Consider the following 57,671-nt stretch of genomic DNA (forward strand, 5'->3'; position numbering starts at 1 on the left):
CATGTCCGTAGACGCTCACACCCTTGCGCACGACGGCGCGGATAACGGCGTTCAGGCCGGGGCAGTCGCCGCCCCCGGTTAGCACTCCAATACGCATGGCATCCCTCCGGTGGTGATTCCGAGGCAAGACGGCCAGACTAAGTGGGGTGACGCCGCCGGCGAGGGATTTCCATCGCCGACGCAACGCATTCTGCCCGCCGACACGGCCAATGGTCTAGACCAAATCGACGGAGTCCTCATATGTCGGTTCTCGCCCATCGATGCTGGAACGACTGGGTCACCCCGCTCTCGTGACCGAGGACGGGCGAATCGGCTCCCGGGATACGGGAGTCCGCTCACTACCTTTCCCGGACCCGGCCGGGTGGAACATCCCTTCGGGAAAGATCCGGGCAGGTCACGACGGCCGCCTGCCGCACCGCGCCGGCCGGTCGTCACTCGCCGGGGCCCGGAGAGGTCAGGCCCCCGGCCCCGTCACGGATCCGACCGTGATGGGGATGTAGCGCCGGCCTCCGGTGGCGGCGTCCAGCAGGATCAGGTAGGAGCCTTCGGGCCAGCCGGAGGTGTCCACCCGCGGGCCCGGCTCCCAATGGGAGGTGACCGTGCGGGTCGCGGCGACCGTCTCCGGCGGCGACTGCCTGATACCGGGCAGGCCGGCCGACTCCCAGACCTTCCTGGCCCCGGCTCCGCCGTACCAGCCCATCCGGAAGGCCCTGACGGTGTAGCGGTCGGCGGTGGTCGAGACGAACAGCCGGAACCCCTCCCCCGGCAGCACGCTCACCCGATCGGCGAAGCCTTCGATCTCGTGCTCGGCGCCGCGGTCGCCCGCCCTGGCGTTCCCGGCGGCGACGGGAGGAAGACCGAAAGAGGGTTCCAGCAAGGACAGGTCGGCGGTGACGGCCCATCCGACGACCATCGCCGAGGTTGTCAGCAGCGTGATCGCCAGATGCGTGGACGCTCGGAGCATATCCAGCAGCATGACCTCGTGACAGACCCGCCGCGTGGGACTTGGGCGGTTCTTGGCATCGGGGCGGTTCTTGGCGTCAGGGCGGCGGCACGATGGCGGATCTCTCCGGCGCCCGGGTCACCCATGTACGGCACGCCACCGGCCGCTTTTCTTTGACTAAGTCAATGAAATAGTTGATTCTGTCAGATATGGAGAACCATGTCGCGGAGGTTCGCGCGTTCAACCGCTTCTACACCGAGGTCATCGGCGTGCTTCACCAGGGCATCCTGGACACCCCCTACTCCCTCACCGAGGTGAGGGTGCTGTTCGAGCTGAGCCGGCGGGACCGCATGGAGGCCGGCGAGCTGCGGCGACTGCTCGGGCTCGACGCCGGATACCTCAGCAGGATGCTGGGGCGCTTCGAGACCGACGGGCTGGTCGTGCGCGAGCGGTCCGCCGCCGACGCGCGACGGCAGGTCATTGGCCTGACCGAAGCGGGCAGGGCCACGTTCGCGACCCTCGACGAGCGCTCGGCGAAGCAGGTCCGGGGCCTGCTGGAGGGGGTGACCGAGGAGGACCGGCAGCGGCTGGTCTCAAGCATGGCGACGATCCAGGAGATCCTCACCCGTGCCCCGAGGGCCGAGCCGTACGTCATCCGCCCGCCCCGCCCGGGAGATCTCGGCTGGGTGGTGCACCGGCACGGCGTGCTCTACAGCCAGGAGTACGGCTGGGGCCAGGACTTCGAGGCGCTGGTGGCCAGGATCGTGGCCGACTACGCCGACAACCACGACCCCCGGCGTGAGACCGGATGGATCGCCGAGGTGGACGGCGAGCGGGTCGGGTGCGTCTTCTGCGTGCGAAAAGACGATGAGACGGCCCAGCTCCGGATGCTCTTGGTCGAGCCGTCCGCCCGGGGCATGGGAATCGGCGGACGGCTCGTCGAAGAATGCCTGCACTTCGCCAAGGCCGCAGGCTATCGGCGGATCGTGCTGTGGACCAGGGACGTGCTGACCGGGGCCCGGCGGATCTACCGGGCGGCGGGCTTCGAACTGGTCGAGGAGCAGGCGACCGACGGGATCGTCGAGGAGATCTGGGCCAGGGAGCTGTAGTCAGTCCGACAGGCCCAGGCGGGTGTGGAGGCGGCGCAGAACATCAGGATCGGAATCCTGGGATCAAGGGTGCCGGTCGGGGTGAAGCCGAGCGGCCCGGCCCCACCCGCGTGTAGATCGCCGTCAGGCGGGTCACGTCCACCGGCGGAACGGGCCGGCCACCTCGTAGGTGACACCGTCGGTCCCACCGATGTCACCACGGGCACCGCGCTGGGAGGAGAAGTAGAGGCGGCTGCCGTCCGGGGAGAAGGCGGGACCGGTGATCTCCGACTTGGGGTGGCCGACGACCTGGAGGAACGGCGTGACCGTCCGGTCGGGGGTGATCAGGTTGATCTCCATGTCACCGCCGTCCTCGGCGACGTACAGATCACCGCCGGGGGTGCCGGTGATGTTGTCCACACCGTTCAGCGGGGTGTCGGCGTCGTAGACGATCTCCAGGCGCTCGTTCTCGGCGTCGTAGCCCCACACCCGGTTGTCACCCTTGGTGGTGAAGAAGCAGACGCCGCCCGAGTAGTGGCACCCCTCTCCCCCGGCGAAGTGCTTGGCCGCGGCCACCTGGTGGCGGGTGGCCTCCAGCAGCGCGGCCGGGTTGGGCACCCGCTGCCAGGTCACCGCCCCGGTGTCGGACGAGGCGCAGAGCACCTCCAGCAGGCCTGACGTCAGGTCACCCCAGTGGGCCGGCCGGAACCGGTAGAAGCAGCCGTCCGGCTCGTCCTCGGTCAGGTAGACGACCTGCCGGTCAGGGTCGCAGGCGGCGGCCTCGTGCTTGAACCTGCCCATGGCCAGGCGCGGCATCGCGGGGCGCGAGCCGTACGGATCGCACTCGAAGACCCGTCCGCGCAGGATCTCCTCGCACGACAGCCAGGTGTTCCAGGGGGTGCGGCCGCCCGCGCAGTTGAGGTTGGTGCCCGACAGAACCCGGTAGGCGTCCCGGATGGCGCCGTCGGCCCCGAACCTGATCGCCGTCACGCCGCCGAGCAGTGGGATCTCCGAGTTGGAGACGTAGATCCAGCCGTCGCCGTCCGGGAAGCACGCGCCGCCGTCCGGCGCCGGATGCCAGAGCGCCCTGCCGACCCGCAGGCCGGTGCGGGCGACGATCCTGCTGGTGAACCCGGCCGGCAGCGCGACCCCGTTGGCGTCGGGCGCTCCAGGCGGGCCGTACGGGCCACCGGCACGCGACCTGGTGGCGCGCGCGGCGGCGGCCTCCTGCCAGAGTGATCCGGACAAGGCCGCCCCGACGGCCAGGCCTCCGGTGCGCACCAATGTACGGCGAAGCATGACGCCTCCTCGTTGCCTTCACGGGTACGGGGCAAGTCGATCGAACTCACATGAACGGGATGACTTCTCCGATACAAACTTTGTGGAAACCGAAGAGCAAGCGTTTCCCAAAACAGGTCGTTCTATCGCCAGGATCGCCATTCGCGGGCGTCCGTGCGTCCAGAGTGGGATCTACATCGTCGTCAGGCGCCGGGAGCACCGTTGAGCGAGGGACTCGCGTTCGCGAATCCGATCTTCGAAACCGCCCTCAGGGTGGGCACTCGCAGAGCCCTGGTCTTCCTCGACTCATCGCCGGTTTCCTCCCCCGACCGGCCCTTCGAGTCCTCGCCCGGCGGGCGGTCCGCCGTCCGGCCGGACGAGCACCTGGCGAGCGCGCTGCGCGCCGAGGGTTTCACCGTCGACTCCTCGCGCAGCGAGGGCGCGCAGGCCGACGGCGAGCGGGTGTGGGAGTTCCTGCGATCGGCGCGGGAACGGGACCTGCTGGTGATCCGGCTGCCCGGCGACAACGGCTGGACCTCCGGACAGCTCGGATCGATGATCGGCGCGTTCGGCCGGCAGGTGGGCGAATCCCTGGCCGCCGCCGTGCTGCTGATCATGGATTTCGGGTGGAGCGCCATGGACGACTCCGCCGAACCGGTCAGGCGGCTGGCCGTGGCGGGAGAGCCCCGGATGGCCGCAGCCGCTCTCACCCTGACCCTGCGGCTCGACGAGGCGGTCCCCGGCCCCGCGCACAGCCTGACCGGCGTCCTCGCCGAAGGCCTGGCGACCCGGGCCGCCGACCTGGACGGCGACGGGGTGATCACCGTCGGCGACCTGCACGCCTACGCGCTCCGCCATTACACGACCGTCTCCGCCGCCCGCACTCCCATCCTGATCTCCTACGGCCCCGCCGCGGACGTCGCCCTGACCCGGGCCCGGGAGCTGCCCGCCCCGCTCCATCCCGCCTTCGCGCACCTGCTGGCCCGGCTCGGCGACCCCGCGCTCCCGGCCTCGGGCACCGAGATCGTCCGGCGGATCTACGAGCTCCACCTGAGCGAGCCGGCCAGGGAACTGCTGCGCAAGGCCTCTCTTCTCGAGGACGGCGAGCCGATCGACGAGATCCTCGGCGACGCCACCGAGCTCAGGCACTGGGGGCTGCTCGGCGAGACGACCACGTTCGTCCACCCGGACGTGCGCGCCTTCGGCTACTCACGGCTGTCGCCGGCGGAAAGCGCCCAGACCTCCGCGGTGCTGCGCCGCCTGCGGGCCGGGCTGCGCGCCGTACAGCCTCGGGCCAGGCTCACCGCCGACCGGTGGACCACCGAGGACCAGCTCGGGCACCGGGTCTACGCCGAGGCCGTCGCCGCCTTCGTCCGCCACCCCGAGACCCGGCCCCCGCTCACGATCGGCATCAAGGGACCGTGGGGCGCGGGCAAGACCTCTCTGATGCGGATGATCCAGGACCTGCTGGACCCCGGAGCCGCCGGAGACCGCCCCGCCGAGATCCACCTGCCCGGCTCCCGCATGGAGAAGACCCTCACCAACGCGGAACTGCTGGCCAGGGCCAGACGGCGGCGCGGCGAGAGCGCGGGGCACGCGGAACCGGGCGTCCTTCCCCTGCGGCGGGCGGACTGGCGGCCGACGGTGTGGTTCAACCCGTGGATGTACCAGAACGGCGAGCAGGTCTGGGCCGGACTCGCCCACGAGATCATCAGCCAGGTCACCCGGCGGCTGCCCCGCGCGGAACGGGAACGGTTCTGGCTGGAGCTCAACCTGTCCAGGATCGACCGGGAGGCGGTGCGCCAGCGCGCCTACCACCTGGCGATGACCCGCCTGGCCCCGGTGGCCCTCAGCCTGATCGCCACCCTGCTCCTCACCGGCGCCCTCCTCGTCGCCGCCGCGCTGCTGCCCACGTTCGGCGCGTTCCTGCAGAACGCGGCCGCCGCCGTCGGCTCGGCCGGCTCCGTGGCCGTGGTGGGGGCGGGCGCCGTACGGCTGGCGAGGTTCTTCGGGGAGTCGGCGGACACCGCTTTCCACGGCCTGGTCCGCCAGCCCGACCTGCTCGCCTCCGGCGCGGCCGACGGACTCGTCGCCGAGGTGACGAGCAACCCGGGTTACCGGTCCAGAACCGGCTTCCTGCACCTGGTGCAGACCGACATGCGGCAGGTGCTCAACCTGATCGCCACCGAGGAGCGGCCCCTGGTGGTGTTCGTGGACGACCTGGACCGGTGTTCACCGGGGACGGTGGCGCAGGTCATCGAGGCGATCAACCTGTTCCTCGCCGGGGAGTTCCCGAACTGCGTGTTCGTGCTGGCCATGGAGCCGGAGGTCGTCGTCGCGCATGTGGAGGCCGCCTACCGGGAGCTGGTGGAGACACTGCCTGACGACGGGCGGTCCGGGCTGGGCTGGCGGTTCCTGGAGAAGATCGTGCAGTTGCCGCTGAGCGTACCGCTGCTGGACGATGCCGACCGGCTGCCCGGCTTCGTGCGGGCGTTGCTGGGCATGCCCGAAACCCCCGACACTCCCGAGACCGCCGGGACCGCCGGAACTGTCGGGACCACCGGAACCACCGGAACCACCAGGACCGCCGGAACCACCGGAACCACCGGAACCACCAGGACCGCCGGAACCACCGGAACCACCGGGACCGCCGAATCCCGGCCGCCCAAGGCCGGGCCGCCGCCGCACGAGACCGGACCTCGGCCAGACGGGGCCCTGCCTCCGCCACGCGGGGCTTCGGCTCCGCCGCGTACACCGGTTGACGTGCCGCTCGCCGTACCCAGGTCAGGACCGGTGGAGCCGTCGAACCCGGCTCTGGTCAGCCGCCTGGAGGACGCGATCTGGGCGCTGCGGCCGACTGTCGGGAACCTGGACGAGGCGGCGAAGAGGGCCCAGGAGGCCCTGGGCGTCGAGGGCCGGGACACGATCGGCGGCCTGGCCTCGGCGACGCGCGAGGCGGCCGACCGGGTCTTCGACGATCTCTACAGCGACGAGAACGCCTACCGGGCGATCGAGTTCGTGCTCCCTGCCCTGGCGTTCTTCAATCCTCGCGAGATCAAGCGTTACGTGAACGTCTTCCGGTTCTACTCGTTCCTCACCTATCGGCGCGCCCTCGCCGGGGCGGCGCCCGCCTCGGACGGCGAGGTGGCCAAACTCGCGGCCCTGACCAGCTACTGGCCGCACCTGCTGTCGCCGCTGGTCAGGGAGATCGAGGGGACGACCGTGCTCCAGAGGCTGGAAGAGACCGCGGGCGACGACAGCGCCTGGGAACAGGCCGTCCGCGAAACAGGGCTGGCCGGTCCGGAGGACCACGACATCGCCCACCTGGACGCCCTGCGAAACCTGCTGTCCTTCCCCCACCCCATCGCCGGCCTCGCCCGTCACCTCCTCTGAAACCGAGCCGGACGGGCAGCGGCGCCCTCGCCGCGCTTCCGCGCCTGAGCTGGGCAGAAATAGGTACAGTGACGAGGTTCAAGACGTGATCGAAAACCGCGCGTCCTGGATTGGGTCCGCATCGAGGCAGGGGTGTGACCGTGGCACAGGGCACGCGACCGGGCAAGCTGATCGGCGGCCGCTACCGACTGGTCTCCGAACTCGGATCAGGGGGATTCGGAAGGGTCTGGAAGGCTCATGACGAGACCCTGAGCATCGACGTCGCCGCCAAGGAGTTATGGCTGCCCCCGGTGATGGCCGAGGCCGAGCAGGCAGAGCGGCTGGCCAGAGCCGCGCGTGAGGCACGCAATGCCGCCCGGCTGCGCGACCATCCGAACATCGTCGGGGTGCACGACGTCGTCGTCGAGAACGGCCTCCCCTGGATCGTGATGCAGCTGATCGACGGCTGCTCGTTACAGGAGCAGCTCGACGCGCACGGACCGCTGTCGGTCGAGGAGACCGCGAACGTCGCCGCGAAGCTGTTGCGAGCGCTCGGCGCGGCGCACGACGCGGAAATCGTGCATCGTGACGTCAAACCGGCCAACATCATGATCAGCAAGAGCGGGGAGGTTCTGCTCGCCGACTTCGGCATCGCGTTCCACCACGCGGACACCGCCCTGACCGTCACCGGGGCGGTCGTCGGCTCGATGGAGTACATGGCCCCGGAGCGGGCACGCGGCACCGATGGGCTCGCGGCCAGCGATCTGTTCTCGCTGGGAGTGACGCTGTACCAGGCCGTCGAGGGAGTCTCACCGTTCCGTCGCGACACACCCACCGGCTGCCTGACCGCGGTCCTGTTCGAGGAGGCCGCGCCGCCCGTGCGCGCGGGACGGCTCGCGCCGCTGATCACGGGGCTGTTGGACAAGGACCCGGACAGGCGCCCGGCCATCCGGGAGGCGCTGGCCCTGATCGACGCGTCGAAGGCACCCACGGTGAAGGCGCCCGTCGAGGCGCCGAAGGCTCCCACGGTGAGGGCGCCCACGGTGAAGGCCACTCGAATCGACCGCCTCGGGCCCGTCTCCGACACCAAGGCCGCCGAGCCGAAGCGACCGAAGTCCGGAGCGTTTCCGCTGGTCGCCGGGGGAGTTTTGATCTTGGCCATGATCGGTGTCCTGGTGAAGTGGCCGTTCGGGGGGACAGGGCCGTTCGGGGAGACAGAGACCGCCAAGGCCGCGGCGGTCTGCGATGAGGCACTCCAGACGATCGAGGCGTTCTATCAGGACCACCCGTCGTTCGACGAGGAAACCTTCGAGAAGGACCCGGCGATGAGGTCCGCCGGCAGCCGGCTGGCGCGGAAGCTCCGCGCCGTGGCTGACAAGACGACCGAGGTCAACGTGGCCGTCCCCATCCGTAATTACGCGCTCACGGTCGAGAATCACATAGGCGACAGCGCGCGGGAGCTCTACTACGGTCACGTGGTCAGCGCCTGCGAGAAGGTGGACGGCGCTCCCCCGGAGTAGCCCGCCGTACACCAGAAGATCGAACCGCTCGGACAGGTCGCTCTCCCCCGAGGAACCGATGCCGTTGATCTGCCGGTCGTGGTGCAAAAGCCAAGCCGAACGGGCAGACTGGAGAGGTGAACGCCAGGTCGCACTACGCCAGCCGCCATGTGTACCTCGTCCCCATGGACCTGAGCGAGCTGGCCGGACCGGTCACCGGTGTCGTGGAGCTGCCCGCTCACCTTGACTGGTCCGAGCAGCGTGTCTACGACCTATCGGACGACGCTCAGCTCGGGCTCATGTACGAGCGCGTCATACGCGAGGCCGCCACCCTCGACGACCTGCGGACCCACCTGAACTCCCAGGTGCTCACGCGCGTCTGGCCCCGCCTCTACCTACCGATCCAAGTACGGCAAGCGTGGGAGGCCCGCTTCCGGGGCCTGACCCGGGCGGCATAACCTTCATGGATCCGCAGCCTCCACCCCGTCTAAAGATCCGAACCCGGAACAGGCCCTAATCCAGGGCGTGGTCAGCCGAGAGTTCGCGACCAGGACCAAGAAAGTCCACGGCATACTCGGTCACATCGCCATGTTGATCCCAGTAGCAGTTCGTCATGGTGAGCGCCGGTAGCCCGTTCTCCACACCGAGAACCGGGGAGACGTCCTCTGGGACTGGCTTGATAGCGACAATGTCGCGGCGCCGAACAACTCGCCGACCAGTCCTGTCTTCGACCAGACCGAAAGTCATCGCGGGCAAGGGCTCCGCGATCAGGAGTTCGGGCGCCGCCTCTGCCAGTTCGCCCGGAAGCCACGACGTGGATAGCGCGACGACACCTCCATCGTCGTAGTACGCGCGGCGACGCCGGATAACGGAGGCCCCTTCTTCGACCCCCAGCGCATCGGCGATTTCCTCGGGCGCTGAAACGAGTTCAGCACTCAAAATCTCAGCTCGCTCGCTCGGACGGTAGCCGCTCCCGGTCGCTCGCAGCAGTTGAAGGCGATCAGGCCCCGTCGTCAGCTTCTTCGGAAGGCTGGCGATCGTTCCGATCCCTGGGACCGACTCCGCATAACCTTCCGCTCTCAGCACCGCCGCGACCCGGGTGGCGGTCGCGGTGGACACCCCTTCGTCACGCATGATCTCGCGCACCGATGGGATGCGATCGCCCGGCCGGATTTCTCCTCTTTCGATCCTGGCTCTGATCTGCGCGGCGATCCGTCTGTACGGAGCCATCGCCTGCGGGCTGTCAGCCATCATGAGATCCCCTGCTCTAGTGCACTCTAAATCAGCCGTTGACTTCACTAGTGCTCTAGAACACTATAGAGCTGCCAACCGGAGAGGAACAGGGAGAGCAACGTACCCATATCGAAAGAAAGGCCCTACCTGGCGGCGCATCAATCAAGGCTCGAACATCAAGGGCCCGGCACCAGGAAACACACCGCCAGCATCCACCGTCACTTCGACAACCGCTCGAAAACATGGCGCATCGAAAGCGACCGGGATTGGTTCGCCGAACTCTCGCACATGCCAGCAGCAAAGGAGTGCTCAACGTGGAACACCACTCTGGCTCCGGTCAGGCGCCCATACCCCACGACCCGATCTTCAACGAGCGTTACCCGCATGACCCGGGGACGGAGCATGGGTGTGAGGGTACGGCTGCCTTGATCGGTGAGCTACCTCGCGTGTTCGCCCTGGTCCAGGAAGGCGACAACGGGGAAACCGCCACAGAGGTGGTGGCCTACGGACTGGAACTGCCAGGTGGCACAACGACGACCGTCGGGCCGAACGGCCACGGGTTCGGTCTATGGAGGAGTCCCAACAGTGCCGCGCGGAGGCTTCGCTCCGACCTCGTCTGGCTCACAGAGAATGCCACGCAACCGGACGCCTCAGAAGGATTTCCTGCATAGACCGCCAAGACGAAGAAAGCTCCCGTGTACCACAGGCCGGGTCCCCGGGAAAAGGGGCAGGGCTCACCCCAAGCGGCCAGCGTCACGATTGAACGCCGGATCCCCGCCCAGCCCAGCCATCGCCCTCATCCGCCGGATCGCGTGGTGTCTGCGGCGGCTGGTCAGGCGATGAGTGAGGCGGCCTGTTCGCGCGCCTGGCGGAGCCACGCGGCCCGTTCCTCGTCGGTGGAGTCGGTGACGGTGCGGAAGACGACGCGGCGGACGTCGGTGACGCCGATGTACGGCAGGACGCAGGCCGCCCAGATGCGCTGCAGCGGGTCGCCGAACTCGTCGCGCTCGCGCTCCTCGGGCGTGTCGGAGGTGTTCAGCACCAGCGCGCGTCCGGCCTTGAGGAGGCCGACCGGCGCGCCGTCGGCGGTGCCGAGCTTGTAGGCGACACCGGGAACGAGCACCCGCTGCACCCAGCCGGCGAGGACGGCCGGGGGCATGCCCCACCAGTTCGGGTGGATGAAGATCATGGCGTCGAGGCCGGTGACCTCTTCGCGGTGCAGTTCCACCTGCGCTTCGGCGGCGGCCTGCGCGTCCTGGACCGTCTCGGTCTCGGTGGCCGACAGCGCCGGGTCGAAACCCTCGGCGTAGAGATCGTGTGGCACGACGTCGCATCCCCGCGAGCGCAGTTCGTCGACGACAGCGCCGAAGAGGGCGTGGTTGAAGCTGTTCGGCCGCGGATGGGCCAGGTAGACGGCGATACGCAAGATCAGTCCTCCCGAAGTCGGAATGATCCTAATTGTGGACACACCCGAGCTGAACAGCGAAGGCACCGCCTCGCCTGACGGCTTGCGAGACCTACCATCTCTTCCAGGCCCGCCACGGACCTGGCACCCATCTTTCAGGAAAGGCGTCAGGGGCCGAACAGGAAGTTGCCGCTACTCGACAGAAAAATCGAACTCGCCGTCCTTGACGCCGCCGATAAACGCCTCCCATTCGGCCCTGGTATAGATGATCACCATGTCGTCAGGGCGACGGCTGTGCCGTACGGCGACGCGACCGCTGCCGTCGACCAGCGGTCCCGCCTCGACACACTGTCCGCCACCATTAGCGCTTCTCGTGCTAATACGCCAGGCGACGCCAGCCAACTCTCCATCGGGAGCCATCGCGCGCCTCCGCCTCACTCGCTCGATCCGGCCGACCGCGTTCCGAATGAATCTCGCAGACACATCCGGAGTAAATGCGGCACTTCGGATGGAATCGTACGCGCGCACGAAGCCCTCGGCACCTTCTGCCTCCATGTAGACGGTGCCCCCTCGAGTCTCCACATAGGCTACGTCGGGATACGGCTCCGGCATGTCGAAGATGGTGAAAGATCCCTCCGGACTGGCATGAGCTCCGGCACTGAACGGCAGGACTCGGACAGTCACATTCGGACGTTTCGCAACCTCAATAAGGTGTTTCAGTTGCGCGCCCATCACCTCCCCATCTCCGATCGCGCGGTGAAGCACGGCTTCGTCGAGAATGACTTCCACGGTCGGACCCGCGTCGGAGTCAAGCACCCGCTGTCGAGCCATCCGAAACTCCACCCAGCGCTCGATCCGCTCCGGAGGAACATCCGCATCACCCGCTGCCGTGATGACCGCCACGGAGTATTCCCTGGTCTGAAAAAGTCCGGGAATGACCATCGCGTCGTAGGAACGGATCTCCTGCGCCCTTGCCTCCAGCCAGGCGTGATCGAGCATTCCGCCGAGGGCTTCGGCAGCGTAGCCGCCCCACCAACCCTTCTGCCACACGTCGCGACTAAGCCGTTCCATCCCATCGCGAATCTTTTGATCATCGACCCCGTACAGGTTCAGCAGCGCCAGCACGTCAGCAACCCTCGCCGGCACGATGCCGACCTCCAGCCGGCTGATGGTGGCAGCGTCACGCTGTAGATAATCCCCGGCCTGCTTGAGAGTCAGCTTGGCTGATTCACGTAGTTCCCGAAGCTGCCTGCCGAGCCATTGCGCACGCAGTGTCGGTCCCCGTTTTGCGCCCATCGCACCTTTTCTCCCTCACACCCATCCGAGCAACTTCGTCGTCAACAAGAATGCAAGTCACGCAGACCTCAATTAGCTCATCATGCAAGCTTGCGCTACAGCAGATCAGGTGTCACGCTAATCAAAGCATCGACGGTTACGCTCAGCAATCGATTGAAAGCGCAACGAGATCGACTTCGGGTGAACTCACCCTTCCGATCACACCCCCAGGCCCCAAGCTCGGAAAAGGAGTACTCGACATGGAGCACGACCCTTGCTCCGACCAATCGTTCACCCTCCACCCCCTGCACCCGGAAGGGACCGAAGCCGCCGTTGTTCGCCACCCCCAAGATGCGGAACTGGAGCGCGCACATAAGCACGCATACGCCTTGATCGGCGAGCTGCCGCGGGTGTTCGCGCTGGTCCAGGAGTTCGAGGAGGACGAGGAGGCCGTCACGGAGGTGGTGGCGCCTACGGGCTGGAACTGCCAGGCGGCACGACGACGACCGTCGGGCCGAACGGCCACGGGTTCGGTCTGTGGAGGAGTCCCTTCAGCGCCGCGCGACGGCTTCGCTCCGACCTCGTCTGGCTCGGAGAGGGGGCCACATGACCAGCCGCCTCGAAGGATGCCCCTCGCAGACCGTCAGAACATCGCCCTCCTCGAACTTGGCGTGGACTCAGTAGAAATACAGGTGCTTGGACCAGTCGGGGGCACGCTTCTCCAGGAACGCGTCCCGTCCCTCGATGGCCTCCTCGGTCATGTAGGCCAGGCGCGTGGTCTCGCCGGCGAAGACCTGCTGGCCCATCAGACCGTCGTCGACCATGTTGAAGGCGAACTTCAGCATCCGCTGCGCGGTGGGCGACTTGCCGACGATCTTCCAGCCCCATTCCAGGGCGACGGCCTCCAGCTCCGCGTGCGGCACGACGCGGTTGACGGCGCCCATGGCGTGCATCTGGTCGGCGGTGTACTCCTCGCCGAGGAAGAAGATCTCCCGGGCGAACTTCTGGCCGGTCATGCGTGCCAGGTAGGCCGAGCCGTAGCCCGCGTCGAAGCTGCCCACGTCGGCGTCGGTCTGCTTGAACCGAGCGTGCTCCCGGGAGGCCAGTGTCAGATCGCACACCACGTGCAGAGAGTGACCGCCGCCGGCGGCCCAGCCGGGCACGACCGCGATGACGACTTTCGGCATGGTGCGGATCAGGCGCTGCACCTCGAGGATGTGCAGGCGGCCCGCTCGCGCCGGATCGATGGTGTCGGAGGTCTCGCCGCTGGCGTACTGGTATCCCGAGCGTCCGCGGATACGTTGGTCGCCGCCGGAGCAGAAGGCCCAGCCGCCATCCTTGGGGGAAGGGCCGTTCCCGGTGAGCAGCACGCAGCCCACGTCGGAGCTCATCCGCGCGTGGTCGAGCGCTCTGTACAGCTCGTCGACCGTGTGCGGGCGGAAGGCGTTGCGCACCTCCGGCCGGTCGAATGCGATCCGTACGATGCGCTTGCCCTGCCGGCTCTCCGAGGAGATGTGGTAGGTGATGTCGGTGAAGTTGAAGCCCTTGACTTCAGTCCACGCGAGCGGGTCGAAATGCTCGGACACGTTGATATCTGACACGCTGGGCAGCATACAAAGGAGGCGCCCCGGGCCGCGCGGACCGAGGCGCCCGTGCCGCGGCGGCTAGCGCTGGGCCTCCATCATCCAGTGGTGCTTCTCCAGGTCCTGCGTGATCTCGATGAGGATGTCCTGGGTCACCGGGTCGGGCTCGTCGGTGGCGGCGACACGCTCGCGCATCCGGCCGATGATGGACGAGAGGATGTCCGTCATGGCGGCGACGACCTTGCCGTCGTTGATGTAGCCCGCCTCCAGTTGCGGCACCTCGGTGGTGCTCGCGAGCGTGGACGACCGGCCGTCGGGGTTGCATCCGAGGGCGACCGCGCGCTCGGCGACGGTGTCGGCGTGCTCCCTGGCCGCCGCGACGATCTCGTCGAGCTGCAGGTGCAGCGAGCGGAAGTGGTGGCCGATCACGTTCCAGTGGGCCTGCTTGGACAGGAGCGCCAGATCGATGAGGTCGACGAGCGCCCCCTGGAGCACGGCGGCGACGACTTTCTTGTCTTCGGGCTTGAGCGAACTAGTGATTGCGGACATAAGGCGCATCTCCCCTATTTCGGCATCAATCTCCTTCGTATTTCAACGCCTCTACCCCCGAGGCACCTTCCCCCACCCCATCGCCGGCACTTTTCTACATTGACACTGTCATAATTACAGTGTCACTATCGGGGTATGGAATGGACCATCGGCGAACTGGCGGAGCAGGCCTCCGCGGTGCTGGCTCCCACCGCCCAGCTCAACGGGCGGGTGAGAGACGTGCCCAACGAGCGCCTCATCCGGTGGTATTCCACGATCGGCCTGCTCGACCCGCCGTCGGCCCGCCGCGGTCGCGTCGCCATGTACGGCAGGCGCCACCTGCTGCAGCTCATCGCCGTCAAGCGGCGCCAGGCCGAGGGCCGGACCATCGCCGAGATCCAGGCCGAGCTGGCCGGAGCCACCGACCAGACTCTGGAGTCGATCGCCCGTGTCCCGGAGATCCCGGCCGAGCGCGCCCCGGAGATCCCGGCCGAGCACATCCCGGATATCCCAGCCGAGGCGGACGCGCCCAGGACCGCGCGCCCGCGGTTCTGGGCCGCGCCGACCTCAGCCCCGCCCTCGGCGCTGCCCCCCGCGCCGACCTCAGCCCCGCCCTCAGCACCGGCCCCGTCACAACCGCAGGCCCCCCACCCCGTCGCACCGCCGCGCCACGACACACCGGCGGCCGGGGCCCCACCACCTGCGACGTCTACCCCACTTGCTTCACCTACCCCGTCTGCCCCACCTGCCGCGATCGTCCACGGTGTACGGCTGGCGACCGGCGTGACGCTGCTGCTCGACGGCGGCGGTCGCGCCCCGTCACCCGGCGACCTGGCCGCGATCGCCGCCGCGTCCACGGCACTGCTCTCGGTTCTCCGCGAGCACGACCTCGCTCCTCCGGAAGGGAATCAGTCATGATTACGATCACAACGCTCGGACCGGAGCAGTGCGAGCCGGTCCCGGACGCCGGACTGGGCACGCTCCGCACCGAACGCGGCAACCTGCCGCTGGAGAGCGTGGACGTGACCGCCACCGTGACCGGGCTGATCGCCGGGGTCGAGATGGTCCAGGGTTTCCGCAACCCGCACGATGTGGCGCTTGAGGCGACCTACGTCTTCCCGCTGCCCGACCGGGCCGCCGTGACCGCCTTCCGGATGGAGGCCGCCGGGCGGGTCATCGAGGGGGTGCTCAAGGAGCGCGGCCAGGCCAGGGCCGACTACGACCAGGCGATCGCCGAGGGCCGGCGGGCCGCGATCGCCGAGGAGGACCGGCCGGACGTCTTCACCATCAGGGTCGGCAACATCGTGCCGGGCGAGCGGGTCACCGTACACCTCGCCCTCGACCAGCCGCTCCCCTACGAGGACGGCGCGGCGACCTTCCGCTTCCCGCTCGTCGTCGCCCCCCGCTACATCCCCGGCGCCCCGCTCGACGGCGAGCGGGCCGGCGACGGCTGGGCCCCGGACACCGACGCGGTCCCGGACGCCTCCCGCATCACCCCGCCCGTGCTGCTGCCCGGCTTCCCCAACCCGGTGCGGCTCTCGCTCGCGGCCACGATCGACGCCGCCGGTCTGAATCTGCGCGAGGTCCGCTCCAGCCTGCACACGGTCCTGCGGGAGGGGAACACGGTGCAGCTCCAGCCGGGCGAGCGCCTGGACCGCGACTTCATCCTGCGTCTGGTGTTCGACGCCTCCACCTCGCTCTCGCTGGTTCCCGACGGCGAGGGAGAGGAGGGCACGTTCGCGCTGACCGTCGTCCCGGAGGAGGCGCCGACCACGGCCGCTCCCAAGGACGTCGTACTGGTGCTCGACCGGTCGGGCAGCATGGACGGCTGGAAGATGGTCGCCGCCCGGCGCGCGTCCGCCCGCATCGTCGACACGCTGACCGCCGGTGACCGGTTCGCCGTGCTCTCCTTCGACACCGTGGTGGAACGTCCCGAGCGGCTCGGCGAGGGCCTGGTGGAGGCCTCCGACCGCAACCGCTACCGGGCGGTGGAGCACCTGTCCCGGCTGGAGGCCCGCGGCGGCACCGAGATGCTCCAGCCGCTGGAGCAGGCGGTCGCGCTCCTGGGCGACCGGTCCAGGGACCGGGTGCTGGTGCTGGTCACCGATGGGCAGGTCGGCAACGAGGACCAGATCCTGGACCGGCTCGGCACCCGGCTGGCCGGGGTGCGGGTGCACACGGTGGGCATCGACCGGGCGGTCAACGCGGGTTTCCTGAGCCGGCTCACCGGGTTCGGCAAGGGCCGGTGCGAGCTGGTCGAGTCGGAGGACCAGCTGGACGAGGCGATGGAGAACATCCACCGCAGGATCGGCGCGCCCCTGGTCACCGACCTGTCGCTCAAGGGTGACGGGCTCGGCCTCGTCTCCGGCGCGACCGGGCGTCTCGGCGCGATCTATCCGGGCGTGCCGCTGACGGTGCACGGCCGCTACCGGGGCGACGCCGCGGGGTCCGTGGTCCTGGGCGGCCTGGACGCCGCCGAGCGCCCGTGGGAGCGGCGGGTCGCGGGGGCACGCGTGGACAACCCCGCCGTGCGGTCCGTCTGGGCGCGGGCCCGGCTGCGCGAGCTGGAGGACCGCTACGCCGCCGGCGACCACTCCCTGGAGGAGGAGATCGTCGCGACCTCCCTGAGGTACGGCGTGCTCTGCCGGTTCACCGCGTTCGTCGCGGCCGACACCCGGGTGGTCGCCGAGGGCGGCCCGGAGCACAGGGTGATCCAGCCGGTGGAGCTCCCGAGCGGCTGGGAGGCACCGGCCGTCGCGGCCGCGCCGATGGCGATGAGCTGGATGTCCGCGTCCGCCGCCATGTCGGCGCCCCCGCCGGCGCCGGGCGCCATGCCCGCGCCCCCGGCGGCGCCCAAGCCCCGGATGGCCGCGCCCGGCTTCGCCCCTGGCGGGGGCGCGCCGCACTCCGGCGGGGGCGAGGCCCTCGACTGGATGGAGCAGGAACAGCAGAGGGGTCCCGCGCCTCAGGAGGAGCCGCTGGACGCGTTCCGGGCGCAGCTGGCCGAGGAGCTCCGGCGGCTGCGCGCCGCCGCGTCCCTGCGGGTCGCCGACCGGCTCCGCTACCTGGTCGACCTCGGCAACCGCCTGGCGGCGCTGGCCGCGCTCCACGGCGGTCACGCGGAGCTTGCGGCCCTGGCGAAGGACCTCACATCGTGCGAAGCCCCGGCGGACGTGGACACGCTGTGGCAGCTGGCCGTGCACACCCTGGAAACCCTGAGCAGGCCCAGGAAGCGGCGCCCGTTCTGGAAGCGGTGACCCCGTACCCGGCGGGCCGGAAAGCGGGAGCGGCCACCGCCCCGCCGACCGCGGGGCCGGCCGCCGTCCGGCCCCGCGGCGAACCCTCGTGACCGGGAGGGTCAACTCATAGATGTCCCCCCGGGTCAGGTCGGTTAAAGTGCCGGGATGGACAGCCCGATCTTCGCTCTTTGCGATGAATATGTCTCCCGCTCGGCGGCGCTCGACCCCGTCGGCGCCGGAATGAGCGGCATCGACGCCGAGTTCGCCGCGGCCACCGACTACAGCCCGGACGGCAACGCCGCCCGGGCCGCCCTGATCAGCGAGACCCTCGCCAAGCTCGAGCCGCTCGAACCGCAGGGTGAAGCGGATGTGCGGGCCGCGGCGCACCTTCGGGAGCGGCTTTCGGCCGAGCTCGCCTGGTACGAGATCGGCGAGCCGCTCCGCGCGGTGCAGGCGCCGTTCGGGCTGATCACCGACCTGCGTGACAGCGTGGACCTGCTGCCGCACGCCACCGACGACGACTGGCGCAACGTGGCGGCCCGGCTCGCGGCCATCCCCCGGATGCTGGACGGCTGGCGGGCCAGCCTTTCGGCCGGCCTCGCCCAGGGCCTGTCGGCGCCCCGGCGCCAGGCGCTGGAACTGGCCGTGCAGACCGGGCTCTTCGCCGGCGACGGCACGCACGACGCGTTCGTGGCGAGCTACGGCGACGGCCCGGTGCGCGAGGAGCTGGTCAAGGGCGCCGCGGCCGCGCACGCCGCCTACGCCGAGGTCACCCGCTACCTGAGGGAGGAATACGCGCCCCGGGCGACCGAGGTCGACGCGGTCGGAGCCGAGCGCTACGCGGTGGCCGCCCGGCTCAACCTGGGCGCCGACATCGACCTGACGGAAGCCTACGAGTGGGGCTGGGCCGAGCTGGCCCGCATCGAGGCCGAGCTGGCCGCCGAGGCGGAGCGGGTACGGCCGGGCGCCTCGGTGGAGGAGGCGACCGCGATCCTCAACGAGACCCAATACGTCGAGGGACGGGACGCCTACCGAGGCTGGCTGCAGGAGCGCCACGACTGGGCGATCGAGCAGCTCCACGGCACCCACTTCGACATCGCCGAGCCGCTGCGCCGGGTGGACGTCACGCTGGCCCTGGGTTCGACCTCGGGCGCGGCCTACTACACCTCGCCGAGCGAGGACCTGTCCCGCCCGGGCCGCACCTGGTGGCCGGTCGGCGACGGCCGGGACCGGTTCGAGGTCTGGAACGAGCTGACCACGGTCTTCCACGAGGGCGTTCCCGGCCACCACCTGCAGCTCGGCGCGACCCGGGTGGCCGGGGAGGAGCTGTCGCGGTTCGGCAAGAACTCCTGGGTGAGCGGGCACGGCGAGGGCTGGGCACTGTACTCCGAGCGGCTGGCCGACGAGCTGGGCTGGTTCACCGAGCCGGGCACCCGGCTGGGCATGCTCGCCGGGTCGGCGCTGCGTGCCGCCCGGGTGGTCATCGACATCGGCGTCCACCTGGACCTGCCGCTCCCCGACGGTTCGAAGTGGACCTTCGACAAGGCATGCGAGGTGCTGCGCGACCGGGGCCGCTGCGAGCCGCACCGGGTCCACGCCGAGGTGGTCCGCTACTTCGGCTGGGCGGGCCAGGCTCCTTCCTACAAGCTCGGCGAGCGTGCCTGGCTGGCCGCCCGCGACGAGGCCAAGCAGCGCCTGGGCGCGGACTTCGACCTGCGCCGCTGGCACACCGCCGCCCTGGAGCTCGGCCCGGTGGGCCTGTCCAGCCTGGCCGAGGCCCTGCGCCGGATCTGACCGGCCCCGGCGGCGGCCGTCCACGCGGGTCGCGGGGGTTCACCCCGCGACCCGCGTCGTGGCCGGGTTCAAGGACGCCGGTCCGGACTGAGCCCGAGGTCTCGGGCGCGGTGGAGCGTCAGGGAGGTCACCGCCGAGATCGGACGGCGGTGCGGGTGACATAAAGTAGCCGGATGGTGATTCTGGACGGCGGGCTGGCCACACATCTGGAGGCGCTCGGCGCGGACCTGCGGGACGAGCTCTGGTCGGCGAAGCTCCTGATGGAGAACCCCTCGGTGATCCGCCAGGCGCATCTCGACTACTTCGCCGCCGGGGCCGACGCGGCGACGACGGCGAGTTACCAGGCGAGCATCCCGGGGTTCGTCCGGCGCGGCCTGACGAGCCAGGAGGCGGAAGGGCTGATCAGGCTGTCGGTCCGGCTCGCCGTGGAGGCCAGAGACTCCCACGGCCGGGGCACGGTGGCGGCCAGTGTCGGGCCCTATGGGGCTTACCTGGCCAACGGCGCCGAATACACCGGCGACTACGACCTCGACGAAGACGGCCTGACCGGCTGGCACCGGGACCGCTGGCACATCCTGGCCGACAGCGGAGCCGACCTGCTGGCCTGCGAGACCATCCCCTCCTACGCCGAGGCCCGCGCGATCGCCCGGCTGCTGGCCGAGACGCCCGGCGTGAGGGCGTGGGTGAGCTTCTCCTGCCGCGACGGCGAGCACATCAACGACGGCACCCCGCTCAAGGACGCCGCGGCGCTCTTCACCGGCAATCCCCAGGTGGTCGCGGTCGGTGTCAACTGCACGGCGCCACGCCACATCCCCAGCCTCATCGGGCAGATCGAGGGCGTTCCCGTGGTGGTCTACCCGAACTCCGGGGAGACCTGGGACGCTCCGAACCGCCGGTGGCTCGGGCTGGCCGACCCGGTCGAGTTCGGCGCGGCGGCGGCCGGGTGGCACGCCGCGGGCGCGCACCTCGTCGGCGGCTGCTGCCGTACCACCCCGGAGCACATCCGCCAGATCCGCGCTCATCTCACGGAGCCGGGCACCGCGTGAAGGCGCGTCCCCGGTCTTTCGATCAGGGGTCCGGGGCGCCCCGGCTCGGAGGCGGGCTCAGGTCTGCTCCGGCGCGGAGGGCAGGGCCGACGTCATCCATCGCAGGGTGACGGCGGCTCCGGCCAGCACGGCGACGGCGATGACGCGGTAGCCGACGCCGGTGCCCGCCTGGCTCATCGCCGTGCCGATCACCGCGACTCCCAGCGCGCTGCCGAGCTCGCGGCCCGCGCTGTTCAGCCCCGATCCCATGCCCGCACGCTCGGGCGGCAGCGCGGCGATGACCCCGACGGACAGGACGGGCACGCACAGGCCCATCGACGTGCCCATGACGAGCAGGTAGAGGGCGTACACGGGGTACGGCGTGGCCGGGCCCGCCAGGGAGAGCAACCCCAGCCCCGTCACGATCCCCAGCAACCCGGTCGTGACCACCGGAAGCGTTCCGAAGCGGGCGGCCAGCGGCACGCTTCTCCGGGACGTCACGAACATCGCGATCGCCAGCGGCAGGATGGCCACACCGGTCGTCAGCGGGCTGAAGCCCTTCGCGTTCTGCAGGTACTGGGCGTTGACGAAGAACAGGGCGAAGAGACCGAAGAACGCCGTGGTCACTCCGAGCACACCCGCGCGGAGCCGGGGCCGCAGGAAGATCCTGGGGTCCAGGAGCGGCCTGGGGGTGCGGAGCTGGTGCAGGACGAACACGGTGAACAGGATCGCGGCCACCCCGAACCCGCAGAGCACCTGGGCGCTGCCCCAGCCCAGCTCGGGCCCCTCGATGATGCCGTAGAGCAGGGCGACCGAGGCCACGACGAGCAGCGCCGAACCCGCCGGGTCGAGGTCGGCGGGATGCCTGGGCACCGCGGGCGCGACGCGGGCGGCGAGCAGGGCCAGTGCGGCGGCGATCGGCACGGGCGTCAGGAACAGCGCCTGCCAGGGCAGGTACTCCAGGACGAGGCCGCCGCCGACGTTGCCGATGATCCCGGCGACCCCAGTCGCCGCGGTCCATCCGGCGATCGCCGCCGGCCGCTCCGCGGGGGCGAAGACCGCCACGGTGAGCGAAAGCGTCGCCGGCATGATCATGGCGGCGCCGACCCCGGTGATCGCGCGACCGGCGATGAGCACCGCGACGGCGGGCGCCGCCGCGGAGATCAGGCATCCGATGATGAAAATCGCGAGCCCGGCCAGGAGCACCCTCTTGCGCCCGAGCCTGTCCCCTACGGCTCCGGCGGGGATCAGCAGGCAGGCGAAGACGATGACGTAGGAGTCGACGATCCACAGCAGTCCCGTCGGCGAGGGATTCAGCCCGCCGGCCGACAGTTTCGGGATGGCCAGGTTGATGGCGGCGACGAGCGACACCACCATGATCACGGCGGCGGACATCAGGGCCGCCACCGCGCGGCGGCGGGGGTGGCCCGTCTGTGACGGAGGCATGCTGACAGCGGTCACGGTCACCTCGGAGAGTTCGGTGGAGATCAGGAGTCCGAAAGTCGCGCGCGCCGCTCTCTGGATGTCCTCACCGTAAAATCACTCGTACTTAACTTCAAATGCATCTTTCACAGGAGATAAATGCACCAGACGCAATCAATGAAACTGGACCTCAACCTGCTCGTCGCCCTGGACGTCCTCCTCGACGAGAGGAGCGTGTCCGGTGCGGCCACGCGGCTGCACCTGTCGGAGCCCGCGATGAGCCGTACGCTCGGCCGGATCCGCAAGGCGCTGGGCGACCCGGTCCTGGTGCGCTCCGGCAGGCAGATGGTCCCCACGCCCCGGGCCGAGACGCTCCGGGCGGAGGTGAGGGACCTTGTCGAGCGGGCTCAGGCCGTCTTCGCGCCACCGGCCGAGCTTGACCTCGCCACGCTCCGCCGTACCTTCACGCTGCTGGCCAACGACGCCGTCGTCACCGCGATCGCCGCCTCGCTCATCGCCCGGGTCCAGCGGCTGGCCACGGGTGTCACCATCAGATTCCTCGCCGAGAGCGCGAGCGACCTCCCGGTCCTCAGGGAGGGCCTCGCGGATCTGGAGGTGGGTGTCGTCGACCGGGCCCCGCCGGAGACGCGGGTCGAGCCGCTCATGGGCGACAGGCTCGTCGGAGCGGTGCGTCCGGGGCACCCGCTGCTCACCGGCGAGCTGACCCGGGAGCGGTTCGCCTCGGCCGACCACATCACGGTTTCACGCCGGGGCAAGTTGAGCGGTCCGGTCGACGACGCCCTGCGCGCTCACGGCCTGGAGCGCCGGGTGGTCGCCTCGGTGCCCACCTTCACCGCCTCGCTCGTCACGACGCTCACCTCCGACGCCGTCGGCCTGGTCACGGAGAACCTCTCCCGTGACGTGGTGCGCGCGCTGGGACTGGTGACCTTCCCGGTCCCGCTTGACCTTCCCGGGCTGCGGATCTCGCAGGCCTGGCATCCGCGGCACGACGCCGACGGGGGTCACGTCTGGCTGCGGGAGCAGGTCCGTGAGGTGATCACGTCCTTCGGGCCGCCGTAGGGCCAGGCGAGTCCCCGGACCAGGGAGCCGGTCGGCCGGAGACCGGAGGAGGTCAGCCGAAGACGGCCTGGGCGAGCACCAGACCGACGAACGCCGCCCCCAGCCCCGCGACGATCGAGGCGATGACGTTGACGGCGGCGAAGAACATCGCACCGCTCTCGGCGAGCCGCAGCGTCTCGTAGGAGAACGTCGAGTATGTGGTCAGCGCCCCGCACAGCCCGGTGCCCAGCAGCAGCTGCGTTTCGGCGCCCACCGCCCCCGCCAGCGCCGCTCCGGCCAGCGCGCCCAGGACCAGCGAACCGGCCATGTTGACGGTGAAAGTGCCCCAGGGGAAGACCGTGTCGTGGCGAGCCTGCACGGCGCGGTCGGTGAGATAGCGCAGGCACGCGCCGACCGCGCCGCCGAGCAGCACCAACAGCCAGTTCACCTTGCCTGCCGGCCGTGGTAGCGGACGACCTCGACCTCGTCCAGGACGACCAGGCCTTCGATGGACAGTTCCTCCAGGCATGGCAGGAAGTCGCGGATCCGCTGCTCGGCGTCGACGATCACGATCGCCACCGGCAGGTCGTCGGCCATCGACAGCAACCGGGTGGTGTGCACGATCTGGGCGCCGCCGAAGCCTTCGATCCCGTGGAAGACCGACGCTCCGGACAGGCCGGCGGCATGGGCGCGGTGCACGATCTCGGTGTACATGGGGCGGTGATGCCAGGTGTCGGTGTCATCGACGATGATCGTCAATCGCGTGGCCCGTCCGGACAGGTTCATCGCGATCTCCTCATTGTCAGGAGCCGGCGAGCGCCCCGCGCGCCGGCCGCCACCGCCAGCAGGGCCGCCGCGGCCGTCGCCGCCAGGTAGCCGAGCGCGAGATCCGCCCGGCCGCCCAGCACCAGGTGCTCGATGTCCACACTGTAGGTGGAGAAGGTGGTGAACCCGCCCAGCACACCGGTGCCGAGGAAGGGCCTCACCCACACCGGTGCCGTTGCCATCTCGGTCAGCACCACCATGAGGATCCCGATCGCCAGGGACCCGGACACGTTGACGCCCAGCGTGGTCCACGGAAACGACCCGGCCGGGGTCGGCCACAGCAGGCCCGTGCCGTAACGGGCGGCGGCTCCGATCGCCCCGCCGGCGGCGACCGCCGCCAGGACACCGTAGTGCGAGCGGCGCAGCTCGCGGCGCTGGCGCTCCTCGGTGAGATCGACGTCGGGGTCGATGGGCTCGGCCACTATCGGGAGCATAGCCCGGACCGAGTCCCGCCCATCGGGCAGGGCGTGTCCCGCGGGACCGCGCCTTGGGCCTGTTATGTGGATCTCCGCCTATGCCGCGGACCGGCCGGGAGGACGACGCACCGCGAGGCTCAGGGCTGCCCGGTGCCTTCCTTGGCCGCCCGGGCGGCCTCCACCTTGGCGCTCGCGGCGTATTTGTCGACGTACTCCTGGCCGGAGAGCTCCATCAGCGCATACATGATCTCGTCGGTGACGGCACGCAGCACCAGGCGGTCTTCCTCCATCCCGTAGTAGCGGGAGAAGTCCAGGGGCTTGCCGAACCTCACGCCCGGACGGATGCCCAGCTTGGGGAAGGGCCGGCCGGGAGGCATCATCTCGAAGGTGTTGATCATCGCCCACGGGATGACCGGCACGCGCGACTCCAGGGCCAGCCGGGCCACGCCGGTCTTGCCCTTGTAGAGGCGGCCGTCGTGGGAACGGGTGCCTTCGGGGTAGATCGCGAGCACCTGGCCCTCGGCCAGGATGCGCTTGCCGGTGCGGAGCGCCGCCTCGCTGGCCTTGCCGCCCGACCGGTCGATCGGAACGGTGCCCACACCGCTGAAGAAGGCCCTGCTGATGACGCCCTTGACGCCGCGACCGGTGAAGTAGTCGGATTTACCGAGGGAGATCACCTTGCGCGGCAGGAAGAGCGCCCCGAAGAAATGGTCGGCGAACGACAGGTGGTTGCCGGCCAGGATTACCGGCCCTTCCTTCGGCACGTTCTCCGTCCCTTCCGCCCACGGACGGAAGACGAGATGGAGGAAGGGCCAGAGGATGGCCTTCACCACCCAGTAGAACACGCGAGGCTCCTTCGTTCGACAGGCGTGGACCTGGAGTTATCTTCGCACCTTCGGTCCCGACGACCTACACCGCAAAACCGCTCAAATCGACCTCTCGCAAAATACGCCCCAGTCGTGCGACGATCGGGCGAACCTTACAAGGAGCCACAATGCCAGTCATTCCCGGTGCGGAACCGTACCACCATAAAGGTGGGCGGGTCGGCGTGCTGCTCTGCCATGGTTTCACTGGATCACCGCAATCTTTGCGCCCCTGGGGGGAATACCTGGCCGAGGCGGGCCTGACCGTGGCACTGCCCCGGCTGCCCGGACACGGCACCACCTGGCAGGAGATGAGCCGCACCCGCTGGGAAGACTGGTACGCCGAGCTGGACCGGACGTTGGCGGACCTGCGCGGCCTCTGCGACGAGGTCTTCGTGATGGGCCTGTCGATGGGCGGCTGCATGGCGCTGCGCCTGGCCCAGGTCCACGGCGACGGGGTCAGGGGACTGGTGATCGTCAATCCGTCGGTGGCCAACGACGTGCCGCTGCTCAAGCTGGCGCCGCTGCTCAGGCTGGTGGTCCCGTCGGTGCCGGGCGTGGCCGGAGACATCAAGAAAGAGGGGGTGACCGAGCTCGCCTACACGCGCACGCCGGTCAAGGCCGCGGCCACCCTTCCCCGGCTGTGGGCGCTGACCCAGTCGGAACTGAACAAGATCACCCAGCCGGTGCTGGTCTTCCACAGCCCGCAGGACCATGTGGTGAAGCCAACCAGTGTGCGTATTCTGCGTGAGAAGCTGACCGGGGGGAATCTTAATGTGGTGGAGCTCAACGACAGCTACCACGTCGCGACACTCGACAATGATGCGGATCGGATCTTTGCGGGGAGCCTGGAGTTCATCAATACGAACACCTCTGTACCCTTGCAGGGAGACTGATCGCGGGTGGGGGATGCACGGTCTCCGGAGGGAAGTGACCGGCCGATGAGTAACGGGCTCAGCTAAGTGACACCTCAAAGCGATGAGGACGAGGTCTGGCGCCAGATCGTCGCGTCCTTCAACGACACCGCCGAGCGCGACTCGGCCGACCAGCCCTGGCCGGACAGCGAGAACCTGCCGGCCGAGCCCTCCCGACGGGTGATCAAACAGTCGGACGAGGAGCACCTGCCGGTGAAGGAGGACTTCGCCGACTTCGCCGACTTCACCTCCGAAACCGGCGCCGAGCAGGCGGATGCCGACGACGAGGGCCACTACATCCCTCCGCCACCGCCTCCGCTGCCCAAGACCGACACCACCACCAAGATCGCCTGGCTGGCCCTGTTCGGCGGTCCCGCCTACCTGCTGCTCAGCGCCGCCCTGGGCTGGAACCTGCAGGGCTGGATGCTGTTCACGGCGGTCGCCGCGTTCATCGGCGGCTTCGTGGCGCTGGTGGTGCGGATGGGCGACGGCCCGCCCAGCGACTCAGGCTGGGACGACGGCGCGGTCATCTGACGGGTGTGGCCCGGCCCGCTCGGGCACGGCATCCGGCAGATATGGCCCGGCCCGCTCGGGCCGGTCATCCGGCGGTTACGGCTTGGCCCGCTCGGGCGCGCCGAACCGCTCGATCACGTCGGTGTATCGGCCGGCGGCGTCCACCACGTGGCCTACGGTCACCACGGTGCCGGTGCCCGGCAGATAGGCCGCCGACTGGAGCCTGACGGTCCGGGAGGCGACGGCGGCGCCGTGCAGCGGCTTGACCTTGTGGCCGTCGTAGTGGATCAGGAACGGCGCGCTGGGCTGGTCCAGGTCCACCCCCGATATCCAGAAGCGGCTCTTACGGTCGCCGGTCACGCCGTACAGGCGCACGTTGTCCCCGGGCGGGGTCACCGGGGACCACTTCCTGCCGTTCCAGGACAGGATCAGCGGGCTGACCTTGCCGGACGACGCCTCGTAGACGCCGCCGACCGCCAGTGCCCGCTTCGGCCCGTTGAGATAGACGTCACGCAGGTAGCCGCCGGGGATGTCGGGAGTGCGGAAGATCTTCCAGCGCCCGTCGGACAGCTTCGCGATCAACGGTTTGCCCTCGGCGTCGCCCACCGCCCATCCGTCGCTCTTACCGGACAGCGCCACGCCGTACAGTGTGCCCTTGAGCTCGTCCGAGTCTTTGTCCTTGGACTGCGCGTTCTTGCCCTTGGACTCCTCCGGGCTCTTGAGCTGCGTGACCCTCCACCTGCCGCCGCTCTCGGTGACGATCATCGGCTGCCGGTCGCGGCGGCCGACCGCGACCATCCGGCCCGGGACGGCCGACACCCCGCCCAGCCAGTCGCCCACGCGCAGCTTGTCGACGACGACCCGGTCGAAGGAGGCCCCGTCTCCCCTCGCGAGGTACGGCAGGCCGTCATGCCCCTCGCCGGCGGCCCACAGCTCCGTCGGCGAGGCGGCCGCGACCGAGCGCAGGAGGCCGGCGCCGGTGGGGTCGTTGCGGATGCCGACCTCGGTCCAGGCGACTCCGTCCCAGTGGGTGATCGCGCCGCGGCTCTGCCAGATGTCCCAGACGCTCTGCTGACCCACCGCCCAGACGCTGCCGGCCGAGACACCGGCCACGTCGGACAGCGATCCGTCGGTGCTCAGGCGCGCGCTGGTCGACGCCTGCCAGGTCTCCGTCGTGGACGGGTCGGCGGGATCGGCGTGAGCGGCGGGTGGATGCGCGGACAACAGGAGCCATCCTCCCGCGCACAGCGCCAGCACACGCCGCGGAAGGCGACGGGTCATGCCCCAAATGGTACGGGTCAGGCCCGGACCCCGCGCGCCGCTCCCCCCTAGTTGGCCTCCCCCAAGGAGCTGAAAAGGACGGCCGGACCGCTTCCTGACCAGGTCTTGGGATTAACCGGGCGATGCTCCGCACCATGTCAGGACCGTAGGGCCCGCGAACGACCGCCCGCGCGATCCGGGGGACGGGAGCCTGCCGGCCGTCACGGGAACAGTGCTCCTCGCGGACCTTCCTGATCCCGCTCCTGGACATATTCCACGTGATCATCGGATCCGGGACCCGGATGGCTCAGCTCGGCGACCACCGGCAGGTGGTCGGTGGCCGCCGTCAGGTCGGCCGGATCGACCTCGGCCCCGCCGCAGGAGATCACCGAGAACCCCGCCGCCGCGAAGATCCCGTCGATGCGCTCACGCGGCCCCCTGGCGGGAAAGGTGCGGCCGTCCCCTCGCGGGGAGACCGGATAGCAGTCGGTCAGCCGCTCGGCGAGGTATCGCCAGGTCGGCTCGTGCGACTGCTCGTTGATGTCCCCGGCGAGCACCGGCAACGCGCCGAAACGATCGGCGGCGGCCCGCAGCAGGGCCATCGCCTCGGCCGCGTGGTGCAGCCGGGCGGCCCCGTCGAGGTCCAGGTGGACGGAGCCGACGGCCACCCGCTGCCCCCCGGTCTCCACCACCGCGATCGCGATCGCGCGCTGTTCCAGGCCGAAGAAGAACTTCAGCAGGTGGCCCTCTCCGTGCAGCAGCCGCACGCCTGGGCCGATCAGCACGCTCACCCCGCCGAGGCGGCGGCCCGCCGCCACGCTCAGCCCCCCGGAGGCGGCCAGCTTCCCGCGCTTGCGGCGCCAGCACAGGAAACGGGGCGCCTCCTGCACGCAGAGCACGTCGGCGCGGAGCGCGGTGATCACCCGTCCCAGCGCGGCGACGTCGTCTTTCATGGAACGCACGTTGTAGCTGGCGACCCTGAGCACCACGGCGACCTCACACGACGAGACGTGACGTGAGCGTAGCTCCGCGGGCCCCGGCGCACCAGCGCCCGTACGCCGGAACCGACGTCATCGTGTGCGGGCGGACGGCTCCGGGCCGCCCCAGGTGGCCACGCGAGCGCGCCTCAGCGCCTTCGTGCGAGGTCCGCCGCGCCGACCAGGCCCGCGGACGCGCCCAGTTCGGCGAGGCGGATGTCGGCCAGCGGACGGTGCCCCCGGCCGGACAGGTCCTCGGCGAAGGCCTCGCGGGCCTGGTCGAACCAGAGATCCGAGGCGCGCGAGACACCGCCTCCGAGGACGAAGCAACCGGGGTCGAGGACCGCGGCGAGGTCGGCCATTCCCTGGCCGAGCCACCTGGCGATCGAGGAGAACGCGGCCAGCGCGGCGGGGTCTCCCTGCCGGGCCGCCTCGGTGACCTCCTGGCCCTCGATCTGGTCGGGCGTGCCACCGGCGATCTCCAGCAGCCTGGCGGCGCGTTCCGGGTCGGCGGCGGCGATCTCCTTGGCCTCGATGACCAGGGCGTTGCCGCTGGCGTACTGCTCCCAGCACCCCAGCTTGCCGCAGCCGCACAGGCGTCCTCCCGGAACCACCTGCATGTGGCCGAGCTCGGCGCCCATGCCCCAGCGGCCCCGGTAGAGCGAGCCGTTGAGCACGATTCCGCCGCCGATGCCGGTGCCGACGGTCACGCACACCAGGTGGCTCTCGCCACGCCCGGCACCGAACTTGGCCTCGGCCCACGCCATCGCGTTGGCGTCGTTCTCCACCACGACGGGCAGGCCGACGAGGCCGGAGACCTTCTTCTGCAGCGGCTCCTCACGCCAGGCGAGGTTGGGCGCGAAGCGTACGACCGACCGCGTCTCGTCGACGAACCCGGCGGCGCCGAGCCCCACGGCCTCGATCTCCCGGCCCTTGGCCAGCTCCCGGATCATCTCGGCGATCATCTCGGCGACCTGCTCGGGGTTGTCCGCCGGAGTCGGACGCAGGAGATGCTCGACGATCTGCCCGTCCTCGTCCACCACGCCGGCCGCGACCTTGGTACCGCCGATGTCAATGCCGATGGTCAGCGCCATTGTCCACCTTCTCCCCCTGGGCTCACCCCAGGTCGATGTGCTCCACGGGGGTCTCTTCCTGGTTGCGTTCGCGCGCCCGCTGTGACGGCGACGGCTTGTTGAGCCCGTCGACGGCGGACTTGAACGCGGCGAACAGCTCGCTGCCCGCCTGCATCAGGTGATCGGCGACCACGCCACCCGACTCGCGCTGGGCGGCCATCGCGCGGCAGACGGGGCAGGCCCGGCAGATGTATTCGTCATGCTCGGAGACCGCCTCCCCCCACACGTCCTGGCTCCTCCCCCGGCCGCCACTGGAGAACGTGCCGCCGAACCCGGTCATCGTGCCCTTGATCAGGTTCTTGCGCAGCTCTCTGGCCGCTTTCTGCTGGAGCGCCTCAAAAAGCTTGAACGCCTCTTCGGTCGCGCTGCTCAGCGGGTCTCTCTCGTTGTCGGTCTTTTCAGTCATCACGCCCTCCCGCCTCGAACCGTACCCGGAGAAGGCCGTCGCGGAGCACGGCCTCTCGCACGGATCTGCGGGCGAGGGCCGCGGGCAGGGCCAGGACCCGGCGGTAGGCTCCCACGTCGACGATCAGTTCGTCCCTCTTCCGCGCCAGGTCCACCTCTCCCTTCTCGGCGAGCGGCAGGGCGAGGATCAGCTCGCCCTCGGGGGTGATCCGCAGGGGCGGGTCCCCCGCGGGCGGGGCGAAGGGGTCGGCCTCGCCGTACATGGCCTCGGCGACCCGGCCGAGGACCTCGACGCCGACGGGTTCGGCGTCGAGGTAGGGCACGGTGTGGACGGGCAGCGGGGCGAAGGACTCCTCGACCTCCGCCATGTGCCTGGCCTGGGCCGTCACCCACTTCCGCCGCCACGGGTCGGCGCCTTCGGCGGGGAAGACCCGGTTGGCGATCACCGCGTCGACGCGGTAGCCGTACAGGCTGAGGGAGGTGAGCGTACGGCGGGCCTCGGCCAGCACGACGGCCTCGGGGGTGAGCACCAGCCGCACGCTGGCGTCGGGGCCGGTGAGCAGTTCGCGGATCTCCAGCAGGCCTCGGTGGAGCCGCTCCCCCGCACCCACCACGTGGTCCTCGGGCACGCTGACCTGCGCCACCCGGCGGATCAGCGGGGAGAGGGTGCGCAGCAGACGCCTGCCGACCGGCAGCAGCCGGTTCACGTGCCAGTCGAGCGCCTCGGGCAGGGCGAGCAGCCGAAGCGTCTCGGCGGTGGGCGCGCAGTCGACGACGATCACGTCCCATCGCCCGCTGCGGGCCTGCTCGCGCAGCTCCAGCAGGGCGATGACCTCCTCGGCGCCCGGCAGCACCGTGATCTCCTCGGCGGTGACCTCGTCCAGGCCCAGCTCGGCGAACAAGCCCGTCGCGTAATCGCGGAGCTCGCCCCACTGGCGCTCCAGCGCCTTCTGGGTGTCCACCTGGTACAGGTAGAGGCCGGGCGAGACCTCGGCGGGCTCGCCTCGAGCGGTCACGCCGAGCGTGTCGGCGAGCGAGTGCGCGGTGTCGGTGGAGACCACCAGCGTCTTGTGCCCGGCCTTGGCGGCGAGGGTGGCGGTGGCCGCCGCCGCGGTCGTCTTGCCGACGCCTCCCTTGCCGGTGAACAGCAGGACCCTGCTCACGTGCCCTCCCCGCCCGGGGGCTCGAAGCCCGCGCCCGCCGTCACGGTGCGTTCACAGGCTCGCGCACCCGGCTCTCTCATGAGCCTTCGACGCGCTTCTTCAGCCCCTTCAGGGCGGTGTCGATGATGACCTTCTCCGCCTTGCGCTTGATCATGCCGATCATCGGGACCTTGAGATCCACGGCGAGTTCGTATGTCACCTCGGTGCCGTCGCCCGTGTCCGCCAGGCGGTAACTTCCGGTGAGCCCGGAGACCATCTTCCCCTCTTCGGCGACCTTCCAGGCGACGGACTCCTCGCCGTTCCAGGTGTAACCGAGGGTGTATTCGTCGCTGATGATGCCCGCGTCCAGGGTGAACCGGACCATGGCCGGGCGGCCGTCCTCCCCCGTGGAGAGGACCTGAGCCGACTTCACCTGGCCCGCCCACTCCGGGTATGAGGCGAAGTCGGCGATCACCGTGATGACGGTCGACCGGTCGGCGCCGATCGTGATGCTCGAAGTGGTGCGATCAGCCATGGGCTTACCGTACTCGTTCATCGTTTCCGGGCGAACGTCCGGCTCACCACTCCAGTACGAAGGGCACTCCCCTGCCGCGGAAGTGGCCCACGTTGAGGCATTCGGTCCTGCCGATCCGCGTGCGCGCCGCCAGGGGCTGGTGCACGTGGCCGAACAGGGCGTAGCGCGGCTGGGTCCGCCTGATCGCCTCCAGCGTGGCCTCGCTGCCCCGCTCGAAGCGCCGGGCCACCACGTCGTAGAGCAGTTCGGGGACCGCGGGAGGGATGTGGCAGCAGAGCACGTCCACCTCGCCCACGGCCTCCACCTTGCGCGCGAACTCCTCGTCGTCGATCTCGTTCGGCGTCCGGTACGGCGTGCGCAGCCCGCCCCCGACGAAGCCGAACCGGAGTCCGCCGATCTCCACGGTCTCCCCGTCGAGCACGTGGTGGCCTTCCCTGACGTATTCGGGCCAGTAGCGCGGCAGGTCGACGTTGCCGTGGGTGAGGTAGGCCGGGGTCGGCATCGCGGCGAAGATCTGGTCGTACTGCCGGCGGACGGAGCGCTCGATGTGATCGCGTGGATCCCCGTCCAGCGACGCCCAGAGCGCGGCCGACATCGCCCGCGCCTCCTCGAACCGTTTCGCCGTACGCAGGGCGATGAAACGCGCGGCGCTGTCGGCCCCGAACAACTCGGCGAAGATGCCCTGGGAGTGGTCGTCGTAGTCGACGAACAGGATCAGATCACCCAGGCAGATGAGCGCGTCGGCGCCGTCTCCCGCGCGTGCCAGGGCGTCGGCCCTTCCATGCACATCGCTGACGACATGAACCCGCATGCCGGCCATCCTAACCGTTCGCAAAACACGGACATCGGCGATGGATCAGACACGACATCGGGGGCGCACGGCGGTCCGGCGGCCCGCCGCGCCGAGACTGATACGGTGAAATTTCCCTAGGTAACGCCTGGGTGACGCCCCCTACCCATGCGTAACTTATCGCGATAGCTTCCAGGCAGCCCATCGATCCACGTGTATTCAGGAGTGACCCGTGCGCGAGTACAGCGTCCCCGTGCTGGTGGATGTCCCATCCTCCGCCAACCTGACCGACACTGTGTTCCAGCGCGCCGAACAGGAGCCGGGCACCGTCGTCATGCGCCGCAAGGTCGGCGACGGCTGGGTCGCCGTCACCGCGAGGGAGTTCTGTGACCAGGTCGCCGCGACGGCCAAAGGACTGATCGCGGCCGGCGTCGAGCCCGGTGACCGGGTGGCTCTGATGTCACGCACCCGCTACGAGTGGACGCTGATCGACTACGCGATCCTGGCCGCCGGCGCGGTCAACGTGCCGATCTACGAGACCTCCTCGCCCGACCAGGTCAAGTGGATCCTCGCGAACAGCGGCGCGAAGGCCGCCTTCGTGGAGCTGGAGCCGCACGAGGACACCGTTCGCGAGGTGCTCGCCGAGTTGCCGGAGCTCAAGGACCTCTGGCGCATCGACGGCGGCGCCCTGGACGAGCTGGTCGCGCGTGGCGCCGAGATCTCCGACGAGGCGCTGACCGAGCGCAGGACCGGCCGCGGCGCCGCCGACCTGGCCACCATCGTCTACACCTCGGGCACCACCGGCAAGCCCAAGGGCTGCCGCCTGACCCACGACAACCTGCTGTTCACCGCCAGGAACGTGGCGTCCGGCCCGCTCGAGCCGCTGTTCTACGTGCACGACGGGGCGGCGCTGCTGTTCCTTCCGCTCGCGCACGTCTTCGCCCGCATGATCCAGATCGTGCTGGTCGAGACCGGCACGCTCCTCGCGCACACCCCGAACATGAAGAACGTCGCCCCCGACCTTCAGAGCTTCAGGCCGACCTTCCTGCTCGGCGTGCCGCGGGTGTTCGAAAAGGTCTACAACGGCGCCGAGCAGAAGGCCGCCAAAGAGGGCAAGGGCAAGATCTTCCATGCCGCCGCCGCCACCGCCATCGCCTGGAGCCGGGCGGAGTCCGCGGGCGGGGCCGGGCTCGGCCTCAGGCTCAAGCACGCCCTGTTCGACAAGCTGGTGTACGGCAAGCTCCGCGCGGCCACCGGCGGCAGGCTGTCGGCCGCGGTGTCCGGCGGCTCGGCCCTGGGCGAGCGGCTCTCCCACTTCTTCCGCGGCGTGGGCATCGAGGTCTTCGAGGGCTGGGGCCTGACCGAGACCTCCGCCCCGTCCGCGGTCAACATGCCGGGAGCCAACAAGGTCGGCACCGTCGGCAAGCCGTTCCCCGGCGTCACGATCGGCATCGGCGACGACGGCGAGGTGCTGGTCAAGGGCCGCCACGTCTTCGACGGCTACTGGAACGACGACAAGGCCACCGCGGACGTGATCGACGCGGACGGCTGGTTCCACAGCGGCGACGTCGGCGAGCTCGACAAGGACGGCTACCTGCGCATCACCGGCCGCAAGAAGGAACTGCTGGTCACCGCGGCGGGCAAGAACGTCGCGCCGGCCCCGATGGAGGACCGCATCCGCGCCCACCCGCTGGTCAGCCAGGCGATGGTGGTCGGGGACGACAAGCCGTTCGTGGCCGCCCTGATCACGCTCGACCCCGAGGCGCTGGAGTCGTGGAAGGCCGCCAACGGCAAGGCCGGGGCCACGCTGGCCGAGCTCAGCGCCGACCCGGCCGTCATCGCCGAGGTGCAGAAGGCGGTCGACGACGCCAACCGGTCGGTCTCCAAGGCCGAGCAGATCAAGAAGTTCACCGTCCTCGACATCGAGTTGAGCGAGGAGACCGGACACGTCACCCCGAAGCAGTCGATCAAGCGAAACATCGTGATGCGCGACTTCGCCAAGCAGATCGACGCCCTGTACGGCTGACGCCGACCCGCCCGGCCGCGGTGACCGTCCCGGTCACCGCGGCTTTTTCATGGCCTCCCGCCGCTCGATTGATCCGACGAATCCGCGGTCACCGGCCGGTCGAATCCACAGTCACACTTCAGTATCGGCCGTTGGAAAACGTCGCTTTATGTCTTGACCTGTTGCGTTCCACGAGCGTATGAGTTGTTCTACCCATCGGCGGTAAACAAGATTTCTTACTGAAGAACACGGAAATCGGGGCCATTACATCGGATGACTAGGGCCTTCGCGGTCCGCTGGGAAGAAGGTGACACCGTTGGGTAGAAGCCTCGCCGTCGTCGCCGTCTCGCTCGCCGTACTGGCGGGACTGACGGGATGCGCCCGCGACACCTCCGGCGAAGGCGCGTCCTCCGCGTCCTCATCCGCCCCGGCCTCCCCGGGGAAGCAGAAGGTCTCCTTTCTGATCTTCCCCTCGCCGAACCTGCCCGAGTCCTACTGGAAGGAGCAGGTCAAACGCGTCACGGACGGCAATCCCGATCTTGAGGTGGAGCTGGTCTCCGCGCCGTCGGCGGCCGACCGCAACGACTACGCCAAACAGCTCGCCGCCTCGGGCCAGCTCCCCGACGTCCAGATCGGCATGCAGGACCTCGTCGGCATGGCCCCCAGCCTGGCGTCCTGGTCCCCCGAGGAACTCGGCGACTTCCTCTGCCCGGCCTGCGGCGCCGTGAACGGCAAGATCGTCCAGCTGCCCGCCAACACCCAGACGATCCCCAACGTCTTCTACAACAAGAAGCTGTTCGCGAAGGCGGGCGTCAGCGCGCCGCCCAGGACCTACGCCGAACTGCTGGCCGCCGCCGGGAGGCTCAAGGCCGCGGGCATCACGCCGTTCGTGATCGGGGGCGCGGCCAGCGGCTCCTTCGTCGCCTCGCAGGCCTGGACCGGCATCCTCGCCACCGACCTGTACGGCAGGACCCCCGGCTGGATGACCAAGCGGCGCGAGGGCGCGGTGAGGTTCGCCGGGCCCGAGATGAGGGCGGCCGCCCAGAAGTTCGCCGACCTCGCGACCAGGGGCTACCTGGACAGGCGCCAGCTCTCCCAGGACTACCCCGCCACCCAGGAGGCCTTCCTCTCCGGCAAGGGAGCCATGTATCCGATGGGCAGCTGGTTCGCCGCCGGAGCCGACGCCTCGAAGATCAAAGACGACATCGGCGTGTTCCCCTGGCCGGCCGACGACGGCACCCTGCACGTGCCCGCGTTCACCGGCGGCGGCCTGTCGGTCAGCGCGAGTGCCGGGAACCCGGCGGCGGCCAAGAGGTTCGCCCTCGCCTTCCAGCTCGACAAGGGCAACCTCGACGCCTCGGTGAAGGCCGACGCGCTGTTCCCCGCGGTCAAGGGCTACACACCGCCCGCGGGCATGGGACCGGTCTTCACCGCGACCTACGACCTGTGGCAGCGGGCGGTCCGGCAGAACGCGACGGTTCCCGCCTTCAGCTGGGAGGCCGGCGACACAGCCCTGCTGCCCGGCATGCAGGGCAAGTTCTGGTCCTCGGCACAAGACCTGGTCTCCGGAAAGAAGAGCGTCGACGAGACCCTCGCCTTCCTCGACGGCGAGTGGGACAAGTCCAGCTGACGGCGCCGGGGCGGGCGCCCGTGCCTCTCCCGCCCGCGAGCCGCCGGATCACCCGCGAGCACACCCAGGAGACCCACGAGCGAAGGAGCGCGCCGGCATGGTCGTGGACCTCAGCGCACCACCGCGGAGCCGCCCGGCCCCGGCCAGGCGGCGAAGACGGCCGCGAGGACGACCCCGTGGCCCGGGGCTGTGGCACTTCCTGACCTTCGCCGCGCCGGGCACCCTGGTCTACCTCTGTCTCGTGCTCCTGCCCATCGCGCTCAGCTTCGGCTACAGCCTGACCAACCGGAGCCTGCTGCGCCCGGAGGCCGAGTTCGTCGGGCTGCGCAACTACCGGCTGCTGCTGGAGGACGAGACGTTCCTGGAGTCGCTGCGCGTGACCACGATCCTGACCCTGATCGTGATCGTGGTGCCGAACGCGCTCGGGCTGGCGGTAGCCGTACTCCTGGACCGGCGCGGCTGGCTCTACAACGCGCTGCGCGCCGTCTTCTTCACCCCGATGGTGATCAGCTCGGTGGTGATCAGCGTCATCTGGACCCGCGTGCTCGCCGACGACGGGCCGCTCAACCAGGCGCTTCGCGCGGCCGGCGTGAGCGACCCGCCCGGCTGGCTGTCGGATCCGGACATCGCGCTGTACTCGCTGGCGTCGATCGTGTGCTGGCAGATGCTCGGCTTCTGCGTGGTCGTCTACCTCGCCGGGCTCCAGGGCATCCCTCAGGAGCTGTCGGAGGCCGCCGCGATCGACGGCGCGGGTCCGGTACGCCGTTTCCGGAGTGTCACCTGGCCGCTGCTCGCCCCGGCGCTCACGATCAACACGGTGGTCATGCTGATCTCCGCCTTCAAGGTCTTCGACCACGTCAAGGTGATCACCAACGGTGGTCCCGGCACCGGCACGACGGCGACGGTCGCCTTCGTGGTCCTGCAGGAGGGGTTCGTGGAGAACCGCACCGGCTACGCCTCGGCCGAGGCGATGGTGATGCTCCTGCTCATCGCCACGCTGTCGGTTGTCACGCTCAGGTTCCTGCGGCGAAGGGAGACCCAGCTGTGAACGCCTCCGCCCGCCCCTGGCTCCGGCCCCTGGTCGCGCTCACCGTCAGCGCCGTCTTCTTCGTGCCGCTCTACGTGGCGCTGGTCAACGTCTTCAAGGAGAGCGGCAGGGTCGCCGGGGAGGCGATGGCCCTGCCCGTCCCCCCGACGCTGGACAACCTGGCCAACGTGCTCACCAACCCCGACAGCCTCTTCTGGCCGTCGCTGCGGACCAGCGTCGTGGTGACCTCGGTGTCGATCGTCGTCCTGACCATGCTGTCGGCCATGCTGGGGCACTATCTCGCGCGGAGCCGCTCGTGGTGGGCCAGGGGCCTGATGGTGCTGCTGCTCTGCGGCCTGATGATCCCGCCACAGGTCATCCTCATCCCGATCACACAGGTGCTCAAGGCCGTCGGGCTGATGTCCACTCTTCCCGGCCTGGTGCTGTTCAACGTCGGCTACTACGTGCCGTTCGGGGTCTTCGTCTTCGCCGGGTTCATGAAGGGCGTCCCGGCGGAGCTGGAGGAGGCGGCGGCGATCGACGGTGCGGGGCGCTGGACCGTCTTCTGGCGCGTCGTCTTCCCGCTGCTCCGCCCGGCCAGTGCCAGTGTGCTCATCTTCCTGGGGGTGTGGATCTGGAACGACTTCATCGACCCGCTGATCATCTTCGGTCCCGGTCAGGGCACCACGATCATGACCGGCATCTACCGGTCCCTGGGCCAGTACGCCTCGGACCTCGGCGGCGTCTTCGCGCTGATGTTCCTGGCCACCCTGCCCATCCTGGTCTTCTACCTGGCCCTGCAGAGGCAGTTCGTCAAGGGCCTGACGGGAGGCGCCACCAAGGGGTAGCCCGCCCGCCCTCAGGCGCCATCCCCCCGGCCGGCGATCACCAGGTCGCCGACGTGGTCGGCCAGGGCCTGCCTCGCGAACGGGCTCAGCCCGGCGTCGCTGACCAGCACGTCGGCCTCGCCGAGCTGAGCGATCGTGCTGATGCCGATCGTGCCCCACTTGGTGTGGTCGGCCAGCACGACGAGCCTGGAGGCGGCCTCCACCAGGGCCCGGTCGGTCTCGGCCTCCATCAGGTTCGGGGTCGTGAAGCCGGCGTGGGTGCTCATGCCGTGCACTCCCAGCAGGAGCAGGTCCACGTTGAGCAGCCGGATGGCGGCCACCGCGACCGGCCCGACGAGCGCGTCGGAGGGGGTGCGCACGCCGCCGGTGAGCACCACGGTGTGGTCGGCGCGGCCGGAGCGGTGGAAGACGTCGGCGACCCTGACGGAGTTGGTCACCACGGTCAGCCCGGGGATGTTGACCAGGTGGTGGGCGAGCCTCCAGGTGGTCGTGCCGCCCGACAGCGCCACCGCGATGCCGGGCTCGACCATGGCCGCGGCGCGGCGGGCGATGACCTCCTTCTCCTCCTGCTGCTGCACGGATTTGGCGGCGAAGCCGGGCTCGTCGGTGGAGCCGGGCCCCATGCTGGTGGCTCCGCCGTGAACCTTGGCGAGCAGGCCGCGCTCGGCGAGCACCTCCAGGTCGCGGCGGATCGTCATGTCGGACACCCCCAGTTCCCGGACGAGGTCTCCGACCCGGACGGCGCCCTGCACCCGAACGAGCTCCAGAATCACCTGCTGCCTTTGCGGGGCGAGCATCGCGCCTCCCTCAGGGCAACCCGGACCAACAGATTCCAACGGATTGTCACCCAGCAAAGCGTACTTGGAGCCCTCACTCAAGGCCTTGATGGTGAATTATGTCGAAATACATCTGTGACATTGATTAGTATTGCGCGTTTCTGGTGATACGTGATCCCTTTCTTGCTAGAAAATCTTTCTTACTTCGGGGGTCAGAGAGGAGCGGGTAGCCATGACCACGGCACCGAACCGTCGCCCTGGATTGATCGCTGTCACCCTTCTGCTGACGATCGGCCTGGCGGGCTGCTCGTCCGGCAGGGAACCCACCTCGGCGGCACCGCAGGACAGACCCGCCGAGCCGGGAAAGACCTCCATCGCCTACCTGCAGAAGCAGGGCGACCAGGAGTACTTCATCGGCGAGGCCGAAGGGGCCAAGGCCAGAGCACGAGAACTCGGCGTCGAGCTCAAGGTGGTGGACCTCGGCGAGGACGCCAACAAGGCCGTCAGCGAGACCCAGGCGGCCATCGGCCAGAAGGTCGGCGGGATCATCATCGTGGTGCCCGCCCCCGCCGTCGGGCCTCAGGTCGTCCAGCTGGCGAAGGCCGCCGGCGTCCCTCTCCTGACCTCCGACGACCAGGTGTGCGCCGACGGCCCCGACCCGGCCTCCTGCGCCAAGGACGAACTCGTCCCACGGGTCGGCTTCAGCGGCACCCAGATGGGCGAGTCCGTCGGCACCAGGGCCGGCGAGGAGTTCAGGAAGGCCGGATGGAAGCCCGAAGAGTCGGCGATCATCACGGCCTGGCAGCAGGACGTGACGGTCTGCACCGACCGGGTGAAGGCGGCCGTGCCGAAGTTCAAGGAAGCCGCGGGTGTCACCGACATCAAGGTCATCGAGGTCGGCACCGACAACACCCCGACCGGAGCCCAGGACAAGGTCGCCGCGACGATCAGCGGCAACCGGTCCGTCAAGAACTGGATCATGCTCGGCTGCAACGACGAGAACGTCAGCGGCGGCGTGACCGCGATGCAGAACGCGGGAATCAAGCCCGGCAACATCATCGGCGTCGGCCTCGGCGCCTACCTGGCGTGCAAGGACTGGAACAGCGGCAAGCCCTCGGGCATGAAGGCCGCGCTGTTCATCAACGGCTTCGAGGTCGGCAAGCTGGCCGTGCAGACCATGTACGACAGGATCAAGAGCGGCACCGCGATGCCCCCCGAGGCCTTCGCCCCGACCAAGATGGTCGACGCCGCCACCTGGCAAGCCGAAGGCGTGAAGTGCAGCGCCTGATCCGGCCCTGACGACCGCGGAGACGTAACCGGGGCACGTTCTCCAGGTCACCATCGGGTACGGCGCGCGCCGGGCTCAGCAGGCCCGGCACGGACCCCCCGACCCGCCCGGCCCACGGCCCGGCGCGAGCCGTACCTCCTGAAAGGTCTGCGACTCCCCCTACTCGCAGGAGCACACAGTGCGCGCTCTCCGATCCCTGCTCTCGGCCGCCTCCTCCGCCCTCCTGGTGACGGCCGCCCTCGCCGTCCCCGTCACGACGGCGTCCGCCGCCACCGCGCCCGCCTCGCCGGTCGCACCGGTCGCGCCGGCTCTGGAAAACGGCCTGGCCAGAACGCCGCCCATGGGATTCAACAACTGGAACTCCACCCACTGCCGCGCCGAATTCAACGAGGCGATGGTCAAGGGCATCGCCGATATCTTCGTCACCCAGGGCCTCAAGGACGTCGGCTACCAGTACGTCAACCTCGACGACTGCTGGGCCCTGCCCCAGCGTGACGCCCAGGGCAATCTGGTGCCCGACCCGGTCCGCTTCCCCAACGGCATCAAGGCCGTGGCGGACTACGTGCACTCCAAGGGGCTGAAGTTCGGCATCTACACCAGCGCCGGCATCAAGACCTGCGACACCTTGGGCTTCCCGGGTGCGCTCGGCCACGAGCAGCAGGACGCGAACCTGTTCGCCTCCTGGGGCGTCGACTATCTCAAATACGACAACTGCAACAACCAGGGCGTGGACGCCAGGCAGCGCTACCGGGCGATGCGCGACGCGCTGGCCGCCACCGGCCGCCCGATCGTCTACAGCATCTGCGAGTGGGGCCAGAACCAGCCCTGGCTCTGGGCACAGGACGTCGGCAACCTCTGGCGCACGACCGGGGACATCAGCGACAGCTGGTCCTCGATGATCGACAAGGCCAGGAGGAACCGCGTGCTGGCCCAGTACGCCAGACCGGGCGCCTGGAACGACCCGGACATGCTGGAGGTCGGCAACGGAGGCATGACCGACACCGAATACCGTACCCACTTCAGCCTCTGGGCGATCATGGCCGCTCCGCTGCTGATCGGCTCCGACCTTCGCCGCGCGTCCGCCTCGACGTTCACGACCCTCAAGAACAAGGACGTCATCGACATCGACCAGGACCCCCTCGGCATGCAGGGTGTGCTGGTCAAGAGCAGCGGCGGGCTGTCGGTCTACGCCAAGCCGCTGCGGAACGGCGACTACGCGGTGGCGCTGTCCAACGAGAACACGGCCACCGCCACGATCGGCACGACCGTCGCCGAGATCGGCATGGGCGGCTCGTCGTCCTACTCCCTCAAGGACCTGTGGAGCAAGGCGACCCGGACCACCACCGGCGCGATCAGCTCCTCCGTGCCGGGCCACGGCACGGTGCTGTACCGGGTGACCCCAGACCGGCTCCAGCCTCCGCCCACCGGCACCACCCAGCTCAGCGACCTGTCATGGACCTCAGCCATCGGCGGATGGGGCCCCGTCGAGCGTGACATGAGCAACGGGGAAACCGGGGCCGGCGACGGCACGCCGCTGCAGATCCAGGGGGTCACCTACGCCAAGGGCATCGGCACCCACGCCGTCAGCGACATCACCTACCACCTCGGCGGCCGGTGCACCCGGGTCGTCGCCGACGTCGGAGTGGACGACGACAAGGCGGCCAACGGCTCCATCTCGTTCGAGATCTACCGGGACGGCACGAAGGTGGCCGACAGCGGCCTGATGACCGTCAACGAAGCGGCGAGACGGCTGACCGCCGACGTGACGGGCGGCACGGCCCTACGCCTCCACGTGGGCGACGGCGGCAACGGCATCAACTCCGACTGGGCCGACTGGGCCGACGCCAAGGTGACCTGCGCGGGCACCGGGACCACCACGCGTTACGAGGCCGAGGCCGCCACCATCTCGCAGGGCACCGTGGACTCCGACCACCCGGGCTTCTCCGGGACCGGGTTCGTCAACTACGTCAACGCGGCCGGGAGCTACGTCGAGTGGACGGTCAGCGCCCCCTCCGCCGGGGCCGCGACGGTGACCTTCCGCTACGCCAACGGGACCACCGCCGACCGGCCGATGGACGTGACCGTCAACGGGAACCTGGTCGGCGACGAACTGTCCTTCCCCGGCACCGGCACGTGGACCGGCTGGACCGACAGGGCGATCACGGTGCCGCTCGTCGCCGGGGCCAACACCCTGCGCGCCACCGCCACCGCCGCGAGCGGCGGCCCGAACGTCGACTACGCCGACGTCACGACCCCATGATCACTCTGCGGGTGGAGAACATCGCCAAACGGTTCGCCGGGGTCCAGGCTCTGCGGGATGTGAGCCTGGACTTCCCCGGCGGCCAGGTGACCGCGCTCATGGGTGAGAACGGCGCGGGCAAGTCCACGCTCATCAAGATCCTCAACGGTGACCACCGGCCCGACGGAGGCCGCGTGATCCTGGACGGCGAGCCACTGGACCTGCACGCGCCCGCCGACGCCCGCAGGCGCGGCATCCGGGTCATCGGCCAGGAGCCGGAGATCATCCCGCACGTCTCCGTCGCGGAGAACGTCTACGCCGGGGCGCTCCCCCGCCGCCGCGGCCGCCGCCTGGACCGCGCGGCCCTGCGCGAGCGGATGCGCGCCGATCTCGTACGGCTCGGCTTCGAACACGCCCTCGACCCCGACACCCTCGGTTCCCGCCTGACCCCGGCCCAGCGGCAGCTCGTGGAAATCCTGCGCGCGCTCACCACCGAGGCCCGGGTGATCGCCTTCGACGAGCCCACCTCCTCCCTGGGCGAGCACGAGACCGAGCTGCTGTTCGCCCTGATCCGCAGGCTCTGCGCCCAGGGCCTCGCGGTGATCTACGTCTCCCACCGGATGCGGGAGATCTTCCAGCTCGCCGACCGCATCGCCGTGCTGCGCGACGGGGCGCTGGTCGGCGTACGGCCGGCCGCCGCCACAGGAGAGGACGAGATCGTGCGGATGATGGTGGGCAGGGACCTGTCGGCCATGTTCGAGCGGTCCGGCGCGGCACCTGGCGCGGCACCTGGCGCGGCACCTGGCGCGACGCCCGGCGAGGTGATGCTGGACGTGCGGGCGGTGACCACCGACGACGTGCGCGAGGTGAGCCTCCAGGTGCGCGCGGGCGAGGTGGTCGCGCTGGCCGGGCTGGTCGGCGCGGGCCGCTCGGAACTGGCCAGGGCCGTGGCCGGCGACCTTCCGATCCGCTCCGGCGAGGTGCGGGTGGACGGCACGCCGCTGCGGCTGCGCCACCCCGGGCACGCCGTCCGCGCCGGGATCGGCTACGCCCCCGAAGAGCGCAAGGCGCAGGCGCTCCTGATGGAGCGCACGGTCCGCGACAACGTCTCCCTGGTCACCCTGGACCGGCTGAGCAGGCTCCGCTTCGTCCGGCGCCGCGCCGAACGGGACATGGTGCGGGAGTTCGCCGAGCGGCTGCGCATCAGGACCCCGTCCCTGGAACACACGGTCGGCACGCTGTCGGGTGGTAACCAGCAGAAGGTCGTGCTGGCCAGGTGGCTGGCCCGCAGGCCGAAGGTGCTGATCCTGGACGAGCCCACCCGGGGCGTCGACGTCGGCGCCAAGGCCGAGATCTACCACATCATCGCCGACCTGGCCCGTTCCGGCGTCGCCGTACTCGTCATCTCGTCGGAACTGCCGGAGGTGCTCGGGCTGGCCGACCGGGTGGTGGTGATGCAGAACGGGCGGGTCACCGGCGAACTCGACCGCGCCGCGGCGTCGGAGGAGGCGATCCTCGCCCTCGCCATGGCCGACGACCTCACCTCCACGCCCACACCGATCACGCAGACCGCGCGGGCCACAGCGCCCGGCGGGGACGGGGAGCCGCGATGACCACGATGACCAGGATGACCAGGATGACCAGGATCGAGGAAGCCGGACGCGGCGTGCGCCAGGTGATCGGCACGGTCGGCGGGCAGAACCTGATCCTCGCCCTGGCGATCGTCGCGGTGGCTGCGCTGTTCGGCACGATCGACCCCGGCTATCTGGCGCTGAGCAACATCCGCGTCATCGGTGACGCGGTGACCATCGTCGGGCTGCTCGCCGTGGTCCAGACGGTCGTCATCATCTGCGGGGCGCTGGACATCTCCGTGGGGTCGGCCACCGGGGTGGCATCGGTGGTCAGCGCGATGACGTTCATGGCCACCGGACGCGACCCCCTGCTGGGCATGGGTACCGCCCTCGGGGCCGGTCTCCTGCTCGGCCTGGTCAACGGGGTGATCATCGTCTATGGCCGGGTCAACCCGGTGATCGCCACGCTGGCCACCCTCTCCGCCTACAGGGGCCTGGCCCAGCTGCTGTCCGGCGGCGCCGCCCAGGGCTACGTGCTCGGCGACGACCTGTTCATCTTCGTCTCCCGGGGCAGCGTGCTGGCCATCCCGACAATGGTGTGGATCCTGGTCGCCGTGGCGCTGGCCGTACACGTGCTGCTGAAATACACCGACATCGGGCGCAACCTGTATGCGATCGGCGGCAACGACACCGCGGCCCGCCTGGCGGGCATCGACATCAACAAATACCTGATCGCGGTCTACGCGCTGTCCGGGATCGTCGCGGCGCTGGCGGGCATCATCCTCACCGCGCGGATCGGCTCGGGCCACCCCACCTCGGGCAGCGTCGCGCTGGAGCTCAAGGCGATCACCGCGGCGGCCCTGGGCGGATGCGCGCTGAAGGGCGGCAAGGGCGGGGTCGGCGGCACGCTGCTGGCCGTGGTGCTGCTCGGCGCACTGGAGAACGGCCTCACCTTCCACGGCATCAGCACCTTCTGGCAGAACGTGGCCCAGGGCGCGCTGCTGGTCATCGCCGTGGTCATCCAGCAGCGCCGCAGCGGCGAACGCCCGGTCGGCCTGCCCACCTGACGCCTGCCCCACCCGATCCGCCCGGTCCGCGTGACGTACGGTGCCCGCCCCCTTCGCCCTTCGCCGGGACCACACGGTGCACGGACCCTCCCCCCGGTCCGTGTGCCGGGGGGAGCCCGGATGCCCCGCCCGGCCCGGTGTCCGGCATGATGCCCGGGGAGTACGTCGAACCCTTGGAGGCGTCGCATGAGCCGTACCGGCCGGATTCTCTACGTCGTCGTGTGCGCGGCCGGAGCGGCGGGTGACGTCGGTCGGCTGGTCGCGATGGCCCAGGAGAAGGGGTGGACCGTCCAGATCGTCGCCACGCCGTCCGCCCTCGGCTTCATCGACGTCCCCGCGTTGACCGAGCAGACCGGCCGGGCCGTGCGCAGCCGGTATCGCAGGCCGGCCGACCCCAAGCCGCCCAGGGCCGACGCCATCATCGTCGCCCCGGCGACCTACAACACGATCAACAAGTTCGCCCAGGGCATCGCCGACACCTACGCCCTGGGTCTTCTCGCCGAGGCTCCGGGGCTCGGCATCCCGGTCGTCGTCCTCCCCTTCGTCAACAGCGGGCTCGCCTCCCGCGCGCCGTTCCGCCAGAGCGTCGAGACGCTCCGGGCCGAAGGCGTGCGCGTCCTCCTCGGGCCGGGGGAGTTCGAACCCCACCCCTTCGACGCCGGAGACGACCGCACCGCGGCCTATCCCTGGCATCTCGCCCTGGCCGCTCTCGGCGAGCGTCTCCGATAGGCGCCGCCGACCCCCTTCAGCGGCGGGCGCGCTCCACGATCGTTTCGAGATGGCGCCGGTGCGCGCCGCGCCAGTACAGGTGGCCGCACGACTGGCAGCGCGCGAACGTGTCGTAACAGCGGCGGGTGCCCCCTGGCAGCAGATGCTCCACGTCGGTCTTGGCGACCGGCGACAGCAGCCCGTTGCACGCGGTGCACCTGGTCCACGGCGACAGGGGCGGCGCGAAGCGCTCAAGCACGTCGGCCAGCTGCTCGTCAGGCCGCGCCCCGCGCACGTACGCCCCGGACGACAGCGCCCTGCGGCACAGCAGGCCGCGATCCCGGGTCAGCAGGATCCGGCGTTCGGCGTTCGCCTGGGCGATCAGCTCGTCGTCGTCGCGGTCGTTACGGTAGGCCGCGTCGATCCCCAGCAGCCGCAGCCGGCGGGCGAGCGTCCCGAGATGGACGTCGAGCACGAACCTGGCCGACTCCACCCGTTGCGGTCGCCGTACCGGGAGGACGTCCACGGTGTCGCCTGCGCTCGGCCGGTACCACGACGGCTCCCGCCGCCCGTTGACCACCATCGCCCCGACCTCGGTGAGCGGCACTCCGGCCGACTCGACCAGGTGCCCCAGGGAGGCCGTCCCGTCGTGGTTCATCGGCACCGGCCCGTCTCTCCGGCCGGGAGCGAGGAACATCCGGAGCTCATCCGGAAAACGCAACCAGACCACACACCAAGCATCGCCCACACCGGCCGTTGCCGCCCGCCGTGGACTCCGTCACGGCACGTCCCGCGCCTCGGTCAGGAGGTCGGCGAAGCGGGCGGCCACCAGGTTCCAGTCCCATTCGCGCACGACCCACTCGCGCCCGCGCTCCCCCATCTCCCGTGCCTTCGCCGGATCCCGCAGCAGGCCGACGAGGGCCCCGGCCACCTTCTCCGGAGAGGTGCCGTCCACGACCAGGCCGGTCTCACCTTGCATGACCGCGTCGGGGGCCCCGCCCGACGAGCCCGCCACCACGGGCAGCCCGCTGGCGGAGGCCTCCAGGTAGACGATGCCGAGCCCCTCCACGTCGATGCCTCCCAGCCTGGTACGGCACGGCATGGCGAACACGTCGCCCGCCGCGAGGTAGGCGGGCAACTCCCCCCACGGCACCGGCCCGGCGATCCTGACCGCGTCGCCCAGCGGCCGGGCCAGCCGCTCAAGGGTCCTGCGGTACGGGCCGCCGCCGACGAGCAGCAGCACGGCCTCCGGCACCATCCCCAGCACGTGGGGCCAGGCCCGCAGGAGGACGTCCTGGCCCTTGCGCGGCACCAGCCGGGACAGGCAGACCACGACCGGCCGGTCCCCCAGGCCCAGCGTCGCGCGCACCCGCCCCCCGCCCGCGTCCGGCCGGAACACGCCGGTGTCGACGCCGGGCGCGAGCCGTACCAGCTTGCCCGCGGGGATCACCCGGGCCAGCCTCTGCCGGGTGTACTCCCCCAGGTAGGTCACCACGTCGGCGTGACCACCGATTCTCCCGAGCAGCCCGCGCGCGACCGGGACATCCGCCCAAGCCGCCTCGTGGCCGTGAGTGATCATGACGATGCGGCACGCCCCGGCGGCACGCATCCTGGGCGCGAGCAGGCCGAGCGGAGCCGCGGCCCCGAACACCACCGTCTCGCACTTGAACTCGGCGATCAGCTCGGCGGCCCGGCGGGCGACCGCGCGCGTGGGCAGCATCAGCGAGGTGCGATGCCGTATGACGGGGTACGGCTGCAGCGCGTCGAAACCCGCGCAGTCCGGCCACCGCGAGGCGTAGACGACCACCGAGTCCGGCGGGCGGCAGGCGGCGAGGCCGTGCACGAACGACTGGATGCCACCGGCCCGGGGCGGGAAGTCGTTGGTGATGATCAGCGTGCGGGTCACGGCTCCTGCATGCCGTTCAGCCGGGCCCAGGAGCGTGCCATGGCGATGCGCTCCGGCGCCGTGGGATGAGAGACATAGAGGACATACTCAAAGCAGTCAGGCGACAGGTCCGAGATATTGGTGACCGCCAGCCGCTTCTGCATGGATATGAACGTCGCCGGGTCCCTGGTCAGGTCCAGCGCGTGCGCGTCGGCACGGGCCTCGATATGCCTGCTCACCAGGTTCTGCGCGGGCCCGGACAGGACCGTGGCCAGGCTCAGCACCCCCATGATCAGGCCTACCGCCCTCGGATCGGCGGCCGAGGCGATCCCGGTGCGCCGCCGTACCGGCCCCCATGACGTGACCAGGTAGAGCAGGCACGCCCCGCAGGCCGCGCCCAGGGCGCCGACGAGCGTGCCGTACAGCACGTCTCCGGCCTTGGCGTGGCCCAGCTCGTGCGCGACCACCAGCTCGACCTCGCTCGCGGGCGCCCGCAGCAGCGTGTCGTAGACGACGATCCTGCGGGTCACGCCGAACCCGGAGACGTAGGCGTTGAGCGCGGTGGTCCGCCGGGACGCGTCGGCGACGAGCACGTCCTCCACCGGCACGCCGTCACGGTCGGCCATGGCGAGCAGGTCGTCGCGGAGCCGCCCGGCGGGCATCGGCGTGAAGTCGTTGAAGATCGGCTCGACCAGCACCGGATAGGCGAAGGAGACGACCACGGTCAGCACGAACGCGCCGATCGCGGCGGGGATCCACCAGCGGCGGTAGCGCCGGGCCAGCGCGACCACCGCGAGCACCATGATCGCGGTCAGCGCCGTCCTGATGCCGATGTTCTTGATCCGGTCGACCGCCCAGGCCAGCCAGTTCTGGGTGGACAGCCCGAACTCGCGCAGGTATGTCTCCGACCACATGCCCAGCGGCCAGCGCAGGATCTCCACCGCCGCCGACACGCAGAGGACGCCGAGCAGCACCCGGAGCCACCAGGGCCCCTTCAACCGGCCGAGCAACCGCGCACCCAGCGGGGTGCCCACCAGCACCCCCGCGACGATCAGGGTCAGGCCGAGTGACAGGTAGCCGGGCACGCTGATCGCGGCGTCGAAGGCCTCGGAGCGGGCGATCTGCCCCGGGGCGAAGTCCCGGGCCGAATCCGGGACGACCGGCGGGGCGCCGGAAGGCAGAATCCGCCAGGGAGTGGTGAACGCCACGATCGCCACCGTGGCCGCCCCGAGGGCGGCCAGCGCCCATCCCGCCGCCCGGAGGCCAGAGGGCGCTTCCGTCATGCTCGGCGTCAATGCAGTTCCCTCCGGAGATAGTCACGCCAGGCCTCGGTGAGCTCCGCCCGCGAGAGGCCGAGCACACCGCCGACATCGCTACCGTAAAGCCTCACCAGCGCCTTCTCACCGAAGCGCTCCGCGATGTAGCGGCAGGCGAGCCACGCCTCCTCATAGGCCTGCGCCAGCCGCGGGGCACCGGGGGCGAAGTCGGCGGGCCCGGGAAGCCGGGCGGGCAGGATCCCCGCGCGCACCTCCTCGGCCAGTTCGGCGGCGGCCACGCGGACCGCGATCCCGGTGTCGCGGTAGCCCACATAGTCGGCGAACCCCTCCGACAGCCACATCGGCACCCGGCCGCCACGGGTCGCGCCGGTGGCCACGTGGGTGAGCTCGTGAGTGATGACCACGTCCCGGCCGGTCTCGCTGAGCTTCGCGTAGCCCCCGGGCAGGACGATCACCCGGTCGGCGGTGGCCATCGCGGCCAGGCCGCCGGTGGCTCCGGCGCCCGCGAGCGCCGCCGCCTCGGCATCGGTCGCGGGGAACAGGATCACCGCCCGGACCGGCCCCCAGATCTCACCGATGGTACGGCGGGCACGATCGGCCCTCGACGCCAGATCCCGCAGCCGCCCGGATGGGACGCGATGGCCGATCACTATGGAGTGCTCGCCACGGACCACGGTGGCGGCGCCGGGCCACAGGCCTCCCGCCTCCCAGGGCGGCGGTCCCGCCTCGGCGTCCGGGCCGCGCGTCTGCCCCGGCAGCGTTCCCGCCCCGGAGACCAGGCCGGCGCCCATCAGCGCCAGCATCCCGGCGAGCACGGCACGGCGCTCTCTCCGGACTGACATGTGCGTTGATGCTACTCGACCGGAATGAAGCGGCCCCGTCCATCCGGGGAAGGATGGACGGGGCCGGTTTTCCCCGTCAGCCGCCGGGACGGACCGCTCCGGCGAAGGAGGACCGGTAGTACCCCTTCAGCTTCACGACCCGGACCGTCTTGCCGCTGCTGGGTGAATGGACCATCTCGCCCTTGCCGACATACATGCCCACGTGGCCCAGTCCACGGAAGAACATCAGGTCACCGGGGCGCAGGTGGCTCCAGGAGACCTTCTTCCTGATGGCGCGATACTGGCTCTGCGTGATCCGGGGGAGGGAGACGCCGGCCTTGCGCCACGCGTACTGCACGAGCCCTGAGCAGTCGAACGCGCCGGGGCCGGAGGCTCCCCACCGGTACGGATCGCCGATCTGCTTCCTGGCTGCCGAGACGGCCTTTATGGCCTTCACCTTCTGCTGTGCGACCTTGCTCGCCTTCGTGTTCCTCTTGACCTTCACCCTGGTCTTCGCCTTTCCCGTGGCGGGCTTGGCGGCTGCGGTGACCTCGGTGATTTCAGTGATCTCAGGCTGTGCGGCGGTCGCGGTGTCCGTCGTCGCCCGTGCCGCGGAACCCAGGGTGACCGCTCCGGCTGATGCGGTCAGGGTGAGGGCGAACCCTCCGAGGGAAAGGCGAAAAAGGCGCGACAAACGGGGGTTGTGCAGGGTGGTAGACAGGATTTCTCCTTGGGACTTCCACTGATGCCTACCGGGTTAGCTGACGGATTCGGGCTGGGAAGAAGCCCTACGGCATGAAATATGCCGATTCACCCCTGGCCACATTTCAGGGCCTGTGGGTCCCCGGTTCCGTGCCTCCTGGCTGCACGGATTCGGCAGGTCACCGCGGTGGGACCGAACCCCGAAGGGGGAGGTCGAGCCCCGTGAGGGGAGGCGGTGACCAGCTGGATTTCTATGAGGACATCGGCCTGGAAGACCGACGTTCGGCGCGACGGCATGGCTTGCTCGCCGCGACGCCAGAAGCTACCCCGATCCTAAAATTTCGGCAAAACGTCAGCCGGTTTTGAAGATCGAGGAGCCCTCCTCACCTTTTCAGAAGTCCTGCTTAACGATAAGTTCCACCACTCGAATATGACCCTCGTCACACTTTTGTGATCGGCGGCGAAACATCATCACTGTTGTCACATATGTCACACCGCGTTTGATCTTCACTTTCCCGGGAAAGGCCGGATAAACAGATCATCGGTGAACGCCGCACAAGCTGGGGTTCCAGGTTCCGGATCGGCTACGGGGACAGGCCCGGCGCGGGATCCGCAGCGCCTCCCCGCCCTGCGGCACGGCGTCACAGCGCCCTGGAGGCCCTCGCGGGCCGCAGAGCCTTCTACCTCCGTCAGACGCACCCCTGCGGGCCGCTGAGCGTCTCTCCGCCAGACGCACCTCTACGGGCCGCCGGGCATACCTCTGCGGGCCACCGAGTGTCTCTTCGCCGGCCGTACCCCTATGGGCCGCCGGCACCTCCCCCGCCGGCCGTACCTTCGCGGCTGCGGACGGCCCGACGCGTCGCGGGGTCAGGGGGTGACGGTCCGGATCACCGGATCAGGGGCGGACGGCTCCCACCAGCCGGCGGCCGTACGAGGACAGGGGGACGACCTTGACCACGTCTCCGGTCTGGGGAGCGTGGACGATCTTCCCGCCGCCCGCGTAGAGACTCACGTGGCCCAGGCCCTCGCTGAAGATGAGGTCGCCCGGCTGAAGGTCGCTCAGGTCGACCTTGCGTTTGGCGCCCCAGCTCCACTGCTCCCAGGTCGTGCGGGGAAGGCTGACGCCCCCGTTGCGCCAGGAGGCCTGGACGAGGCCGGAACAGTCCCAGCCGCCCGGGCCCGTTCCGCCGTACTGGTACGGCTTGCCGACCTGGGCGAAGGCGAAGCTCAGGGCCGCTCGGGCGTTACCCGAGGCCGGGCCGTCGTATTTGATCCCCGTGCTGTTGGGGTTACCGGTCTGGAAGGCTCCGAGCTCGCGCAGGAGCTTGGTCTGGGCCTTGACCATCTTGTCGGCCTTGGTTTTCTCCTCGGCCAGTTCGTCACGTGTCTTGTCGGCCTCGGCCAGGGCGTCCTTCGCCTTGTCGCGGTTTTCCCGCAGCGTCTTGGTGGCCTCGTCGAAGGCGTTCAGGTAGTAGGCGTGGGAGGCCGACATCTGGTCCATCGCGGCCATGCCGCTCAGCAGGCCGGCCGGATCCATCTGGCCGACCAGGCCCTCCCAGCCGCTCACGCTGCCGAACTGGTAGCTGGTGACGGCCATCGCGACGAGTTCCTCGCGCAGCCCGGCGACCTTGGTGTTCTGACGCGCGAGGTCGCCGTTCAGCGTCTCGTACTTCTTCCGGGCCTTCTTCCACTTCTCGCCGGCCTGGTTGTACTTCTCCACGACCATGTCGGCCTGGTGGTTGAGCTTCGCCAGCTTCTTCTTGGCCTGGGCGATCGTCGGTTTCGGCTCGGCGAACGCGCCGCCGACCGGCAGCAGGAAGAGCGCGACGGCCAATCCCGCGGCCATCGGCATTCGCCTGAATCCAACCGGCATACCCGCCACGGCCACGACGCCGCCTCCCCAGTGCAAAGACCTGGGGCGAAATAGTACAGAATCAGTAAGGACTAACTCACCTTTTCGGCGGCTTTATTCTTTACCCGCAGGTGGCGACCCCACAGATCTTCGCGGACATCCTGGCGGCGTCCCGCAGTTGGCCGGTCCAGTCCGACTTGGCCGGCTTGGCATACTCCCCCGCCAACATGTAGACCAGCACGGCGTTCGCCCTGCGGACCACCACACTGCGGTCTCCGCCGATCCCGGCCTTCTTGCCGTAGTAAACCTGCCCGGAGACCTTCAGCGCCTCGTCTCCGAGCCCGGCCACGGCCGCCGAGGCGTAACGGTAGCTGGAGCCCGCGTCCGCCTTGGACCCGCACGCGGACAGGGCCGAGCGGACCTGGGTCATGGCCCGTTCCGCGTCCGCCTCGGAGCCGTACAGAAGCACCTGCTCGACCCTCATGAAGTCGGGCACGCCGGTGAACGTCACCGTGCGCACGGCCACCCGGCCCGTCTTGCCCACGGCGCCCCTGCGGCACGGATCCAGCGCGAACCGGGTCTTCAGCGAGTCGCTGACCTTCCAGTTCGTCTCGGGATCGCTGTCCTTCTTGGCGGCGTCCTTCTCGTAGAGCAGGAACCCCTTGGGAATGCCGGGTGCCGCGGCGGCCGTACCGGCCACGAGAGCGGCGCAGACCAGTGCAATGATCTTCTTCATCGGATCAACCTCCACCATGATCCGATGAACCATACGGCTAAAAGGTTCAGCCCCGTCCGAGACGCCGCAGAAGCAATACGGAAGGAACCGGCCGGGCGCCCATCCGGCGGACCGACTCGGCCACCTCACGGTCGGAGGAGACCACCGCGACGGCACGGCCGGTGGGTTCGGCGCGGACCAGCTGGCGGATGAGGTCGTCGGCGATCTGGCCGGGGGCGCTGAACATCACCCGGACACCCCGAGGGGCCGATACCGGAACCGGGCCGTTCAGTTCGGCGCCGTCGAAGACGCAGGTCAGCTCGATGCGGGTCTGCGCGTAGAGCGCGCCGAGCCCGGTGAGCAGGCGGTTGCGCTGATCGGCCAGGGTGAGCGTGCCGTAACCGGTCTTGGTCACGTTGTAACCGTCCACGATCAGATGGATCTGCGGCAGCGCGAGCAGCTGGTCGAGCAGGACGGGGTCGTCGTCGGCGAGCGCCCGCGCGGGCACCGCCTGAACCCCCTGCCTGCCGGGCGCGACCGAGGCCACCGAGTCGGCCGGCCTGCTGATGCTGGAGGGCAGGGCAAGCTCCCTGCGCAGCCCGGCGGCGGCGTCCTGGAGCGCATCGAGCAGCATGCGGACCTTGGTGTCCTCCACACTGCGGCCCTCGCGGGCGGCCCTGCGGGTGGATTCCAGCTGCTGCTCGGCGTCGGCCAGGCGCTCGCGAAGACGGCGCAGCTCGCTCTCCCCCGCGCTCCCCGCCGACACCGCGGCGGCCCTGGCCTCCTGGGCGGCCGCCTCCATCTCGGCGGCCCGCGCGTCGGCGGCTTTGGCGCGCTGGCGGGCGTCGTGCAGCTTGCGGCGGAGGTCGGAGATCTCGGAGCGGGCCGTCTTCAGCTGGTCGCGCAGCCGGTCGGTCTCGTCCTTGGCCGTGCTCTTCTGGACGGCCAGCTGCTCGCGCAGCCGGGCGAGCGTCTGCTCCTGGGCCGAGTCCTCGGCCGCCGCGGCCGACTGCTCCAGATCCGCGCGGGCGGTCTCCACCATCTCCGCCCAGCCGGGCGGCCGGGTCAGATAAGCGGCGGTGGCGACCAGGACGGGCTCGGCGGCCGGCGGCACGACGCCCTCGGCGAGGCTCGCGACCAGCTCGGGCCAGCCCGTGTTCACCGTCTCCGCGACCAGCTCACGGAACTTCTTGTCGGTCTCCAGCTGGGCGGCGATCGGCGCGCTACCCAGTTTGGCCCGTTTGCGGGGATCGAACTTGGCGATCCCCTTGAGAGGGAGGGGCACCGAGGCTGCAGGCATCGATCCCAAGATCTGGGATGCCAGCTCCACGACGTGTAAGCGGACCTGCTCGGGCAACGGACGAGACAGGCCCTCTCCGGCTGAACTCATCACGGCCCCTACTCGGATTGGTCTTCATGTCAAGGGTACGGGTAGCGCACCCTGACCCTGACCTGACCGGAAAACCCGTGATGTCCGGCCGGCCGGCGAACGGGATGTGGACAAGCGCTTGCTTGCAGGTATACGACTGTGCCCAGCGGCTCGTGACACACGCCACCGGGAGAGCGATGGACGAACAGCGCGAAGAGATCGAACAGATGCGCACATCCACCCGCGACCTCGACGAACTCCATGAGCGGGTGCGTTCCTGGCTCACAGGCCACCTCGGCCGCCCCGTCACCGTGTCGCGGCTGTCCCACCCCTCCGGCAACGGCATGTCCAGCGAGACTCTGATCTTCGACGCCTCCTGGGACTCGGCGGAAGGCCGGCAGGACGTCGAATGCGTCGCCCGGATGGCCCCGGCCAGCGAGGCCGTGCCCGTCTTCCCGAGCTATGACCTCGGCAGGCAGTTCGAGGTCATGCGGATGGTCAGGGAGCGCGCCGGGGTGCTCGCGCCGCGCACCCTGTGGTTCGAGCCGGACCCCGAACCGCTGGGAACGCCGTTCTTCGTGATGGAGCGGCTCACCGGCGACGTGCCGCCGGACGTGGCGCCCTACACCTTCGAGGGGTGGCTGCTCGAGGCCTCCCGGTCCGACCGGGACCGGTTGCAACGGCAAAGCGTCGGGATCCTGGCCAAGCTGCACGACGCCCCGTTCACCGCCGAGGAGCTCCGGACGGTGGAGAGCGGCGGGCCCGGCGACTCCGCGCTGCGCAGGCACGTCAACGACCAGCGGGACTACTACGAGTGGGCGCACGGCTCGATGCGGATTCCGGTGCTGGAGAAGGCCTTCGAATGGCTGGAGGAGCATTGGCCGGCCGACCCCGGGCCCGACGTGCTGAGCTGGGGCGACGCGCGCATCGGAAACGTGATGTACCGCGACTTCACCCCGGTGGCGGTGCTGGACTGGGAGATGGCCTGCGCGGGCCCCCGCGAGCTGGACATCGCTTGGATGATCTTCCTGCACCGGTTCTTCCAGGACATCGCCGAGGTCTTCGAGCTGCCCGGCCTGCCGGACTTCATGCGACGCGAGGACGTCTGCCGGATATATCAGGAAATAACCGGCTACGAGCCGCGCGACATGGAGTTCTACGAGATGTACGCCGCGCTCAGGCACGGCATCATCATGGCCCGCGTCTGGCACCGGCGCATCCACTTCGGCGAGCAGACCATGCCCGACGACCCCGACGACCTGGTCATCCATCGGGCCGCGATCGAGCGGATGCTGGACGGGAGCCACTGGCGCTGAGATCCTCCCCGGCCCGCAGGGCACAGAACCCGCTCCGCGGGGCGTACGGTGCCCGGTCACGTGGCACCGTACGCCTCACGGCGTCTTCGCCGCCCTCAGCCGAGGTGACCGGCGTCGTAGACGATCAGCGCGATCTGGACGCGGTTGTTGAGCTCCAGCTTGGTCAGCACCCGCGACACGTGGGCCTTGACCGTCGCCACACTCATGTAGAGCTGGGAGGCGATCTCCGCGTTCGACCTGCCCTGGCCGACCGCCGTCGCGACCTCCCGCTCGCGGTCGCTGAGCTCGGCCAGCAGCGCCCTGGCCCGCTCACGGCGTGACCCCGCGCCACCGTCGGAGACGTGCGCGATGAGCTGCCGGGTCACCGTGGGCGACAGGATGGGCTCACCCGCGCCCGCCCTGCGGATCGCGGCGACCAGCTCGCCGGGCGGGGTGTCCTTCAGCAGAAACCCCACCGCCCCCGCACGGAGCGCCCGCAGGACCTGGGCGTCGGCGTGGAAGGTCGTCAGGACGACCACCTCGGGGGCACCGGGGGCGGCGCGCAGGCGCTCGGTGGCGGCCAGCCCGTCGACCCTGGGCATGCGGATGTCCATCAGCACCACGTCCGGCCGGTGCTCGGCCACCAGTTTCGGCACCTCGTCCCCGTCGGCCGCCTCACCGACGACGACGAGATCACCGGCACCGCCGAGGATCATCGACAACCCGGCGCGGACGAGCGCGTCGTCGTCCACGATCAGCACGCGGATCTCGGGCCTGGGGGGCGGTGAACTCATGCCGCTCACGTTATCCATATCTGTGACCCATATCCCTGCTGGTCCTTTTCCCCGCCAGGTTCCGTGCCAGGCCGCCCACGCGGTCGCCGGACCGCCGTACGGCGACCGCTCCCGGAGCCCGTCCGGCCTTCGCGCCGCCCCGGGCGCGCCGTACGGCCGGTGCGCTCACGCGGTGGCCCACGGCAGCCACGCGTTGAGCCGGAACCGGCCGTCGGGGCCCCTGCCGTAGTCGAGACGGCCGCCCATCAGCTCGGCGCGCTCGGTGAGGCCGATCAGGCCCGTCCCGCTGCCGGGGATGGCGTGCCCGATGGTCACGGGGTTGCGGATCTCAAGGGTGAGGCCGTCGCCGGGCCCGCCCGCCACGACGACGCCCACCGGGGCGTCGGCGGCGTGCTTGCGCGCGTTGGTCAGCCCCTCCTGGGCGATCCGGTAGGCGTTCCTGCCGAGACGGGCGGGGGCTCCGTCGAGGTCGCTCACCCGCATGTCGAGCGTGACCTCCATGCCCGCGAGCCGGGACTCCTCGACGAGGTCGGCCAGATCGGCCAGGGTCGGCTGGGGCCGGTCCGGAGTGGTGCCCTCGGAGCCGAGCCGGAGCACGCCGATGACCTCCCGCAGATCCTGCAGCGCCTGGTGCGCTCCCGCCCGGATCACCGAGGCCGCCCCGGCCACCTCGTGCGGCGCCATGTCCGACCGGTACTCCAGCGCGCCGGCGTGCACGCTGAGCAGCGAGAGCCGGTGGGCGAGCACGTCGTGCATCTCCCTGGCGATGCGCTCGCGCTCCAGGTTCCTGGCCCGCTCCACCCGCAACTCCGCCTCCACCTCGGCCCGCTCGGCGCGGTCGCGCAGCGAGAGCACGAGCTGGCGCCGGGCCCGCACGAACATGCCCCAGCCGATCAGCACGACGTAGACCAGCGTCGTGAACACGAGCCCCTCGCCGAAACTCAGCTCGGGGTCGGGCCGCAACCACAGGTAGGGCACGATCGCGAGCAGGTGCAGCCCGCCCGCCAGGGCCATGAACTTGAACGGCCGATGCACGGCCACCGTGAACAACGCCACGCAGATGGGGCCGGTGGCGGTGTCGGACAGCAGCGCGAACGGCACGAGGGCCACAGCCAGGCCCACCGGCCAGCGGCGGCGCAGCCAGACCGCGGCGCACGCGATCGCGCCCATGATCTGGTCGACGACGAGGACCGGCCTGGGCGTGGAGGCGCCGGTGTCCGTCGCCAGCGCCACGGCCAGCCCCAGCCCCGCGGCCAGCAGGAAGATGACGGTGTCGACGATCCAGT

At 70.0% G+C, this 57,671-nt stretch carries 52 protein-coding genes and 1 riboswitch (2 of these 53 only partly in view); of the genes, 21 read left to right on the plus strand and 31 right to left on the minus strand.

Translation table 11 applies throughout. The features are described 5' to 3' along the window. Both ACFY2X_RS01780 and ACFY2X_RS01785 read right to left on the minus strand, forming a co-directional pair. Positions 1-97: the 5' end (the start) of a 6-phosphofructokinase gene (locus ACFY2X_RS01780; RefSeq protein WP_389930985.1), read on the minus strand. 929 nt of this gene lie to the left of the window's left edge; 97 of the gene's 1,026 nt are visible here — the first part of the coding sequence; its start codon is at positions 95-97; its stop codon lies beyond the left edge, outside the window. Positions 98-454: 357 nt separating this feature from the next. Further along, the gene (locus ACFY2X_RS01785) at positions 455-964 is read right to left on the minus strand and encodes a N,N-dimethylformamidase beta subunit family domain-containing protein (protein ID WP_389930988.1); all 510 of its coding nucleotides are present in this window, start codon (positions 962-964) and stop codon (positions 455-457) included. Positions 965-1,152: 188 nt separating this feature from the next. Here ACFY2X_RS01785 and ACFY2X_RS01790 point away from each other — a divergent pair, with 188 nt between their 5' ends. Further along, positions 1,153-2,052, plus strand: a complete 900-nt coding sequence (locus tag ACFY2X_RS01790) for a GNAT family N-acetyltransferase (RefSeq protein ID WP_389930991.1) — start codon at positions 1,153-1,155, stop codon at positions 2,050-2,052. 132 nt (positions 2,053-2,184) lie between these two features. On the opposite strand, the gene ACFY2X_RS01795 is transcribed toward ACFY2X_RS01790, so the two are convergent. Beyond that, positions 2,185-3,330 (minus strand): alkaline phosphatase PhoX, encoded by a 1,146-nt coding sequence (locus tag ACFY2X_RS01795; protein ID WP_389930994.1) that lies wholly within the window; start codon positions 3,328-3,330, stop codon positions 2,185-2,187. Between the two features lie 201 nt (positions 3,331-3,531). Here ACFY2X_RS01795 and ACFY2X_RS01800 point away from each other — a divergent pair, with 201 nt between their 5' ends. The 3 genes from ACFY2X_RS01800 (at position 3,532) to ACFY2X_RS01810 (ending at position 8,638) form a co-directional block, all read left to right on the plus strand. Next, positions 3,532-6,702: a P-loop NTPase fold protein gene (locus ACFY2X_RS01800; protein ID WP_389930997.1), complete on the plus strand. Its 3,171-nt coding sequence runs from the start codon at positions 3,532-3,534 to the stop codon at positions 6,700-6,702. A gap of 140 nt (positions 6,703-6,842) precedes the next feature. Further along, positions 6,843-8,201, plus strand: coding sequence for a serine/threonine-protein kinase (locus ACFY2X_RS01805; RefSeq protein ID WP_389930999.1), 1,359 nt, complete (start codon positions 6,843-6,845; stop codon positions 8,199-8,201). Between the two features lie 116 nt (positions 8,202-8,317). Beyond that, on the plus strand, positions 8,318-8,638 hold the full coding sequence (locus ACFY2X_RS01810; RefSeq protein ID WP_389931001.1) for a hypothetical protein: 321 nt from the start codon (positions 8,318-8,320) through the stop codon (positions 8,636-8,638). Positions 8,639-8,693: 55 nt separating this feature from the next. Here ACFY2X_RS01810 and ACFY2X_RS01815 read toward each other — a convergent pair whose 3' ends face one another. The 5 genes from ACFY2X_RS01815 to ACFY2X_RS01835 all read right to left on the minus strand — a co-directional run bounded on the left by ACFY2X_RS01815 (position 8,694) and on the right by ACFY2X_RS01835 (position 14,225). Continuing rightward, positions 8,694-9,434, minus strand: a complete 741-nt coding sequence (locus ACFY2X_RS01815) for a GntR family transcriptional regulator (protein WP_389931003.1) — start codon at positions 9,432-9,434, stop codon at positions 8,694-8,696. 811 nt (positions 9,435-10,245) lie between these two features. Beyond that, the gene (locus tag ACFY2X_RS01820; protein WP_389931005.1) at positions 10,246-10,839 is read right to left on the minus strand and encodes an NAD(P)H-dependent oxidoreductase; all 594 of its coding nucleotides are present in this window, start codon (positions 10,837-10,839) and stop codon (positions 10,246-10,248) included. A gap of 171 nt (positions 10,840-11,010) precedes the next feature. Further along, positions 11,011-12,114: a Scr1 family TA system antitoxin-like transcriptional regulator gene (locus ACFY2X_RS01825; RefSeq protein WP_389931007.1), complete on the minus strand. Its 1,104-nt coding sequence runs from the start codon at positions 12,112-12,114 to the stop codon at positions 11,011-11,013. 656 nt (positions 12,115-12,770) lie between these two features. Continuing rightward, on the minus strand, positions 12,771-13,694 hold the full coding sequence (locus ACFY2X_RS01830; RefSeq protein ID WP_389931009.1) for a 1,4-dihydroxy-2-naphthoyl-CoA synthase: 924 nt from the start codon (positions 13,692-13,694) through the stop codon (positions 12,771-12,773). A 63-nt stretch (positions 13,695-13,757) separates the two neighbouring features. Then, positions 13,758-14,225, minus strand: coding sequence for a Dps family protein (locus tag ACFY2X_RS01835; RefSeq protein WP_389931011.1), 468 nt, complete (start codon positions 14,223-14,225; stop codon positions 13,758-13,760). 135 nt (positions 14,226-14,360) lie between these two features. Between ACFY2X_RS01835 and ACFY2X_RS01840 the strand changes: the two genes are divergently transcribed. The 4 genes from ACFY2X_RS01840 (at position 14,361) to mmuM (ending at position 20,283) form a co-directional block, all read left to right on the plus strand. Continuing rightward, the gene (locus tag ACFY2X_RS01840; RefSeq protein ID WP_389931014.1) at positions 14,361-15,122 is read left to right on the plus strand and encodes a MerR family transcriptional regulator; all 762 of its coding nucleotides are present in this window, start codon (positions 14,361-14,363) and stop codon (positions 15,120-15,122) included. Next, positions 15,119-17,461: a VIT domain-containing protein gene (locus tag ACFY2X_RS01845; protein ID WP_389931017.1), complete on the plus strand. Its 2,343-nt coding sequence runs from the start codon at positions 15,119-15,121 to the stop codon at positions 17,459-17,461. Before ACFY2X_RS01840 ends, ACFY2X_RS01845 begins: the two co-directional genes overlap by 4 nt. A 147-nt stretch (positions 17,462-17,608) precedes the next feature. Beyond that, a complete protein-coding gene (locus tag ACFY2X_RS01850) occupies positions 17,609-19,237 on the plus strand; it encodes a DUF885 domain-containing protein (RefSeq protein ID WP_389931020.1) in 1,629 nt (542 codons plus the stop codon). A 173-nt stretch (positions 19,238-19,410) separates the two neighbouring features. Next, the gene (gene mmuM, locus ACFY2X_RS01855) at positions 19,411-20,283 is read left to right on the plus strand and encodes a homocysteine S-methyltransferase (RefSeq protein WP_389931023.1); all 873 of its coding nucleotides are present in this window, start codon (positions 19,411-19,413) and stop codon (positions 20,281-20,283) included. 57 nt (positions 20,284-20,340) lie between these two features. Here mmuM and ACFY2X_RS01860 read toward each other — a convergent pair whose 3' ends face one another. Beyond that, entirely contained in the window at positions 20,341-21,723 is a 1,383-nt protein-coding gene (locus ACFY2X_RS01860; protein ID WP_389931025.1) for an MFS transporter, read from the minus strand. Between the two features lie 138 nt (positions 21,724-21,861). Here ACFY2X_RS01860 and ACFY2X_RS01865 point away from each other — a divergent pair, with 138 nt between their 5' ends. Beyond that, positions 21,862-22,764 (plus strand): LysR family transcriptional regulator, encoded by a 903-nt coding sequence (locus tag ACFY2X_RS01865; protein WP_389931027.1) that lies wholly within the window; start codon positions 21,862-21,864, stop codon positions 22,762-22,764. 52 nt (positions 22,765-22,816) lie between these two features. On the opposite strand, the gene crcB is transcribed toward ACFY2X_RS01865, so the two are convergent. From crcB to ACFY2X_RS01885, 4 genes are all read right to left on the minus strand, one after another. Then, on the minus strand, positions 22,817-23,191 hold the full coding sequence (gene crcB / locus ACFY2X_RS01870) for a fluoride efflux transporter CrcB (RefSeq protein ID WP_389931031.1): 375 nt from the start codon (positions 23,189-23,191) through the stop codon (positions 22,817-22,819). After that, positions 23,188-23,529 (minus strand): DUF190 domain-containing protein, encoded by a 342-nt coding sequence (locus tag ACFY2X_RS01875; protein ID WP_389931034.1) that lies wholly within the window; start codon positions 23,527-23,529, stop codon positions 23,188-23,190. The genes crcB and ACFY2X_RS01875 overlap by 4 nt, the downstream gene beginning before the upstream one ends. Then, positions 23,526-23,990: a fluoride efflux transporter FluC gene (locus ACFY2X_RS01880; RefSeq protein ID WP_389931036.1), complete on the minus strand. Its 465-nt coding sequence runs from the start codon at positions 23,988-23,990 to the stop codon at positions 23,526-23,528. Before ACFY2X_RS01880 ends, ACFY2X_RS01875 begins: the two co-directional genes overlap by 4 nt. 131 nt (positions 23,991-24,121) lie before the next feature. Further along, a complete protein-coding gene (locus ACFY2X_RS01885) occupies positions 24,122-24,829 on the minus strand; it encodes a lysophospholipid acyltransferase family protein (protein WP_389931037.1) in 708 nt (235 codons plus the stop codon). Between the two features lie 149 nt (positions 24,830-24,978). Between ACFY2X_RS01885 and ACFY2X_RS01890 the strand changes: the two genes are divergently transcribed. Then, positions 24,979-25,743, plus strand: coding sequence for an alpha/beta hydrolase (locus ACFY2X_RS01890; RefSeq protein WP_389931039.1), 765 nt, complete (start codon positions 24,979-24,981; stop codon positions 25,741-25,743). A gap of 66 nt (positions 25,744-25,809) precedes the next feature. Then, positions 25,810-26,295: a hypothetical protein gene (locus ACFY2X_RS01895; RefSeq protein WP_389931040.1), complete on the plus strand. Its 486-nt coding sequence runs from the start codon at positions 25,810-25,812 to the stop codon at positions 26,293-26,295. Between the two features lie 75 nt (positions 26,296-26,370). On the opposite strand, the gene ACFY2X_RS01900 is transcribed toward ACFY2X_RS01895, so the two are convergent. The 7 genes from ACFY2X_RS01900 to ACFY2X_RS01930 form a co-directional block, all read right to left on the minus strand. Further along, positions 26,371-27,555, minus strand: coding sequence for a hypothetical protein (locus ACFY2X_RS01900; RefSeq protein WP_389931042.1), 1,185 nt, complete (start codon positions 27,553-27,555; stop codon positions 26,371-26,373). Between the two features lie 200 nt (positions 27,556-27,755). Then, on the minus strand, positions 27,756-28,523 hold the full coding sequence (locus tag ACFY2X_RS01905; RefSeq protein ID WP_389931044.1) for an endonuclease/exonuclease/phosphatase family protein: 768 nt from the start codon (positions 28,521-28,523) through the stop codon (positions 27,756-27,758). 137 nt (positions 28,524-28,660) lie between these two features. Then, the gene (locus tag ACFY2X_RS01910) at positions 28,661-29,605 is read right to left on the minus strand and encodes an ROK family glucokinase (RefSeq protein WP_389931046.1); all 945 of its coding nucleotides are present in this window, start codon (positions 29,603-29,605) and stop codon (positions 28,661-28,663) included. 22 nt (positions 29,606-29,627) lie between these two features. Continuing rightward, a complete protein-coding gene (locus tag ACFY2X_RS01915) occupies positions 29,628-30,050 on the minus strand; it encodes a hypothetical protein (protein WP_389931047.1) in 423 nt (140 codons plus the stop codon). Next, a complete protein-coding gene (locus ACFY2X_RS01920; protein ID WP_389931049.1) occupies positions 30,043-31,212 on the minus strand; it encodes an ArsA family ATPase in 1,170 nt (389 codons plus the stop codon). The genes ACFY2X_RS01915 and ACFY2X_RS01920 overlap by 8 nt, the downstream gene beginning before the upstream one ends. Before the next feature lie 76 nt (positions 31,213-31,288). Then, positions 31,289-31,726: an SRPBCC family protein gene (locus ACFY2X_RS01925; protein WP_389931051.1), complete on the minus strand. Its 438-nt coding sequence runs from the start codon at positions 31,724-31,726 to the stop codon at positions 31,289-31,291. A gap of 43 nt (positions 31,727-31,769) precedes the next feature. Then, positions 31,770-32,537 (minus strand): metallophosphoesterase, encoded by a 768-nt coding sequence (locus tag ACFY2X_RS01930; RefSeq protein WP_389931053.1) that lies wholly within the window; start codon positions 32,535-32,537, stop codon positions 31,770-31,772. Between the two features lie 211 nt (positions 32,538-32,748). On the opposite strand from ACFY2X_RS01930, the gene ACFY2X_RS01935 reads away from it, so the two are divergent. The 4 genes from ACFY2X_RS01935 to ACFY2X_RS01950 all read left to right on the plus strand — a co-directional run bounded on the left by ACFY2X_RS01935 (position 32,749) and on the right by ACFY2X_RS01950 (position 38,026). Continuing rightward, on the plus strand, positions 32,749-34,542 hold the full coding sequence (locus tag ACFY2X_RS01935) for an AMP-dependent synthetase/ligase (RefSeq protein WP_389931055.1): 1,794 nt from the start codon (positions 32,749-32,751) through the stop codon (positions 34,540-34,542). A 295-nt stretch (positions 34,543-34,837) separates the two neighbouring features. Further along, complete coding sequence (locus ACFY2X_RS01940) at positions 34,838-36,151, plus strand: ABC transporter substrate-binding protein (RefSeq protein ID WP_389931057.1); 1,314 nt, start codon at positions 34,838-34,840, stop codon at positions 36,149-36,151. Positions 36,152-36,248: 97 nt separating this feature from the next. After that, on the plus strand, positions 36,249-37,199 hold the full coding sequence (locus ACFY2X_RS01945; protein WP_389931058.1) for a carbohydrate ABC transporter permease: 951 nt from the start codon (positions 36,249-36,251) through the stop codon (positions 37,197-37,199). Beyond that, a complete protein-coding gene (locus tag ACFY2X_RS01950) occupies positions 37,196-38,026 on the plus strand; it encodes a carbohydrate ABC transporter permease (protein WP_389931060.1) in 831 nt (276 codons plus the stop codon). The genes ACFY2X_RS01945 and ACFY2X_RS01950 overlap by 4 nt, the downstream gene beginning before the upstream one ends. A gap of 11 nt (positions 38,027-38,037) precedes the next feature. On the opposite strand, the gene ACFY2X_RS01955 is transcribed toward ACFY2X_RS01950, so the two are convergent. Beyond that, positions 38,038-38,823 (minus strand): DeoR/GlpR family DNA-binding transcription regulator, encoded by a 786-nt coding sequence (locus ACFY2X_RS01955; protein WP_389931062.1) that lies wholly within the window; start codon positions 38,821-38,823, stop codon positions 38,038-38,040. Between the two features lie 211 nt (positions 38,824-39,034). Here ACFY2X_RS01955 and ACFY2X_RS01960 point away from each other — a divergent pair, with 211 nt between their 5' ends. The 5 genes from ACFY2X_RS01960 to ACFY2X_RS01980 all read left to right on the plus strand — a co-directional run bounded on the left by ACFY2X_RS01960 (position 39,035) and on the right by ACFY2X_RS01980 (position 45,696). Then, positions 39,035-40,090, plus strand: coding sequence for a substrate-binding domain-containing protein (locus ACFY2X_RS01960; RefSeq protein WP_389931064.1), 1,056 nt, complete (start codon positions 39,035-39,037; stop codon positions 40,088-40,090). A gap of 178 nt (positions 40,091-40,268) precedes the next feature. Next, a complete protein-coding gene (locus ACFY2X_RS01965) occupies positions 40,269-42,350 on the plus strand; it encodes an NPCBM/NEW2 domain-containing protein (RefSeq protein WP_389931065.1) in 2,082 nt (693 codons plus the stop codon). Next, positions 42,347-43,942, plus strand: a complete 1,596-nt coding sequence (locus ACFY2X_RS01970; protein ID WP_389931067.1) for a sugar ABC transporter ATP-binding protein — start codon at positions 42,347-42,349, stop codon at positions 43,940-43,942. The genes ACFY2X_RS01965 and ACFY2X_RS01970 overlap by 4 nt, the downstream gene beginning before the upstream one ends. Further along, complete coding sequence (locus ACFY2X_RS01975; RefSeq protein ID WP_389931069.1) at positions 43,939-44,967, plus strand: ABC transporter permease; 1,029 nt, start codon at positions 43,939-43,941, stop codon at positions 44,965-44,967. The genes ACFY2X_RS01970 and ACFY2X_RS01975 overlap by 4 nt, the downstream gene beginning before the upstream one ends. Before the next feature lie 186 nt (positions 44,968-45,153). Further along, positions 45,154-45,696 carry a flavoprotein gene (locus tag ACFY2X_RS01980; protein WP_389931071.1) on the plus strand — a complete coding sequence of 181 codons (543 nt, stop codon included), beginning with the start codon at positions 45,154-45,156 and terminating at the stop codon, positions 45,694-45,696. Between the two features lie 16 nt (positions 45,697-45,712). Here ACFY2X_RS01980 and ACFY2X_RS01985 read toward each other — a convergent pair whose 3' ends face one another. The 8 genes from ACFY2X_RS01985 to ACFY2X_RS02020 form a co-directional block, all read right to left on the minus strand. Next, positions 45,713-46,405, minus strand: a complete 693-nt coding sequence (locus ACFY2X_RS01985; RefSeq protein ID WP_389931073.1) for a Mut7-C RNAse domain-containing protein — start codon at positions 46,403-46,405, stop codon at positions 45,713-45,715. Between the two features lie 48 nt (positions 46,406-46,453). Continuing rightward, entirely contained in the window at positions 46,454-47,581 is a 1,128-nt protein-coding gene (locus ACFY2X_RS01990; protein WP_389931075.1) for a glycosyltransferase family 4 protein, read from the minus strand. Beyond that, positions 47,578-48,843, minus strand: coding sequence for a M48 family metallopeptidase (locus tag ACFY2X_RS01995; RefSeq protein ID WP_389931077.1), 1,266 nt, complete (start codon positions 48,841-48,843; stop codon positions 47,578-47,580). The genes ACFY2X_RS01990 and ACFY2X_RS01995 overlap by 4 nt, the downstream gene beginning before the upstream one ends. An 8-nt stretch (positions 48,844-48,851) precedes the next feature. Continuing rightward, positions 48,852-49,679 (minus strand): hypothetical protein, encoded by an 828-nt coding sequence (locus tag ACFY2X_RS02000; RefSeq protein WP_389931079.1) that lies wholly within the window; start codon positions 49,677-49,679, stop codon positions 48,852-48,854. A gap of 76 nt (positions 49,680-49,755) precedes the next feature. Next, positions 49,756-50,352, minus strand: a complete 597-nt coding sequence (locus ACFY2X_RS02005) for a C40 family peptidase (protein ID WP_389931080.1) — start codon at positions 50,350-50,352, stop codon at positions 49,756-49,758. 37 nt (positions 50,353-50,389) lie between these two features. After that, a riboswitch (cyclic di-AMP (ydaO/yuaA leader) is annotated at positions 50,390-50,547 on the minus strand. 708 nt (positions 50,548-51,255) lie between these two features. Then, on the minus strand, positions 51,256-52,206 hold the full coding sequence (locus tag ACFY2X_RS02010) for an NlpC/P60 family protein (RefSeq protein WP_389931082.1): 951 nt from the start codon (positions 52,204-52,206) through the stop codon (positions 51,256-51,258). Positions 52,207-52,333: 127 nt separating this feature from the next. Continuing rightward, positions 52,334-52,948, minus strand: coding sequence for a hypothetical protein (locus tag ACFY2X_RS02015; RefSeq protein ID WP_389931084.1), 615 nt, complete (start codon positions 52,946-52,948; stop codon positions 52,334-52,336). 46 nt (positions 52,949-52,994) lie between these two features. Next, the gene (locus ACFY2X_RS02020; RefSeq protein ID WP_389931085.1) at positions 52,995-54,227 is read right to left on the minus strand and encodes an NYN domain-containing protein; all 1,233 of its coding nucleotides are present in this window, start codon (positions 54,225-54,227) and stop codon (positions 52,995-52,997) included. A gap of 266 nt (positions 54,228-54,493) precedes the next feature. Between ACFY2X_RS02020 and ACFY2X_RS02025 the strand changes: the two genes are divergently transcribed. Beyond that, entirely contained in the window at positions 54,494-55,612 is a 1,119-nt protein-coding gene (locus ACFY2X_RS02025; protein ID WP_389931086.1) for a phosphotransferase family protein, read from the plus strand. Positions 55,613-55,707: 95 nt separating this feature from the next. Here the strand turns inward: ACFY2X_RS02025 and ACFY2X_RS02030 are convergent, their stop codons facing one another. Further along, complete coding sequence (locus ACFY2X_RS02030; protein WP_389931088.1) at positions 55,708-56,385, minus strand: response regulator; 678 nt, start codon at positions 56,383-56,385, stop codon at positions 55,708-55,710. Between the two features lie 165 nt (positions 56,386-56,550). Further along, positions 56,551-57,671, minus strand: the 3' portion of a protein-coding gene (locus ACFY2X_RS02035; protein WP_389931090.1) for a sensor histidine kinase. It continues 85 nt past the right edge of the window; only the last 1,121 of its 1,206 coding nucleotides appear in the window; its start codon lies off the right edge, out of view; the stop codon is at positions 56,551-56,553.

This window comes from Streptosporangium sp. NPDC000396 (genome assembly GCF_042898655.1).
Taxonomy (GTDB): Bacteria; Actinomycetota; Actinomycetes; order Streptosporangiales; family Streptosporangiaceae; genus Streptosporangium.

Bases quoted from the DNA above. Each gene is read 5' to 3' on its own strand.
- ACFY2X_RS01785 (WP_389930988.1), bottom strand. From the start codon at position 964: ATGCTCCGAGCGTCCACGCATCTGGCGATCACGCTGCTGACAACCTCG.
- ACFY2X_RS01790 (WP_389930991.1), top strand. From the start codon at position 1,153: ATGGAGAACCATGTCGCGGAGGTTCGCGCGTTCAACCGCTTCTACACC.
- ACFY2X_RS01795 (WP_389930994.1), bottom strand. From the start codon at position 3,330: ATGCTTCGCCGTACATTGGTGCGCACCGGAGGCCTGGCCGTCGGGGCG.
- ACFY2X_RS01815 (WP_389931003.1), bottom strand. From the start codon at position 9,434: ATGATGGCTGACAGCCCGCAGGCGATGGCTCCGTACAGACGGATCGCC.
- ACFY2X_RS01825 (WP_389931007.1), bottom strand. From the start codon at position 12,114: ATGGGCGCAAAACGGGGACCGACACTGCGTGCGCAATGGCTCGGCAGG.
- ACFY2X_RS01835 (WP_389931011.1), bottom strand. From the start codon at position 14,225: ATGTCCGCAATCACTAGTTCGCTCAAGCCCGAAGACAAGAAAGTCGTC.
- ACFY2X_RS01840 (WP_389931014.1), top strand. From the start codon at position 14,361: ATGGAATGGACCATCGGCGAACTGGCGGAGCAGGCCTCCGCGGTGCTG.
- ACFY2X_RS01845 (WP_389931017.1), top strand. From the start codon at position 15,119: ATGATTACGATCACAACGCTCGGACCGGAGCAGTGCGAGCCGGTCCCG.
- ACFY2X_RS01850 (WP_389931020.1), top strand. From the start codon at position 17,609: ATGGACAGCCCGATCTTCGCTCTTTGCGATGAATATGTCTCCCGCTCG.
- mmuM (WP_389931023.1), top strand. From the start codon at position 19,411: ATGGTGATTCTGGACGGCGGGCTGGCCACACATCTGGAGGCGCTCGGC.
- ACFY2X_RS01865 (WP_389931027.1), top strand. From the start codon at position 21,862: ATGAAACTGGACCTCAACCTGCTCGTCGCCCTGGACGTCCTCCTCGAC.
- ACFY2X_RS01875 (WP_389931034.1), bottom strand. From the start codon at position 23,529: ATGAACCTGTCCGGACGGGCCACGCGATTGACGATCATCGTCGATGAC.
- ACFY2X_RS01890 (WP_389931039.1), top strand. From the start codon at position 24,979: ATGCCAGTCATTCCCGGTGCGGAACCGTACCACCATAAAGGTGGGCGG.
- ACFY2X_RS01900 (WP_389931042.1), bottom strand. From the start codon at position 27,555: ATGACCCGTCGCCTTCCGCGGCGTGTGCTGGCGCTGTGCGCGGGAGGA.
- ACFY2X_RS01910 (WP_389931046.1), bottom strand. From the start codon at position 29,605: ATGGCGCTGACCATCGGCATTGACATCGGCGGTACCAAGGTCGCGGCC.
- ACFY2X_RS01915 (WP_389931047.1), bottom strand. From the start codon at position 30,050: ATGACTGAAAAGACCGACAACGAGAGAGACCCGCTGAGCAGCGCGACC.
- ACFY2X_RS01925 (WP_389931051.1), bottom strand. From the start codon at position 31,726: ATGGCTGATCGCACCACTTCGAGCATCACGATCGGCGCCGACCGGTCG.
- ACFY2X_RS01930 (WP_389931053.1), bottom strand. From the start codon at position 32,537: ATGCGGGTTCATGTCGTCAGCGATGTGCATGGAAGGGCCGACGCCCTG.
- ACFY2X_RS01945 (WP_389931058.1), top strand. From the start codon at position 36,249: ATGGTCGTGGACCTCAGCGCACCACCGCGGAGCCGCCCGGCCCCGGCC.
- ACFY2X_RS01955 (WP_389931062.1), bottom strand. From the start codon at position 38,823: ATGCTCGCCCCGCAAAGGCAGCAGGTGATTCTGGAGCTCGTTCGGGTG.
- ACFY2X_RS01960 (WP_389931064.1), top strand. From the start codon at position 39,035: ATGACCACGGCACCGAACCGTCGCCCTGGATTGATCGCTGTCACCCTT.
- ACFY2X_RS01970 (WP_389931067.1), top strand. From the start codon at position 42,347: ATGATCACTCTGCGGGTGGAGAACATCGCCAAACGGTTCGCCGGGGTC.
- ACFY2X_RS01975 (WP_389931069.1), top strand. From the start codon at position 43,939: ATGACCACGATGACCAGGATGACCAGGATGACCAGGATCGAGGAAGCC.
- ACFY2X_RS01980 (WP_389931071.1), top strand. From the start codon at position 45,154: ATGAGCCGTACCGGCCGGATTCTCTACGTCGTCGTGTGCGCGGCCGGA.
- ACFY2X_RS01995 (WP_389931077.1), bottom strand. From the start codon at position 48,843: ATGACGGAAGCGCCCTCTGGCCTCCGGGCGGCGGGATGGGCGCTGGCC.
- ACFY2X_RS02000 (WP_389931079.1), bottom strand. From the start codon at position 49,679: ATGTCAGTCCGGAGAGAGCGCCGTGCCGTGCTCGCCGGGATGCTGGCG.
- ACFY2X_RS02010 (WP_389931082.1), bottom strand. From the start codon at position 52,206: ATGGCCGCGGGATTGGCCGTCGCGCTCTTCCTGCTGCCGGTCGGCGGC.
- ACFY2X_RS02015 (WP_389931084.1), bottom strand. From the start codon at position 52,948: ATGAAGAAGATCATTGCACTGGTCTGCGCCGCTCTCGTGGCCGGTACG.
- ACFY2X_RS02020 (WP_389931085.1), bottom strand. From the start codon at position 54,227: ATGCCTGCAGCCTCGGTGCCCCTCCCTCTCAAGGGGATCGCCAAGTTC.
- ACFY2X_RS02025 (WP_389931086.1), top strand. From the start codon at position 54,494: ATGGACGAACAGCGCGAAGAGATCGAACAGATGCGCACATCCACCCGC.
- ACFY2X_RS02030 (WP_389931088.1), bottom strand. From the start codon at position 56,385: ATGAGTTCACCGCCCCCCAGGCCCGAGATCCGCGTGCTGATCGTGGAC.